The sequence below is a fragment of the Thiocystis violacea genome (assembly GCF_016583575.1).
GTDB classification, from domain to species: domain Bacteria; phylum Pseudomonadota; class Gammaproteobacteria; order Chromatiales; family Chromatiaceae; genus Thiocystis; species Thiocystis violacea.
This window is the reverse complement of the sequence record NZ_NRRG01000047.1, coordinates 1-44679: the sequence shown is the minus strand read 5'-3', so window position 1 is coordinate 44679 and position 44679 is coordinate 1. Positions and strand designations below refer to the sequence as shown.

At 63.9% G+C, this 44679-nt stretch carries 40 protein-coding genes and 1 tRNA gene; 22 read left to right on the top strand and 19 right to left on the bottom strand.

All coding sequences use genetic code 11. From position 1 onward, the window contains the following. Positions 1-230: 230 nt before the first annotated feature. The gene (locus tag CKO27_RS18645; RefSeq protein ID WP_200376428.1) at positions 231-1280 is read left to right on the top strand and encodes a GGDEF domain-containing protein; all 1050 of its coding nucleotides are present in this window, start codon (positions 231-233) and stop codon (positions 1278-1280) included. Positions 1281-1312: 32 nt separating this feature from the next. On the opposite strand, the gene CKO27_RS18640 is transcribed toward CKO27_RS18645, so the two are convergent. Beyond that, positions 1313-3364: an elongation factor G gene (locus tag CKO27_RS18640; protein WP_200376427.1), complete on the bottom strand. Its 2052-nt coding sequence runs from the start codon at positions 3362-3364 to the stop codon at positions 1313-1315. Between the two features lie 27 nt (positions 3365-3391). Between CKO27_RS18640 and CKO27_RS18635 the strand changes: the two genes are divergently transcribed. Next, positions 3392-4357, top strand: a complete 966-nt coding sequence (locus CKO27_RS18635) for a L,D-transpeptidase family protein (RefSeq protein ID WP_200376426.1) — start codon at positions 3392-3394, stop codon at positions 4355-4357. Here the strand turns inward: CKO27_RS18635 and CKO27_RS18630 are convergent. Next, entirely contained in the window at positions 4336-4533 is a 198-nt protein-coding gene (locus tag CKO27_RS18630; protein ID WP_200376425.1) for an alanine-zipper protein, read from the bottom strand. The two genes, CKO27_RS18635 and CKO27_RS18630, sit on opposite strands and share 22 nt — an antisense overlap. A gap of 735 nt (positions 4534-5268) precedes the next feature. On the opposite strand from CKO27_RS18630, the gene CKO27_RS18625 reads away from it, so the two are divergent. From CKO27_RS18625 to CKO27_RS18600, 6 genes are read left to right on the top strand one after another with little or no spacing between them, the layout of a single operon-like run. Next, on the top strand, positions 5269-5850 hold the full coding sequence (locus CKO27_RS18625; RefSeq protein WP_200376424.1) for a chorismate--pyruvate lyase family protein: 582 nt from the start codon (positions 5269-5271) through the stop codon (positions 5848-5850). Further along, positions 5847-6575, top strand: a complete 729-nt coding sequence (locus tag CKO27_RS18620) for an RDD family protein (RefSeq protein WP_242470989.1) — start codon at positions 5847-5849, stop codon at positions 6573-6575. The genes CKO27_RS18625 and CKO27_RS18620 overlap by 4 nt, the downstream gene beginning before the upstream one ends. Continuing rightward, entirely contained in the window at positions 6572-7561 is a 990-nt protein-coding gene (locus CKO27_RS18615) for a stage II sporulation protein M (RefSeq protein WP_200376423.1), read from the top strand. Before CKO27_RS18620 ends, CKO27_RS18615 begins: the two co-directional genes overlap by 4 nt. Further along, entirely contained in the window at positions 7512-9044 is a 1533-nt protein-coding gene (locus CKO27_RS18610) for a DUF4129 domain-containing protein (protein ID WP_200376422.1), read from the top strand. The genes CKO27_RS18615 and CKO27_RS18610 overlap by 50 nt, the downstream gene beginning before the upstream one ends. Beyond that, positions 9041-10252 (top strand): DUF4350 domain-containing protein, encoded by a 1212-nt coding sequence (locus tag CKO27_RS18605; protein WP_200376421.1) that lies wholly within the window; start codon positions 9041-9043, stop codon positions 10250-10252. The genes CKO27_RS18610 and CKO27_RS18605 overlap by 4 nt, the downstream gene beginning before the upstream one ends. Positions 10253-10265: 13 nt before the next feature. Further along, positions 10266-11252, top strand: a complete 987-nt coding sequence (locus CKO27_RS18600) for an AAA family ATPase (RefSeq protein ID WP_200376420.1) — start codon at positions 10266-10268, stop codon at positions 11250-11252. Between the two features lie 64 nt (positions 11253-11316). On the opposite strand, the gene CKO27_RS18595 is transcribed toward CKO27_RS18600, so the two are convergent. Continuing rightward, a complete protein-coding gene (locus CKO27_RS18595) occupies positions 11317-14628 on the bottom strand; it encodes a glycoside hydrolase family 99-like domain-containing protein (RefSeq protein WP_200376419.1) in 3312 nt (1103 codons plus the stop codon). Between the two features lie 299 nt (positions 14629-14927). Here CKO27_RS18595 and CKO27_RS18590 point away from each other — a divergent pair, with 299 nt between their 5' ends. From CKO27_RS18590 to CKO27_RS18570, 5 genes are all read left to right on the top strand, one after another. Then, the gene (locus CKO27_RS18590) at positions 14928-15779 is read left to right on the top strand and encodes an ABC transporter permease (protein ID WP_200376418.1); all 852 of its coding nucleotides are present in this window, start codon (positions 14928-14930) and stop codon (positions 15777-15779) included. Continuing rightward, the gene (locus tag CKO27_RS18585; protein ID WP_420825846.1) at positions 15755-16549 is read left to right on the top strand and encodes an ABC transporter ATP-binding protein; all 795 of its coding nucleotides are present in this window, start codon (positions 15755-15757) and stop codon (positions 16547-16549) included. The genes CKO27_RS18590 and CKO27_RS18585 overlap by 25 nt, the downstream gene beginning before the upstream one ends. A 166-nt stretch (positions 16550-16715) precedes the next feature. Further along, positions 16716-17657, top strand: a complete 942-nt coding sequence (locus tag CKO27_RS18580; RefSeq protein WP_338116116.1) for a cytochrome c3 family protein — start codon at positions 16716-16718, stop codon at positions 17655-17657. Then, positions 17654-18286 (top strand): cytochrome b/b6 domain-containing protein, encoded by a 633-nt coding sequence (locus CKO27_RS18575; protein WP_200376416.1) that lies wholly within the window; start codon positions 17654-17656, stop codon positions 18284-18286. Before CKO27_RS18580 ends, CKO27_RS18575 begins: the two co-directional genes overlap by 4 nt. Before the next feature lie 10 nt (positions 18287-18296). Beyond that, on the top strand, positions 18297-20450 hold the full coding sequence (locus CKO27_RS18570; protein ID WP_200376415.1) for a multiheme c-type cytochrome: 2154 nt from the start codon (positions 18297-18299) through the stop codon (positions 20448-20450). 713 nt (positions 20451-21163) lie between these two features. Here the strand turns inward: CKO27_RS18570 and CKO27_RS18565 are convergent. Together CKO27_RS18565 and CKO27_RS18560 are read right to left on the bottom strand one after the other, a co-directional pair. Beyond that, a complete protein-coding gene (locus CKO27_RS18565; protein ID WP_200376414.1) occupies positions 21164-23548 on the bottom strand; it encodes a type I restriction endonuclease subunit R in 2385 nt (794 codons plus the stop codon). Continuing rightward, a complete protein-coding gene (locus tag CKO27_RS18560) occupies positions 23472-24377 on the bottom strand; it encodes a type I restriction endonuclease (protein WP_200376413.1) in 906 nt (301 codons plus the stop codon). The genes CKO27_RS18565 and CKO27_RS18560 overlap by 77 nt, the downstream gene beginning before the upstream one ends. A gap of 78 nt (positions 24378-24455) precedes the next feature. Between CKO27_RS18560 and CKO27_RS18555 the strand changes: the two genes are divergently transcribed. Together CKO27_RS18555 and CKO27_RS18550 are read left to right on the top strand one after the other, a co-directional pair. Continuing rightward, positions 24456-24692, top strand: a complete 237-nt coding sequence (locus CKO27_RS18555) for a DUF4160 domain-containing protein (RefSeq protein WP_200376412.1) — start codon at positions 24456-24458, stop codon at positions 24690-24692. Then, on the top strand, positions 24673-24945 hold the full coding sequence (locus CKO27_RS18550) for a DUF2442 domain-containing protein (RefSeq protein ID WP_200376411.1): 273 nt from the start codon (positions 24673-24675) through the stop codon (positions 24943-24945). The genes CKO27_RS18555 and CKO27_RS18550 overlap by 20 nt, the downstream gene beginning before the upstream one ends. Before the next feature lie 81 nt (positions 24946-25026). Here the strand turns inward: CKO27_RS18550 and CKO27_RS18545 are convergent, their stop codons facing one another. From CKO27_RS18545 to CKO27_RS18530, 4 genes are all read right to left on the bottom strand, one after another. After that, positions 25027-25221: a DUF2283 domain-containing protein gene (locus CKO27_RS18545; RefSeq protein WP_200376410.1), complete on the bottom strand. Its 195-nt coding sequence runs from the start codon at positions 25219-25221 to the stop codon at positions 25027-25029. Between the two features lie 46 nt (positions 25222-25267). Further along, positions 25268-25495 carry a DUF4926 domain-containing protein gene (locus CKO27_RS18540; protein WP_200376409.1) on the bottom strand — a complete coding sequence of 76 codons (228 nt, stop codon included), beginning with the start codon at positions 25493-25495 and terminating at the stop codon, positions 25268-25270. A 161-nt stretch (positions 25496-25656) separates the two neighbouring features. Next, a complete protein-coding gene (locus CKO27_RS18535) occupies positions 25657-26835 on the bottom strand; it encodes a restriction endonuclease subunit S (RefSeq protein WP_200376408.1) in 1179 nt (392 codons plus the stop codon). Positions 26836-26856: 21 nt separating this feature from the next. Then, positions 26857-27147 (bottom strand): helix-turn-helix transcriptional regulator, encoded by a 291-nt coding sequence (locus tag CKO27_RS18530; protein ID WP_207280939.1) that lies wholly within the window; start codon positions 27145-27147, stop codon positions 26857-26859. Between the two features lie 110 nt (positions 27148-27257). Between CKO27_RS18530 and tnpC the strand changes: the two genes are divergently transcribed. Beyond that, complete coding sequence (gene tnpC, locus CKO27_RS18525; protein ID WP_200376407.1) at positions 27258-28703, top strand: IS66 family transposase; 1446 nt, start codon at positions 27258-27260, stop codon at positions 28701-28703. A 71-nt stretch (positions 28704-28774) separates the two neighbouring features. Here tnpC and CKO27_RS18520 read toward each other — a convergent pair whose 3' ends face one another. The 5 genes from CKO27_RS18520 to CKO27_RS18500 all read right to left on the bottom strand — a co-directional run bounded on the left by CKO27_RS18520 (position 28775) and on the right by CKO27_RS18500 (position 34261). After that, on the bottom strand, positions 28775-30268 hold the full coding sequence (locus tag CKO27_RS18520) for a type I restriction-modification system subunit M (RefSeq protein ID WP_200376406.1): 1494 nt from the start codon (positions 30266-30268) through the stop codon (positions 28775-28777). Next, the gene (locus CKO27_RS18515) at positions 30265-31785 is read right to left on the bottom strand and encodes a type I restriction-modification system subunit M (protein WP_200376405.1); all 1521 of its coding nucleotides are present in this window, start codon (positions 31783-31785) and stop codon (positions 30265-30267) included. The genes CKO27_RS18520 and CKO27_RS18515 overlap by 4 nt, the downstream gene beginning before the upstream one ends. A 127-nt stretch (positions 31786-31912) precedes the next feature. Next, the gene (locus tag CKO27_RS18510; protein ID WP_200376404.1) at positions 31913-32710 is read right to left on the bottom strand and encodes an FRG domain-containing protein; all 798 of its coding nucleotides are present in this window, start codon (positions 32708-32710) and stop codon (positions 31913-31915) included. Between the two features lie 73 nt (positions 32711-32783). After that, the gene (locus tag CKO27_RS18505) at positions 32784-33584 is read right to left on the bottom strand and encodes a DUF2726 domain-containing protein (RefSeq protein ID WP_200376403.1); all 801 of its coding nucleotides are present in this window, start codon (positions 33582-33584) and stop codon (positions 32784-32786) included. Positions 33585-33829: 245 nt separating this feature from the next. Continuing rightward, positions 33830-34261 carry a hypothetical protein gene (locus CKO27_RS18500; RefSeq protein ID WP_200376402.1) on the bottom strand — a complete coding sequence of 144 codons (432 nt, stop codon included), beginning with the start codon at positions 34259-34261 and terminating at the stop codon, positions 33830-33832. Positions 34262-34494: 233 nt separating this feature from the next. On the opposite strand from CKO27_RS18500, the gene CKO27_RS18495 reads away from it, so the two are divergent. Continuing rightward, positions 34495-36891 carry a coiled-coil domain-containing protein gene (locus CKO27_RS18495; RefSeq protein ID WP_200376401.1) on the top strand — a complete coding sequence of 799 codons (2397 nt, stop codon included), beginning with the start codon at positions 34495-34497 and terminating at the stop codon, positions 36889-36891. Positions 36892-36958: 67 nt separating this feature from the next. On the opposite strand, the gene mepA is transcribed toward CKO27_RS18495, so the two are convergent. Continuing rightward, positions 36959-37837, bottom strand: coding sequence for a penicillin-insensitive murein endopeptidase (mepA, locus tag CKO27_RS18490; protein WP_200376400.1), 879 nt, complete (start codon positions 37835-37837; stop codon positions 36959-36961). A gap of 61 nt (positions 37838-37898) precedes the next feature. After that, a complete protein-coding gene (ffh, locus tag CKO27_RS18485) occupies positions 37899-39293 on the bottom strand; it encodes a signal recognition particle protein (protein WP_200376399.1) in 1395 nt (464 codons plus the stop codon). Positions 39294-39464: 171 nt separating this feature from the next. Here ffh and CKO27_RS18480 point away from each other — a divergent pair, with 171 nt between their 5' ends. The 5 genes from CKO27_RS18480 to CKO27_RS18460 all read left to right on the top strand — a co-directional run bounded on the left by CKO27_RS18480 (position 39465) and on the right by CKO27_RS18460 (position 41700). After that, the gene (locus CKO27_RS18480) at positions 39465-40280 is read left to right on the top strand and encodes a cytochrome C assembly family protein (RefSeq protein ID WP_200376398.1); all 816 of its coding nucleotides are present in this window, start codon (positions 39465-39467) and stop codon (positions 40278-40280) included. A 129-nt stretch (positions 40281-40409) separates the two neighbouring features. Beyond that, a tRNA-Ala gene (locus CKO27_RS18475) sits at positions 40410-40485 on the top strand. A gap of 53 nt (positions 40486-40538) precedes the next feature. Further along, positions 40539-40844 (top strand): DUF6538 domain-containing protein, encoded by a 306-nt coding sequence (locus CKO27_RS25220; protein ID WP_338116114.1) that lies wholly within the window; start codon positions 40539-40541, stop codon positions 40842-40844. 115 nt (positions 40845-40959) lie between these two features. Beyond that, positions 40960-41301, top strand: coding sequence for a zinc ribbon domain-containing protein YjdM (locus CKO27_RS18465; RefSeq protein ID WP_200376396.1), 342 nt, complete (start codon positions 40960-40962; stop codon positions 41299-41301). Between the two features lie 90 nt (positions 41302-41391). Further along, entirely contained in the window at positions 41392-41700 is a 309-nt protein-coding gene (locus CKO27_RS18460) for a DUF1801 domain-containing protein (protein ID WP_200376395.1), read from the top strand. Positions 41701-41719: 19 nt separating this feature from the next. Here the strand turns inward: CKO27_RS18460 and CKO27_RS18455 are convergent, their stop codons facing one another. From CKO27_RS18455 to CKO27_RS18445, 3 genes are all read right to left on the bottom strand, one after another. Beyond that, positions 41720-42235: a DUF4240 domain-containing protein gene (locus CKO27_RS18455; protein WP_200376394.1), complete on the bottom strand. Its 516-nt coding sequence runs from the start codon at positions 42233-42235 to the stop codon at positions 41720-41722. Between the two features lie 353 nt (positions 42236-42588). After that, the gene (locus CKO27_RS18450) at positions 42589-43032 is read right to left on the bottom strand and encodes a TRADD-N-associated membrane domain-containing protein (protein ID WP_200376393.1); all 444 of its coding nucleotides are present in this window, start codon (positions 43030-43032) and stop codon (positions 42589-42591) included. 559 nt (positions 43033-43591) lie between these two features. Then, on the bottom strand, positions 43592-44362 hold the full coding sequence (locus tag CKO27_RS18445) for an anaerobic ribonucleoside-triphosphate reductase activating protein (protein ID WP_200376392.1): 771 nt from the start codon (positions 44360-44362) through the stop codon (positions 43592-43594). Positions 44363-44679 lie beyond the last annotated feature (317 nt).

Below are 44679 nucleotides of genomic sequence, written 5' to 3'. Positions count from 1 at the left end.
AGGAGGGCGGGCGGGAGGACAAGACGCCTCCGGGATCCTGATCCGCGACGCGGGCGGGTGATCAAGGGGACGGCCTGACCCGCTGGTCGATGCGAGACGCGGGCTTGGATCGTGATCCGGCCTGACGGTCGATCGGCTCATCGCCTATCATTGGGCCTTCCAGCGCGACCCGAACCCGGATTCCGGGCGATCCGCCCGCTGATCCCCGCCGTCGATACGAGTGATGAGGCATGACCGTCAACAGGATGGAATTTAGGGAAGACCTGGGCACGTCTTCCGATTATCTCCGCATGGCGGTGCCCATGATGATCCGGCGGGGAATCCCGCCGACGCCCTACAACTACGCCCTCTGGTACGCCCATGTCCAGAACGCCAACCCGGAGCTGAGCCGGTCGCTGCTCGACGAGTTCCCGGATCCGCAATCCTACGATCCGGACAAGAGCGAGGCGCTGTTCTTCGAGTATTTCGTCAAGACCTATCTGCCCAACAGCCCGCGGGCTCGGGATCTCATCGTCAACATCGTGACCCAGTTGACGAAATCCGTCTCACAGAGCGTGCAAGGGACTCGTGAGTACGGGGCCGTTCTGCGCGAGGCCATGGCCCTGTTCGAGGAAACCGTCGATCAGCAACGGATCCAGGAAGCCCTGGGCGGTTTGTTCTCGGATACGCTCAGTCTGGAAAATCTCAACAGGGCCTTCCAATCCGAGCTCGAATCGGCCACCCGGCAGGTGGAAAGGCTGAAAAAGGAACTGGAGCAAAGCCAGTACAGCGCCCGCATCGACGCCCTGACCAAGATCCCCAACCGACGCGCCTTCGACGACGCTCTCGATCAGGCGCTCGCGACCGTCGATGATCCGGCCTGCCTGATGCTGCTCGATCTCGACAATTTCAAGCTTTGCAACGATACCTACGGCCACCTGATGGGCGATCGCATTCTTGAGGTCGTGGGCCGACTCTTGGCCGGGCTGATGAGCGATTCGGTCTTCGTCGCCCGTTATGGCGGGGAGGAATTCACGGTCATCGTCAACGAGGATCTGGCGGCCGCGTCCGCGTTGGCCGAATCGATTCGGCACAAGGTTTCCGAGCTTCGGATCAAGCGCAAGAGCACCCAGGACATCATCGGCGCGGTGACCGTCTCCATCGGCCTGGTGCGGGCGCGGCCGGGCGACACGCGCGACACTCTGATCGGAAGGGCCGATAGCGCGCTCTATCGAGCGAAGGACGGCGGGCGCGACCGGGTCGTCGTCCTGGATGACCCGCGTGATCCGGATGGCGTCTGATCGGGATGGCGCCCGAGCCGCTTCGGTCGGACTCAACCGAGATCGAAGCGGTCGAATTCCATGCTGAACTGTCCGCGTCCCTGGGTCAGGCCGCGTAGCGTCGTGGCGTAGCCCAGGAGCGTTTCCAGGGCGGCCTCGACCTGGATGGAGGCCAGCTCGCCCTGCCTCTCGGTGGCCTGAATCAGGGCGCGGCGGGTCTGAAGATCGCCGAGCACGGCCCCCAGGCTGGATTCGGGCGCGACCACCTCCACCCGCATGACGGGCGTCATCAGCGCCGGCCGGGCGGCTTCCAGGGCCTTGTGCAGAGCCTTGCCGACCGCGGCGGCCACGGCCGTCGGCGTCGATCCAGGTCCGAACAGCTCGATGAGATCCACCGTCACGGCCAGGTCCAGCACCTGGGCGCCCTGGGAAGGCCCGGAGGCCAGGGTGGACTGGATGGCCTCGCGGATCGCCTGGGTCTGCCCGGCGTCGAGTGCGGCGCCCTCGGGCCGCAGACGCGGTTCCAGCGCGATGCGCTCGCCCTGGCCGCGCGGGAGCGGCTTCACGCTCACGCTCGCGCGCGCCATCAGATCCGGTTGGCGCGGATCGGGTGTCGGCGGCGGGGCGAACAGCGCCTCCGCCGTTGCCGGCTGGGTGATGGTCTCGCGGATGGCCACGGCCGGTCGGCCGGTTCGGATGGAGACGCCGAATTCGCGCTCGATGCGCTCGATGACGATCCGCAGGTGGAGTTCGCCCATTCCCCGCAGCAGGCGCTGTCCGGTCTCTGGATCCTCCTCGACCACGAGGGTCGGATCCTCTTGCTGGACCTTGCCCAGCACCTCGACGAGCTTGTCCGCGTCGGTTCCGGCGGCCGGCTCGATCGCCAGCCCGAGCACCGGGGCATGGGTGACGATGCGTTCCAGGCTCAGGAGATGGCCGGGCGCGCACAGCGTGTCGCCAGTGGTGGCGAACCTGAGTCCGGCCAGGAGGACGATCTGTCCCGCCTGGGCCTCGGCGAGCTTGGTCTTCTTGCCGGCGTCCACCTCGAAGAGTCGCGCCACCTGCTCGCGCAGGACGCGGCCGTCGCCGGTCAGGAACTCGACCGCGTCGCCGGCCTTGAGTCGGCCCCGTTGGAGGCGGACGAAGACATGACGCCGGCCTTCCCAGAGCTGGACCTTGAAGGCAAGCGCCGCCAGGGGACCATCGTCGCCGATCGGGATCTCCTCGCGCCCGCCGTCCGGGTATTCCGCCACGGCCGGGGGGCGATCGAGCGGGGCCGGCAGGTAGTCGACCACGCCGTCGAGCAGCGGCTGCACGCCGAGGTTGCGCAGGGCGCTGCCGCCGAAGCAGGGGAAGAGTTCGCCTGCCAGGGTTCCCCGGCGGATGGCGGCTCGCAGCGCCTCGGGGGTGGGATCCTCGCCGGCCAGCACCAGCTCGGCTAGGGCTTCGTCGAACTCGGCCGCCGCCAGCGCCATGGCCTCGCGCGCGTCCCGGTGGCGCTCCCAAATGTCGGGCGGACAGGGCTCGACGACGACCCGTTCGCCCTGCTCGCCAATGAAACGAATCAGGATTCGGTCGATCAAATGCACGACCGCGTCGTCCTCGACGATGGGGACCGTGATGGGCACCGGCTCCACCTTCAACCGTTGCCTGATGGCGGCGAGACAGCGGTCGAAATCCGCGCCCGGACGGTCCATCTTGTTGATGAAGAGGAGCGCCGGAAGCTTGAAGCGGGAGCGCTGACGCCACACCGTTTCGGTCTGGGGCTCCACGCCGCGCACGCCGTCGAGGACGATGACGCAGCCATCGAGCACCCGCATGGCCCGCTCGACCTCGATCGAGAAGTCGACGTGTCCGGGGGTGTCGATCAGTTGCAGTAGGTGCTCGCGCCAGGGGGCCTGGGTGATGGCGGCGGTGATGGTGATGCCGTGCTGCTGTTCCTCGGCCAGGTAGTCCATGTGGGCCGCCCCGTCATGGACCTCGCCCATCTTGTAGGAGGCGCCGGTGTAGAAAAGGATGCGCTCGGTGAGTGTCGTCTTGCCCGCGTCGACGTGAGCGGCGACCCCGATATTGCGAACGTGCGACAATCGGGATGGTTTTTTCATTGCTTTGAATCGGGAGTTAGAGAGGTTATGAACGGTATTGATCTGGGCGGACGCGGTCGGTCGTGGCTCGCGACGGCGGTCTGTGCGTCGCTGCTTGGCTGGGGAGCCATCGAGGATGCGCGGGCCGAGACATTCAGGCTTGAGAACGCGGGCGACTCGGTGGTCGGAGTCCCCTTTTACTTCACGGCGCGAGCCAAGGATACACTGCTCGACATCGCCCGCCAGAACAATCTGGGCTACGCCGACATGCGTCAAGCCAACCCCAAGGTGGACATGTGGGTGCCCGGCGAGGGGACGGAAGTCATGGTGCCCTCCTTTTTCGTGCTGCCGAACGTGCCGCGCGAGGGGATCGTGATCAATCGCGCCGAGAAGCGCCTCTATTACTACCCGCCCAACAACCCCAACGAGGTTCGGATCTATACGATCAGCGTCGGCAAGGACGCGATGGGAACGCCGCTCGGCAGTTTCAAGATCATCGAGAAGCGCAAGGATCCGATCTGGACGCCTGGACCCAACGTGCGCGCCTCGCATGCCGCCCATGGCGATATTCTGCCGGCCCAGGTGCCGCCAGGGCCTGACAATCCGCTCGGACGCTACGCTATGCGTCTCAGCAATCCGGATTATCTGATCCACGGCACCAGCATGCCCTGGGGTCTCGGCATGGAGGTCAGCGGCGGTTGCATCCGTATGTACCCGGAGGGCGTCGAGGAGTTGTTCGGTCTGGCGAGCGTCGATACGCCGGTGGCCATCATCGACCAAGCCTATAAGGTCGGGTGGCTTGGAAACGATCTCTATCTGGAGGTGCAGACCGGGGAGAAGAGCGAGCGCAAGAGCGCTAGAGGGGCCATTCCAGAATCCGTGGCGAATGCCGAGGGCGTCGTGATCGATTGGAAGGCGGTGGAGCAGGCGGTGGAGGAGGACTCCGGTGTCCCACAACTCGTGGGACACCGGAGTCAATCAGCTCAGGGGTCTTACTTGCCCATGATCTTCTGATACATACGGTCCAAACGCTCGGTGTTGGAGTTACAGCAAGCCTGGGCACTGTTAGCACTGTCCAGGGCTTGCTGAGCCATGTCGCGAGCGGTCTGGTCGGTGGTGCAGCCGCCCAGCAGGGAGGCGGTCAGCAGCGCGGCGGCGGAAATGGATGCGGCTTTGACAATCTTGGTCATTGGTTTGAATCTCCGAAAATGTTAACTATCAAGCACTCTGTATATAACACAAGGCGCGTAAGTCTACCGGGCCAGTGCGGTACGAACCACCCGTCCTCGTGGATGTTCCATGAGCTTGAAGTGGGTTCGAGACCTGGTCCGGTTGGTCCGGGCTCCCGGCGCGGATGTTGATCTTCACGGTGGGAGCCGGAGTCCGGCGTAAAGATTGGGGCAAATTCGATGAGACATCAAGCCCACAACCGTCCCGACTGTGAGATTTTTTACAACGATGCCGTGCGGATTTCCTCGCGTTCCGAGGATTCTATCTTGAAAAGCGCGCTATTTTTATCTGCAAGCTAATGTTTTTAAATATTTTTGTGTTACTTTCCAGCGTTATCCGCCAAGTGGGCACGGGCGTGGCGTCAGTGCGATCAGCGGCGGCCGAATGTCCATGACGGCTGACGCACGAGGGGCTTGATCGCTGATTCGATGTCTCAAACCAACAAGTTGTATTATCGCCAACGTCTGTTCCGCCTTGGCGCTGGCGTCGGATGTCCGTCCGACGCCAGCGCCCGCCCTGTGTATTCCGATGGTCGCGGCCTCCCGTGCCCATTCTTCCTGGAGCCGAACGACTCCTTCCGCTTCGCCATTTTCCGAGAGTACCTGTCATCGATGTCAGAACTTCCATGCTCCGCTCCGTCCAGCCCCGCCGCGGGCTCGGTTTTCCGGCGACTGGATCCAGCCTGAGGGGCCGCGATGCACCGTTACCATGTCCGAGCCCCCTTCGCTCCCGCCGAGCCGCCGTTTCGCCGCGATGGATTCACCCGCGATGGCGAGATCGTCTCGACCCTGGGCGAACGCCTGGCGCTGAACCAGCTTCCCCCCTTTTTGCGCGCCCTGCTGGTCACGGATGGAACCGTGACCAAGATCCTGGAGGCCTATTTCTGGGAGCCGGTGGCGGTCGACACGCTGGAGCAGCGTTTCGAGACCGCGCTGGAGCCGGTGCCCTGGATCCAGGTCGAGTCCGGCGATGACTGTCTGATCCGAGACGCCAGGCTGCGCGGAACCGACAGCGGGCGCGGCTTCGCGGAGGCTTTTTCGCTGATCCGGATCGATCTCATCCCGCCGGATTTCCGCCGGCGCCTGATCGACCGCGAGATCGGGATCGGCGTCCTGATCCGTGACAGCGGTCTGGAGAGTTATCGCGAGGTTCTGGATGTCGGGCTGGAGCGGACCGACGACGGTGAAACGGTGGTGTTCCGGACCTATCGCATCATCATCGACCACCAGCCGGTGATCCTCATCACCGAGTACTTTCCGCTCGCGCTTTATCGTTGAGCCGTCGCGACCGCTACCGAACGGACATGCCGCGCCAGATCGACAGCATCCGCTTCAACGAGACACCCGAGGGCATCGATCTGGAACTGCGGGTCGCCGGGCCGGTACCGCGCGCGCTGGCGCTCTTCCTGGACGGGCTGGTCCGGGCGGGACTCTATCTAGTGCTGATACCGCTGAGCGCGCTCGCGGACACGGGGGTAGGGCTCATGCTGATCGGGTTCTTCCTGCTGGAGTGGTTCTATCCGGTGGTGTTCGAGGTGCGTGCCGGGGCGACGCCGGGCAAGCGGGCCATGGGCCTGGTGGTGGTCCATGACGACGGCACCCCGGTCGGACTTCCCGCCTCCATGATCCGGAATCTCCTGCGGGTGGTGGATTTCCTGCCCGTCTTCTATGGCGTTGGGCTTGTCAGCGTCCTGCTGGATCACGACTTTCGCCGGCTCGGCGACCTGGCGGCCGGAACCCTGGTGCTCCACGCGGAGCGTCGCGCGCCACCGAGGACCATCGCGGATACGCCGCCCGTCCAGGTTCCGCCTGGTTTCGCGCTGGAAACCCAGCAGGCCATTCTCTCCTACGCCGAGCGTGGCCCGCGTCTCTCCGCCGCGCGCCGCGTTGAACTGGCCGAGGTCCTGACGGCCGACGGCGGGATACGTGGCGAGGCCGCGGTCCGGCGGGTCGAGGGCTGGGCGAGTTGGCTGGCGCGTGGACGCGGGCTGGAAGCCTCATGAGACAGGAGCGGTTCGAGGCCGAGCAGGCGCCTCCGTGGGACGAATACCAGCGTCTCCTGGCGCGGCTGGAAGGCCGGCCCTCGGCGCGCGGTGCTCCTTCGGGGATGGATCTCGGCGGTTTTCCGCGTCTGTACCGACAGCTCTGCGCCGACTATGCCCTGGCGCGCGGTCGTGGTTACAGCCCGGGCCTGATCGCCGATCTGCACGATCTCGTCCGTCGCGGCCATCGCCGGCTCTACCAACGCCGATCGCGCCCGTTCGCCTCGGCGCTCGTCTTCGCGACGGACACCTTCCCGCGCACCCTGCGCCGCCATGCCCGGCTGTTCTGGATGGGCCTGGGGCTGCTCTTCCTGCCGATGATCGCGATGGGGCTCGCCGTGCACGCGGATCCCGAGATCATTTACAGCCTGATCGACAGCGCCCAGGTCGCGGAGCTGGAGTCCCAGTACGATCCCGCCGGCCGCAAACCTGGTCGTGAGACCGATCGGCAGGCGGACACGGATTTCGCCATGTTCGGCTTCTACATCATGAACAACATCGGCATCGGGTTTCGCGGCTTCGCCGGTGGCCTGCTGTTCGGCCTCGGCAGCGCCCTGATCCTGGTCTTCAACGGGCTGAGCATCGGCGCGGTCGCCGGCCATCTGACGCGGCTGGATCATGGCGGAACCTTCTGGCCGTTCGTCAGCGGTCACGGACCCTACGAGTTGACCGCGATCGCCATCTCCGGGGCCGCCGGCCTGCTGCTTGGCCAGGCGTTGCTGGCTCCGGGCAACCGCACGCGACTGGCCGCCCTGCGCCTCAACGCGCGCGACGCGGTTATCCTGGTGGGAGGGGCGGCCGGCATGCTCGTGTTGGCCGCCGTCGTGGAGGCTTTCTGGTCGGCCGGACCGGCCCCGGCGGCGATCAAGTATGGGGTGGGCGCGGTCGGTTGGGTACTTGTCGCGCTCTATCTGGGTCTGGCCGGTCGGGGCGCGCGTGGATCTTGACCGGATCGCCGTCCGGACGCGCCCGCGCGGGGCCTGGGAAGGGCTGGATCTCGGGTTCGCGATGGCGCGGACCTGGTTCCTGCCGCTCTGGCGGCTCTGGTGGTGGACGGCCCTGCCGACGGCGGTCATCTGTCTGTTCCTGACCGGCTTTCGCGCGGATCTCTGGCTCCTGGCGCTCTGGTGGCTCAAGCCACTCAACGAGGGGCCGCTGCTGCTCTGGGCGAGCCGCGCCCTGTTCGGCGAATCGCTCGGATGGCGCCGGTTTCCCGAGACGTGGCGCGCTGGATGGCCGCGGCGCCTCTGGCCCTATCTGCTGTGGCGGCGGATCGGCATGCGTCGGTCCTTTCTGATGCCGCTGACCCTGCTTGAGGGGCTGAGCGGTCAAGCCGCCCGCGAGCGTCGCCGGGTCATGAACGACGGCGGCGGAGTTCCTTTCTGGCTGACCCTGGTCGGCTATCACTTCGAGGTGATTCTCTGGATGAGTCTCCTGCTCGCCGTCTTCTTCCTGGTGCCGGCGGAGTTGCCGCGTCTCGACCTGGTGTCGGCCGTCACCGGAGAGGGCTCCTGGGCCTCCTGGGTCGGCGTCCTGGCCTATCTGCTCGTCTTCTCCGTCATCGCCCCTTTCTATGTCTGCGCTGGCTTCGCGCTCTATCTGACCCGTCGCACCGATCTCGAAGCCTGGGATCTGGAGCTGGCCTTTCGCGAGGCGCGGGATCGGCGATCGGAGCCGGCGGGCCTGGAACCCAAGGGTCGATTCCTGGGCCTGCTCGCGGCGATCGCGATCCTGCCGCTCGTCGTTCCGCCAGATGTCCAGGCGCGACCCCATCCATCCCTGGATCCCGATCAGGCCCGAGCCCTGATCCAGGACGTCCTCGCTGGACCGGATTTCGGCTCCACCATGGAGACCGCTTACTGGGCGCCGATCGAGCGCGGGGATGAACCGGCGGAGGATTCGCCGGTCCTGCCCGCTGGGTTGCCATCCTTCCTGAGGCTGTCGGCGCGGGTGCTGAAGTGGCTGCTGCTCGTCGGGGCCGTAGGCGTGGTCGTCTGGCTGAGCTTGCGGATGTCGCGCGACTGGCGTCCGTGGCGCGGCCGACGGGCACGGCCGGACCGGAGGCCGCCGAGCCCGGCGCGCGCCTTGGAAACCTCGGCGCACGGGATCGAACTCGCGGAAGTACCGACGGCGGTGCGCGCCTGTCTGCAAGCCGAGGATCGACGCGGCGCGCTCGCGCTCCTCTACCGCGCCAGCCTGACCCATCTGGAGACGCTCGGTCCGCCTGTCCCGGATGGCGCCACCGAGGGCGAATGCCTGGCCGCCGCCGTCCGGAACCTGCCAAGGAGCGCGCTGGGTCCGCTGGAGCCACTGACCCGCGCCTGGCAGCGGCTCGCCTATGCCCATCAGGAGCCGAGTCTGGAGTTGCTGGAGGCCCTGCTGCTCGCCTGGTGCCGCTGGACGCAAGACGCCGGGGCGAGCGCGCCATGATCTCTGAACGACGGCTCATGGGGCTGGTTCTGGCTGGACTGCTGCTGATCGTCGTCGCGGGCTCGACCACCTGGTTCCTCGCCAACTTCGAGCGCCGGGTGGAGCGGATTCCGGTCGGCGAATCGGCCAAGGCCCGGAGCAACGAACTGCTGGCGGCCGAACGCTTGCTCGCGCGACTCGGCATCCCGGTGGAGAGCGTCACCGGCCGCGAACGCCTCTGGAACCTCCCGCCCAGCACCGATACCCTGGTCGTCCTGGGTCTAGGGCCGATGAGCGCCGAGCGTCGGGTGCGCCTGCGGCATTGGCTGGAGCGGGGCGGCCGCCTGCTGGTGGAAGCCATGGAGGCCAGCGAAGGGGGCCGGATCCCCGACGATTTCCTCGGTGACCTCGGTATCCGGCTGCGCGTCGAGGAAGAGGAACGGCTGGCGGCCCTCGATGAGGATCGGGTGACGGCGCGGATCCAAATCCCGGATGTCGAGTCGCCACCGAGCCTCGGATTTCAGGCCCGCTACTATCTGGAGCCCGAGGGTTCGCACCCAGGGGACATCCAGGCTGGGGATCGGACGCGACTGGCGCGACGTGACATCGGCCAGGGACGGCTGACGGTGATCAGCGACAGCCGTTTCATGACCAACGCCCGGATCGGCGAGCTGGATCACGCCTTCCTGACCGCCTGGCTGACCCGCCCGGACGGCGCCGGCAAGGTCTGGCTGCTCCACGACACGGCCATGCCGGGGCTGGGCGCGCTCCTCTGGTCGCGCGCGCCCGAGGCGCTGATCTCGGCGCTCCTGCTCCTCTTGGTCTGGCTCTGGTCACTGGGAGGTCGGCTCGGTCCCCTGATCGGTCCGCCGGAGGGGCGACGACGCGATCTGATCGAGCACCTGGACGCCAGCGCCGATTTTCTCTGGCGTCATGGTCACGCCGGCCAACTGGTCGAGACCAATCGCCGGCATCTGCTCAACGACTGGTCGATCCGTCATCCGGAGATCGCCCAGGCCGCTCCCCGCGTCCAGGCCGAGCGGATCGCCGCGCTCACCAGCCAGCCGGTCGAGGCGCTCGCGCGGGCGCTCTTCACCCAGTCCGGGGACGCGCAGGGGTTCATCGCGCAGGCCATCCGGCTCCAGGCTTCGTGGCCGAGCCACGGCGCGGGCGGACGCCGTCCGGATCGCGCGCGAGCGCCTCGACGACCGGGGTCGGACCGTCTCTAACCAGGAGGATCCAATGCATCAGCCAGAAGCCGATCCAGGGCTGGAAATCGAACGGGCGGCCGAGCGACTCGCCGCGCTGGAGACCATGGTCGCCCGCGCCCTGGTCGGCCAGAAACAGGTGATCCGCGAGTCGGTCGTGGCCCTGGTGGCGGGAGGACATGTGCTGCTGGAGGGTCTGCCCGGCGTCGGCAAGACGCTCCTGGCGCGTGCCCTGGCGGCGGCCGTCGCCGGGCACTTCTCGCGCATCCAGTTCACGCCGGATCTCATGCCGAGCGACGTGACCGGTCACGCCATGTTCGATCCGCGCAGCGAGGAGTTCCGCATCCGGCGCGGCCCCATCTTCTGCAACCTGCTGTTGGGCGACGAGATCAATCGCGCCCCGGCCAAGACTCAATCCGCCATGCTGGAGGCCATGCAGGAGCGCCAGGTCACCATCGAGGGCCGGGCGCTCCCGCTCGCCGCGCCCTTTCTGGTCTTCGCCACCCAGAACCCGATCGAACAGGAGGGCACCTATCCGCTGCCCCAGGCCCAGCTCGACCGTTTTCTACTCAAGGTCTTCGTCGATTATCCCGACCTGAACGAGGAACTGGCCCTGGTCCGCCAGGCGACCCAGGGCCAGATCGGCGACCAGTTGGACATCTCGCGGGTGGAGCCGGTCATCTCGACGGATGAACTTCTGAGCTTGCAGGGGACCGCGTCCCGGCTTGGAATGGACGACAGCGTTCTGGATTACGCGGTGCGGCTGGTGCGCGCCGCTCGTGGCTGGCGCGGAATCGAGACCGGACCCGGACCGCGCGCCAGCGTCGCCCTGGTGCGCGCCGCGCGCGGCCACGCGCTCGCCGGTGGCAACGGCTTCGTCACCCCGGACGACGTCAAGATCATGGCCCCGGCCACGCTACGCCATCGCCTCAAGTTGACCGCCGATCTGGAGATCGAGGGCTACCGACCGGACGATGTACTGCGTGACCTGCTGGCTGACGTGCCGGCTCCGCGGGTTTGAGGCGATTTCCGGAAAAGCCATCCTGTAAATCCCGCGAAATTCTGTTAATCCTGTCCTTTCCTCTTCAGCCAATCGATTGGGCGGGGGCCGAGTCCTGATCGCCGTAGCGTGGTGCCCGCGCGGTGGCGAGCCCGAACTGCTCGTAGAGGCTCTGGGCGTAGGCGTCCGCGATGGCGCGGGTGTCCGCGTCGATCGGATGACTGGCGGCGATCCAGCGCTGGACGCCGACGATCTCGCGCAGTTGCTCCCGGTCGAAGCGTGACAGGGTGACGCTGTCGGGGTGTCGGCGGTGGTCGTTCAGGGCCTTGGGCGAGAAGGCGATCGAACCTTCGCGCAGCAGTTCCACGTAGGTCACCCAGTCGCCCGCGACCTTGTGGGCGCGGATGTGCTCGATGTGTTCGCGCAGCACCTTGAGCAGCGGCTCGCGACGGAAGACGACCGCGCTGACGTTGGGCAGGCTGTTCTTGATCGCCAGGACCTGGGCGATCTCCTCCGCGCCCTGGCATTGGTAGGGACGGCTCCAGCGCTCGCGCGAGATGTCCGCGACATAGTCCAGATAGTCGCCGCACAGCACCTCGCCCTCGGGATCGATCTGGCGCGACTGGGTGAAGCTCAGCACCACCTCGGGATCGGCCAGGCCGCGCATCGCCTCTTCCAGGAACCCCGGATCAGCCAGATCGTCCGCCTCGGCGATCCAGACATAGTCCCCGCGCGCCCGTTCGACCCCGGCGAGCCATTGAAGAAAAACCGAGCCCGAGTTGGTGGCGTTGAAGATGACCTCGGCCTCCGGGGTCAGGGCCGGCAGCTCGGTTTCCAGCCAGTGGCGGCTGTCATCGGTCGAGGCGTCATCCAGGACGATCAGCTCGTAGCCGGGCAACGTCTGATTCAGGATGCTCGCGATGCGTCCCGGCAGATAGCGACGGTAGTTGAAGTTGGGCACCACCACCGAGATCCTCGGGGCGGCCTGACTGGTCTCGGCCAGCAGATCCAGCAGATAGCGCTGGAAACCGAAGTCGCGAGCGATCAGGGCGCGGCCCCGCTCGCCCGCCGCGCGCCGCGCCGGCTCATCGTCGAACCATTGCCGTACGGTCCGCGCGAAGGCGCCGGTGTCGAAGCCGGGGACCAGGACCACCGCGCCGCTCGGGGCGAGATCCGCGAAGCCTCCGGCACCCTCGAAGGCCACTACCGGCGTTCCGGCCGCGAGCGCCTCCAGCACCACCGAGGGGAAGGGATCCTCGCGCGAGGTCATGGCGTAGACGTCCGCGCCGGCATAGAAGAGATCCGTGTCCCCGGTGTGGCCTGGAAAGTGGAAATGGTCCCGCTGATCCGGATCCGCGAGCAGGCTGTCGACCTGGGGCCTCATCCCGGCCTCCAGATCGCCGACCCAGACGCCGTGGAAGTCCGCGCGTTCGGCGAGGATCGCCAGGCCAGCCCGCACGAAGAGGTCGACGCCCTTGCGCTGGTCGCCATAGCCCACGCCGAGCAGGACGCGGGCCGTCGATGGCAATCCGAGCCGCTGGCGCGACTGCTCGCGCAAGGCCCCGCGCATCGGCTCCCGGCTGAGCTGTCCGGCCAGTCGGTTCGGCTTGTAAAGGCCCTGTGGCCGCAGGCGGATCCGTTCGTCCGGCACTGGACCGAACTGGGCGAAACCCTCCTGGACGATGCGCGCCGGAAACACCACCCGATCGGCCTCGGTGGCGACATAGCGGGCCTGGGCTTGCAGGGCGTGACGGCGGATCAGATCGGGCAACTCGTGGACCAGCGCGATCGTGCGGAATCCAGCCGCGCGCAGGCTCGGCAGGAAACGGCCCGAGGCGGTGGAGTTGACGATGGCGTCCCCGAGGCCGCGCTCGCTCAAGAGTTTGGCCAGGCGTCGTCCGGGGCCGCGATCGGCCTCCGTCTCGTCGAGTCGATGGACATCGGCCACGGCGGCGAAATCGGCCAGCAGCGGGCCGGGGCCGAGCACCACCAGGGTGACCCGATAGCCGAATCGCTCGCTGAGCCGCTGAGCCAGGCGCAGCGCCAGGTACTGGGCGCCGTGCGGATGGGCATCGTGGGTCACCAGCAGGATTTCGCGCCGGACCGCCGAGCGCGAGCGCCGCAGGGCGTCGCGGGTCGCCTGGAGATAGGCATAGCCATGACGGGCATCGGGTTCCAGATAGGCGCCCTCGGCCCATTCGTTCCAGGCGTTGATGAAGACCAGCCGCTCGGAGGGATCGGGAAAGCGCTGGAGCGTGTCGGCGATGGCGTTCTCCAGCCATTGGCGATAGCCGGCCGGGGTCGATCCGACGAAGACCGCGCCGCGTCCGCGCCGCCGCGCCTCGTTGTCCCAGGAGGGATTGACGCCGCGAAAGAGCCGGTAGTCGCAGGGCGCATAGTGACGGCTGCGCTCGGGATAGATGGTCCAGTCGTAGAGGTTGCCCTTGAAATCGGGATCACGGTCCTGGATCTGCCGGGTGATGTCGACCGGATGGCTGTTGTTGGGCGGAAATTCCACGGCGGCGTCGAAGCCGTAGTCGGCGGGGGGCGTCGACTCGAACGACTGGGTATAGGCGAGCAGGATTTCGCCGATGTCGTGCTCCCGGCACCAGTGGCGCCAGCGCTCGGCGGTCTCGGCTGGATTGGGCAGCAGCGCCGGACGATAGACCAGCAGCAGCGGACGTCCGTCGACGCGGATATAGCGTGGATCCCGAAGATACTTGGCGATCGAGGCGATGAAGGCCAGATCGTCCTCGGGCGAGTGGCGCTGGGCCATGAGCACTTGGTCGTCCCGGCCATCCCAGCGGCGGCTCCAGTTCTCGTTCGCCCAGCAGAGACAGAAGGGCAGATCCAGGTCGCCGCCGAGATACTGCTCCAGCGGTCGTTCAAGCAGTTGCCGGCCGTCGAACCAGTAGTAATAGAAGGCGAAGCCGCCGATCCCATGGAGCTTGGCCAGCTCCACCTGGCGCGCCATCACCTCGGGGACGCGCAGATCGTAGAAGCCCAGCTCGCCCGGCAGCCTGGGTTGATGATGTCCGGGGAATTGGGGGCGGGCGCGCACCACGTTGGTCCATTCGGTGAAGCCGCGTCCCCACCAGGCGTCGTTCTCCGGGATGGGGTGGAACTGGGGCAGATAGAAGGCGATCAGCCGCGCCGGGACGCTGGCGGGCGGCGTCTCGGCGAGCAGTGGAACCGGCTCGACGGAGGCGTCTCCGAGCTGGGTTCCCTGGCCGCGCCACAGATCGCCCCTCAGCCGGGCCTCCTTGAACGCCTTGAAGCCGGGATGGGATCGGAACAGAAAGGGCAGGGTGCGGAAGAGTCGCCGCTGCCAGCGTTGACGCGCCGGGATATCGATGGGGATGAGGCGCCACAGGGGACGCAGCAGATTGAAAACCATGTTCTGATCCATGTTCCGACGTCTGGCGACGCCGGATGACCCTGGTGGGCGGGGTTGAAGACTGGGCGCGATGTCCGGGAGAAGCGGCGTCCGATCGAGGCTGGAACGCCGTGGTATAGTACCGGGATTATCAAGCGGGTGGTTAGAGACCCCTGGTTCGGGCCGGGCACCGGTCGAATCCGGTCTCGCCGGCGTCAGGACGCTCATCCAGGCCAGGACGTACCGACACCGTCCCGAATCCCACCCGCGCTGATTCGATCGCCCCCGTGCGATTTCATTCTTGGATTGGAATTCCCCCGATGTCGACCGACACCCTGCACGGTGAATCGTCCCTACTCATTCAACTTCGCCACGGCTTGCGCCGCGAGCAGATCGATCACGCCCTGAGCGACATCGCCGCCGGCTGGGGGCGCCGCGAACTCTGGATGACGCTCGGTCTGCACGACGTGCGCCAACGCTACCGTCGCTCCAAGCTCGGCCCCTTCTGGATCACCCTCTCGATGGCGATCATGGTGCTGGCGCTGGGGATCCTCTACGGCCAGATCTTCGGTCAGGATCTTCACGAGTATCTCCCCTTCCTCGCCGCCGGCTTCGTCATCTGGGGGCTGATCGCGAGCCTGATCATCGATGGCTGTCAGTCCTTCATCATGGCGGAGGGGATGATCCGACAGCTCAACGCGCCCCTGTCCATCTATGCCTATCGCGGCATCTGGTCGACCCTAATCGCCTTCGGTCACAACATCTGGGTGTTTTTCGCGGTCGCGGTCTGGTTCGGGGTCGATCTGAACTGGAACCTGCTCTGGGTGCCGGTCGCGCTCCTGATGCTGCTGCTGAACGGTCTCTGGATCGCGCTGTTCTTCGGTCTCCTGAGCGCGCGGTTTCGCGACGTACCCCTGATCGTCGGCAGCATCGTCCAGGTACTCTTCTTCATCACGCCGGTCATCTGGCGACCCGAGATGCTACCGGGCCGGGCGCTGTTGCTCGATCTCAACCCCTTCTATCACCTGGTCGAGATCATGCGCGCGCCCCTCCTGGGTCAGGCGCCGGGGCTCGAGAACTGGCTGACGGTCATTCTCATCACGGTGGTTGGCTGGACGGCCACCCTTTTCTTCTACTCGGCCTACCGGTGGCGCATCGCCTACTGGGTGTGAAGGACGCGATCGTGGCATCGATTCAACTGGAAAACGTCTCCGTCTCCTTTCCCGTCTACAGCGCCTCCACGCGCTCGCTCAAGAATCGTCTGATTCAGAGCGCGACCGGCGGACAGATCCGCGCCGATACGGTCTCGCAGCGGATCTCGGTGGTGCAGGCGTTGCAGGACATCAATATCTCGCTCAAGAGTGGGGATCGGCTCGGCCTGATCGGCCACAACGGGGCGGGCAAAACCACCCTGCTGCGGGTGCTGGGCGGGATCTACGAGCCCAACAGCGGCCGGGTCGCGGTCCAGGGGAGCACGGTTCCACTGTTCGACATCGGGCTCGGCATGAATCAGGAGAGCACCGGCTACGAGAACATCGTCCTGCGTGGTCTCTTCCTGGGTCTCACCCGCCAGCGCATCCGCTCCATGATGGACGAAATCGCCGAATTCACCGAACTGGGCGATTTCCTCGACCTGCCGATCCGCACCTATTCGGCCGGGATGCAGATGCGGCTCGCCTTCGCGGTCTCGACCTCGGTCGTGCCCGATATCCTGCTGCTGGACGAGGGGATCGGAGCCGGCGACGCCGCCTTCCTCAACAAGGCGCGCGAGCGCCTGCAACACTTTACCGAGCAGGTCTCCATCATCGTGCTCTCCTCCCACTCCGAGGAACTGGTCCGCACCATGTGCTCCAAGGCCCTGGTCATGGAGCATGGCCAGATCGTCTTCGCCGGACCCACCGACGAGGCGCTGGAGCGCTATCAGGCGATGCGCGGCTGGTAGATACGCCCCGCCACGGCTTGGTCGCTGCTTGAGGTTCAAGGGCCGTTGGGCCGATGGCTCGGTGACGGCGACCGGGATCGAGGTGGCGATGAGAGGCGCTGGTCTTTCGGTGTCATTAACGCGAACGCGATTTCAGCCAAGCCAAGCCAAGGTGATCATGTCTTTCGTGCCTATTCGATTTGAAATCGGTCGCCCCGCGGCGCCTTGGAGCCTGATCGGCGTTCTTGCGCTGCTGATGCTGGGCCTGGGGCGACCCGCGGTCGCGATCGAGGCCGACAAGCAGACCAAAGCCTGTCTGCGCTGCCACGCCATGGAGACGATCGCCTATCGGGATCCGGTGTCCAGGGAGATCGTCGACCTTTCCATCGCCCCTCGGCTTCTGCCCCACTCGGTCCACGGCGAGCTGGCCTGCACGGAATGCCATCGCAAGAGCTACCGGCGCTATCCGCATCCGGAAGAAGCGGAGCGCGAGTCCTTCAGTTGCGTCGGCTGTCATGAGGACGACTCGGCCGAGGCGACCTATCAGCTCAAGACGGTCGAGTCGGAATACCGGCAAAGCGTCCATGTCGCGCCGGGGGCCAAGCACGCGGATCGCTTCAATTGCCACTCCTGCCATGACCCGCATGTCTTCAAGGTCTCAAGGGTCGGAACGGACATCGCCCAGGTCGTGCGCGACGGCAACCAGGTCTGTCTGAGCTGCCACGAGAAGGCGCGCGATCCCCAACTCGGCAGTCATGCCTGGTTGCCGAAGCGCGACGCCCATTGGGAGTCCGTGCGCTGCGTCGACTGTCATACGCCCGCGTCGGCCGAACCGAGCCGCGTCTCGCATCAGATCCTGACGGCCGAGGACAGCAATCGCGATTGCGTCGCCTGTCACTCGCGCGACGCGCGTTTGCTGAACCGGCTCTATCAATACCGGTCCGAAGAGGATCTGGCCCGTCGAGGATTGTTCGCCAAGGCGATTTTCAACGAGGCCTATATCGTGGGCATGAGTCGCAGTCCGCTGGTGGACTGGATCAGTCTGCTGATCATCGGCCTGACCCTGCTGGTCCTGACCGCGCACGGCCTGGGCCGTTACCTGGCCTATCGCCGGAGGAGAAACAGATGAAGGCGCTCTATCTCTATCCCGGCTGGTTGCGGATCTGGCATTGGGTCAACGCCCTGCTGTTCATCCTGTTGATGGTCTCGGGCGCGAGCATGCACTACGCGGGAACGCCCTGGCTGCTGGCGTTCGAGACGGCGGTGCCGATCCATAACGCCGCCGGCATCCTGCTGACCCTCGGCTGGATCGCCTTCGTCATCGGGAATGTCCGTACCGACAACGGTCGGTACTATCGGCTTCGGTGGCGCGGCCTGGCTGGCCGGCTGATCGAGCAGTCCCTCTACTACGCCCGAGGGATCTTCCGTGACGCGCCCCATCCCTTCCATGTCACCGCCGAGGCCAAGTTCAACACCCTCCAGCAGCTCAGTTACCTGGGCGTCATGTATGGCCTCATGCCACTGTTGATTCTCAGCGGCTGGTCTTTTCTCTTCTCGGTCTATCTGCCCGAGACCCTGTTCGGGATCGGCGCGGTCTGGGTCGTTGCCATGACCCATCTGGCGACCAGCTATGCGCTGGTGCTCTTCGTGCTGGTCCATCTGTACATCATCACCACCGGCGAGACCGTCCTGACCAATCCGCTGGCCATGATCACGGGCTGGCACCGCGAGCGCCACACCCCGTCCCGGGACGCATGAGTCATCCGCCATGAAGAATCCGATACATACGCTCTCCAATGCCAGGTTCTCGCGCCTTGCGATCGCGCTTGCGATCCTGCTGCTCGTCCTGGCGATCGGCTACAAGGTCGTCTACCCCTGGGCGTTCCAACTCTACGTGGGGGAGAGTTCCGCCATCCTGACCTACCCGAACAGCCAGCCGCTGACCGACGCCGAGTTCGAGACTCTGTCCAGGGAGCTGAGCGAACAGGCCCGGCGCGAGCGCGCGGCCGAGATCGTCGGCGTCGATCAGGCGGACTTCGCGCGCGAGGTCAAGATCGAGATGCTGATGGGTACGCCGTCCTTCGTGCGCGAGAGCGAGCCATCCCACATCAAGTATTTCCGCGACGCCGGCATCCGCCAGTACCAAGGCCCCAAGACCTGTCTGCGCTGTCACGCGACCACCAAGGTCGATCACGGCGATGGTCGCGTGACGACCGTCGACACGCTCGACGACATCGTCAATTCGGTGCATTTCAAGTTCCAGAGCGACGCGGATGGCTTCTCGACCTACGGCTATGACGGCCGCAAGGTCAACGCACCCGGCGAGCGGCGCATCCCGGTCGGCAAGATCAACCGCGCCTGCGGCATTCCGGGCAGCTTCTCCTGGACCGGCTGGGCGGCCCTGGTCGAGACCCGTCCGGAGCACGCCGAGGGCGCGACGGTGACGCGCAGCGAGGGTTGCGGTCAGTGTCACATCGGCGGCAACTACTATCCGGCGACCGAGAAGATGATGCCGATCGGCGACGTGCCAGTGGATGCCAAGGACGGGATCGACTGTCTGATCTGTCACTCGGCCGAGTACGACATGAATCAGCGCTACGTGATGCGCGACGACATCGGTCCGCGCTGGAATCAGGACCGGAGCCTGCGCGCGGCCCTGAGCGTCGGTCCGGTCGCCAACCGCAACTGTCTCAACTGCCATCAGCACAACATGGGCGGCGACGCCTATCTCCACAATGTCGCGGCCAAGTCGCTGGGCGAGAAGAACCAGCGCCTGCTGCACAAGGGCGCGAAACGCGGCAATCCCTTCAGCCCGACCGACGACCTGCACGCGGCGGCCAACATCCAATGCACCGACTGCCACGTCCCGGAGGGCCACAAGATTCCGCGCGGCCGTTTCGGTGTCGATCTGGTGGCCAACGATCTGCCGGGCAAGGACGTCGCCTGCGAGGGCTGTCACTCAAGAGCGCCGCACAACCAGTCCGAGCACAAGGCCTTGCTGAATGGTCACATCGCCCGCCTTGCCTGCGAGACCTGTCACATCCGGGAGTTGCAGGAGAACAACGTGGTGCTGCGCGATTGGGTCCACCCGACCTGGGACGCCGAGGAAGGGCTCTGGGAGCCGACCGATGTCTATCGCTCCGGCAAGCCCGGCAAGGGCTTCACCTATCTCTGGTTCAACGGCAACGGCACCTTCCTCGCCAACGCGCTGGGGAATAATCCCAATGGCTCGACCGACTACAATCCCCTGATGCGACAGATGGCGCGTATCGAGGATCCGGAGATTCTCGCCGCCGTGCGCGCCAAGGCGATCGAGCTGAAACGGACCTATCCGGACATCGATGTCGACGCCTATGTGACGGCGGCGACCGATCCGCTCTCGCAACTCAGTCCGGAGATGCGCGAGCGACGGCGTGCCATGATTCGGGACAACCTGACCGCCGCCATGAACGAGGGCGAGAGCCGCATCTATCCCTTCAAGCTCTTCAACGCCATGATGTTCGAGGACATGGGCAATCAGGGACCGTTCGGGGCCATGATCCTGCCCTTCGACTACGCGAGCTATTACGAGACCGGCGACACCCAAGCCTCGGTCATCCAGGCGATTCGGGATCCCATCGTGCGGCGCATGTACCAGCAACCCTTCAAGCTCTACATGATGGACGAGTTCATGTCCTATTTCGGCGTCACCGAGGGCTGGCGGACCGACTACCCGCTGGTGGACGGAAAGCTCAAGGGTGTCGAGCCCCATTGGATGCGTCAGATGGGCGCGCTCATGATCAATCACGGCATCCAGCGCCAGGGGCACGAGTGCAAGGACTGCCACGCCCCGGATGGTCTTCTGGACTATGCCGCCCTCGGCTACGAGCCGGAGCGCGCGGCGGAGCTGATGGATCTGGATGTGCTCCAGGCGGCGGATTGAGACTGATCGACGGATTCAGGGCGCACTCTGGCCTGGATCGGCATCCGCCCCTTCCGGGCAGACCGAGGGATGATGCCTAGGGCGGGCTGGTGGATCGGATCTCATCGGGTCGTTGGGATTTCGCCGCCCATCCGCGTTCGACGGATCGCCCCGAGGCCAGGTCGATCCTGGGAAGGTGTATCATTCTCTCGACGGCGCGGAGCCTTGCGTGGTCCATGCTTTACCCAGGGATGTCACGGCGCATGGCCCGTCTCCAGGCTTCCGCGATCCCGACTCAATGGCCTTTGGTCGCCAATCCAAACCGAGGAACTTAAGAATGGCCAAGACACCAATGCCCAGACCCCCGTTGAACGCGCCCAAGGGACCGACGCCATTCCAGAAGGGGAAGGCCCCGATACCCAAGGGCAAGAAGGGCGGCTGACCGATATCGCGCCAATCTCGCCAGAAAGCGAAGGCGGCGCGGCACCCTCGGGCAACTCCATGATGACCGCCGAGGCCAAGGACGGGCCGGGGGCGGCTCTCCTTATTAGCTCCGACGCCGTGTCACGGCATCCGCTATTCACCTTCCCCGCGCCAGCGGATCCACATCGACCCGCAGGCGTGCGCCGTTCAGCATTCCACGGGTTTATTCCTCGCGGCCCGGCCAACCATCGGCGCGCGAATCCGGCCCGGTGGCACCCGGCTTCCGCACGCGACTTCGGGCGATGGGTGCCTCAGTAATACTGCCGAATATAGCCATAAGCCGTCTCGAACAGTTCCGCATCGCTATGCAGCTTGTACTTGAACAGCGCCCCGCGTAGCGCCTTCTTCACCTCGCGCTCGCCGGCGCTCGTCTGCTGCCAGCCGGGGAAACGCACCACGCGCACGATCTCGTCGATGTCGTTGACCACGCGCTCGACCACCACCGGGGTTCCGGGATTGCGGGCCTCCTGAAACAGTTCGGTGAGTGCCGCCTTGCCGCGGTCCTCGTCTTCCTCGGGCGGGGTGTCTTTCTCGGCTTCGACCAGCTCGCGCGCCAGTTCGAGCAGTTCCTTGAGGAAGGCGATGCTGTGGAGTTGTCCGGTTTCGTGACGTTCCTTGAGTTTTTCCAGCCGCTCGGACAGGCGTTTGAAGCGCGGATTACCCAGATGCTTGCGCAGCCGCGCGGCAACCTTGATCTCGATTTCCTTGGCTTTCTTCTGCTGATCCGGCGCATCGAGGATCGCCTCGATCACCTCGGCGTCGAACACCACCTGATCGAGGTCATCGTGAATCGTCCCAACCTTGACGTTCTCGTGGATCAGCGCGATGGTCTTGGCGCCGAGCACATGCCACAGCAGCGCCCCCTGTCCAGTCGAGGGTTTGACCGATTCGTAGACCTGCGACAGCCAGCGGTAGTCCTCACGGTCGGCATCGAGCAGGGGATCGGGCGAGAGCGCTTCCCAGAGCCGGCCCACCACGCTGTAGTCGGCCGCGAAGGCGTCGCGGGTGGCATTGTTGGGCAGGCACTCCTGAGCGGCGATCAGCCCCTCGTAGCCGCCGACCGTGCGATCCACCCTGGCGAAGTAGGCCAGACACTGTTGCAGCGCACCGGGGAGCTGATCCTTGAGCGCGGCGATGTTGGTCACGACCTTTTTCACGCCCTGGTCATCGAACGCCAGCGCCTGATCCACGTTGTCGAAGACGCCCAGATAATCGACGATCAAGCCGTGACTCTTGGTGCCGCCATAGGTCCGGTTGGTGCGGGTGATGGCCTGCAACAGGGTGTGATCGCGCAGCGGTTTATCCAGATACATCGCCTGCAGGATGGGCGCGTCGAAGCCGGTCAGCAGCTTGGCGGTGACGATCAGCAGCTTGAGCGGATCCTTGGGATCGCGGTAGCGGTCGAGCAGCGCCTCTTCGGCGTCGCGGTCGCGCTTGTAAGGCTTGTACTGCGCGTCGTCCTTGTCCTTGCCGGCAACCGAGATCACGATCTCGCTGGTCTCGGTCGGGAAATGCCGGTCCAGCGCGTCCTTGTAGAGCAGGCAACAGTCCTGATCGAAGGTGACCACCAGGCCCTTGAAACCGTTCGGCTCGACCTTGCCCTGAAAATGCTTGGCGATATCCGCGCAGATGGCCTCAATGCGCCTGGGTGCCTTGATCAGCACCGCCAGCTTGGACGCCATCTTGGCGAGCGCGTCGCGGTCGAGATCGGACAGGTTGCCGGTCAGCTTGGCATAGGCCGCATCAATGGCGTCCTTGTCGATGTGCAGGTCGACCTGTCGCGGCTCGAAGTGCAGCGGCAGCGTGGCGCCGTCGCGGATGGACTCATCGAAACCATAACGGCTCAGATAGCCGTGCTCGTCCTCCTCGGCACCGAAGGCGTAGAAGGTATTGCGGTCACGTTTGTTGATCGGCGTGCCGGTGAGCCCGAACAGAAAGGCATTGGGCAGCGACAGACGCATCAGCATTCCCAGATCGCCCTCCTGGGTACGGTGAGCCTCGTCGACTAGGGCAATGATGTTGTGGCGGTCGTTGAGGACCGGCGAGGTGTCGTCCACGTCCTGCGCGGTCGCTGCCATCGGCGGCGGGCGTGTGGCGTCGGGCGCCTTGAGCTGGAGCCGTTCGGCCAGCTTGGCGATGTGCTCGATGATCGGCTCGGCGTCGGCCGGGTCCAGGGTGCGCGCAAGGGTCCAGGCCTGATCGAGGTGGTGCTGGGCCGACTCGCCCCGCTTGGCGCGGGCGTCGCGCTTCGCGGCGTTGAGCCGCCGGTGGACGCGCTGCCTGGGGGTATCCTCGCCGAAGCGGAAGATGGTGGTGATGATGATCTTGCGCGTGTCCTGGCGCAGCAGTTGTTTCAGCTCGGCGCGGGTCTCGGCCTTGACCAAGTTCGGGATGTCGGAGGCATGGAAGGTCGCGCTGATCTGCGTATCCAGATCAAGCCGGTCGACTACGATCAGCACCGTGGGGTTCTTGAGGGCCGGATGCAGGCGCAGCTTCTGCGCGGCGAACACCATCAGCAGCGACTTGCCGGAGCCCTGAAAATGCCAGATCAGGCTCTTCTTAGGGTAGCCGGCGACCACCCGCGCCACGATCCGGTTGGCGCCCTCGTATTGCTGAAAGCGGCAGACGATCTTCAACCGGCGCTTTTTTCTGGTCGGTGGCGAACAGGGTGAAGTTGGCGAGGATGTCGAGCACCGTGGCCGGGTTCAGCAGACCCGCGACCGCGCGTTGCAGCTCGCTCAACGCTTGCGGCGCGGCGTCCTCGTCCATCCGCCACGGTCCCCACAGATTCGCCGGCATCCGGATCGAGCCGAAACGCAGTTCCTTGCCCTCGGTGGCCACGCTGAAGACGTTGCAGGCGAACAGCTCCGGGACGAATTGCTCATAGTTCTCATGGATCTGGAGTGCCGCGTCGACCCAGCTCACCGCCGGGCGCACCGGGGTCTTGGCCTCGATCAGGATCAGCGGCAAGCCGTTGATCAACAGCACCAGGTCGGCGCGGCGCTCGGCCGGCCCGGCGCGAAAGACGTATTGGGTGGTGACGACGTATTGGTTCCGGTCCAGATCCTCGAAGTCGATCAGGCGGACCGTCACATGCGCGTGATTCGGCCCGAAGGGCATCGAACGTTCCCCGCGCAGCCAGGCGGTGAACTCCTCGTTGGCCTTCACCAGCCCATCGCCGCGCACCGAAAGCACGATGGCGCGCAGCTTGTAGAGCACCTCGTCGGCCCGCTCGGGTTGGGCGGCGATCGCGGGGTTGAGCCGGATCAGGGCCGCGCGGACGAAGGACTCGACGAAGACCTCTTGCGGCTGGCGGGGGATCTCGGTCGGCGTCAGGGGTTGCCAGCCCACGCCGAGCCGCCCGCGTCCATAGCTGGCGGCATCGCGGACGGCATGCCGACCGAAGGGGCTGGCGAGCAGATCATGCAGATAGGCTTCGACGGTGTTGGCTTCGGTGAAGGGCATGCCTTACCTCCCGTGGAGTGCTCTATAATCGTCGTGACTGTGCCCCGAGATCGAGCCCCCAGGGATTTTGCTCAAACGATGCCGACTGTTTTGAGAATTCGCGGTTTTCGTTTCCATTTCTACTCCGACGAGGGGAACGAACCACCGCACATTCATGTTCGTGGTGCGGAGGGTGAGTGCAAGTTCTGGCTCGACCCCATATCGCTGGCGCGTCATCGTGGCATGGCGGCGAGTCAACTGCGAGAAATCGAACGACTGGTGTTCGAGCATCGACCACTGTTGCTGGAGAGTTTCCATGACTATCACGGCCGTTGAGAGCGAGCCTGCCGCACTGCGCGCCTGGGCGGAGAGGCGCATGATCTTTCTCGAACTGACGGATGGACGTATCGTTGGTTTTCCCGCGGATCGGTTTCAGATTCTCAGTACTGCCTCGGAGACTGATCTAAAAGCCGTTGCGATTGAATTGAATGGTTACGCGTTGCGTTGGGATAACCTCGACGAGGATCTGACCGTTGCCGGTGTCGTCGCGGGACGTTTCCAATTACCGCTTCCAGAGCAAGCAGCCTAATTCTCTGTGTCCGAGTCGTCCATACGGATCGTGAATCCAATCGTCGCTTCATTGAGCGACAATCGGTGCATGCCCTCATCATCAAGCGGCTTTCTGATCCATGACGATCGGATAAAGTCCCTGCTCGCGCGCTTCCAGCAACACGACCTCCACGACGCTGCCGTCTTCCGCGTAGCTGATGATCAGATTCCAGCCATGCGAGACCTCGCGGCTGACCGGCTTGTCGCTGATGTGGATTTCCAGGATGTCGTCATCGGGGTGATAGATGGTCTTCATCCGTCGCGCTCCTAAGTTGTTATGGATGAATCGTCCTTCGCCCCGGTTAAGCGGCAATCGCGCGAGCATGCGCGATTTCATGGCGCGCGACCGGCCTGACTTGCGCCGCCGAGAGACTGACCACCGCCAAGGTTTCTCCATCCAGGGTAACGAATTCGACCTCGAAGCCTGCGCCGCCCGCGTGAATCATCACGACCGTTCCAAGATCGCCCGCCGTCAATCCGTATTCGGGAAGATTGGTCGTCAGGACAATGGAATCCAGTTCGTTGATCATTTCGGCCTCTTGTTGACACGATGAGCAGTGTCGTAGGTCGGGTTAGCGCAGCGTCACCCGACACCACGGCGGGTGACTGCGCGTATCGAGCTTCGAGCAGCGAAAAAACACCGTGCCATGCGCGCCTAACCCGACCTACGCACTGTTGGATTCGGTGAAGGTCATAGGTTATCGCCTAGCACCGTCATCGAAATGGCTTTCGGTAAAGAGATCACTGCGGCATAGCGCGATTTTAGGGCTTTATTGACTGCTTCCATCCCGTCAAAAATCAGCTCGGATTCAATTTCGCTCTGCTGGTCTGGAACGGGGAACATAAGCTGCCGTATGTCTCCCAGGTTGATTCTCTTGAAAGTCGTTCCCATCGAGACTCGCGTGATCTGCCTTTGGACAAAGGTTGAGCGGAACATCAAGTACATGAATTTCCATGGAGATTGGCGTGCTCTCACATGAACCGTATCTTGCCCAATAGCAAAAATCTTCTGATTTGCGACATACGAAACAATGCCAACACACTGATTGCGACCTATAACAAAATCTCCGGAGCGCATATTGATGTGGCTCATAAAAGATTCAAATGAATTAGGCGAGATTGATTTGCAGCCAGCTAGATTTAATTCTCCCCAGCCAAGATCGCCAGGCGAAACTATAGGTATTCCTTCGTCTGAAAAAATCGGCGTCTGGTGTCTGCAATCAGTGACTACTGCAAACTCTCCCAATGTAATAACTCCTCGACTTCCCGATGCCCCATATCGATAGAGTTCTCTTGCATTAGGTATCAATCTTTCAACCAGCGCGTCCACTGCTGATTGATAAAGCGTCTGCTGTTCTTCCATGAGCATGGATATCTCGTGCTGAGTATTCGATGCAGCGTGTAGTAGATTCGCAAATTGTCGCTGCTCCTCCAACGGCGGCAACGCGAACTCTTCCTTCGCGAGCGTCTTCCAGTTGATGGTCGGCGACAGTGACCCCACCGAAATGCGCTGGGCGCGTTCCATGAACAGATCCGACTGCATGAAGAAGGGCAGGAACTCGGGCAGGACCACGGCGGGCTTGGCGCGCAGCACGAGCGAATGCGCCGAGGCGATCCCGCGAAACTCCGCCACGCCGAGCTTGCGCTGATAGGCGCGACGGCGACCGAAGATGATGTCGCCGGGCTCGAACAGCAGCTTGGTGGCGCTCACGTCGTCCGGCACGCCCCAACGGCGGATCTTCAGACTGTCCGAATCCAGGTGTTCGAGTCCGACGTAATACTCAACCCCCGCCTGACTCGGATCGTCGACACGCTCGTTGATGCTCTGCGCCATCTGCTCGAACCGCCAGCGTTGCCATCCTGGTTTCATCACTGTTGCTCCGTCGAGGTATCAATTGTCAGGGTCGTCAACCGGCGCGCAGAGATCCTGAGTGGATAACGGCGGGCCAGCATACTGAACGCATCCCCGTAAGCGGCTTGGGTCATCCGGGCGCACCAACGCGGCGCGATACCGAGCCTCTCGGGCGAGCCAGAATTCGACCGTGCCACCGAGGACGCGATCCAGGCCAGCGGCAGTCTCGACGGTGATCGGGGTGCGGCCCGTGATCAGTTCGTTGACTTGCTGAACGGTGAAGCCGGTCCGCTCGGCCAGTTCAGCGAGGGTCCATTGCCGATCATCCAAGAGATCGGCAATGGTCTCGCCGGGCGGTGAAACCCAATTCGGCGTGAAGGTTTGTGGTAACTATTCAGGAGCACTTGCCAAGCCATCAGCGTGGCCGTTAAGTTCACCTCATGTCTGAGTTCGCCACGGCATCCACGATCCCCGAGAGCCTTGAGGCCGAGGTTGTGCGTTTGCGTGCGGAGAACGCCGAGCAGGCGAGACAGATTGCGCAGTTGCTGGAACGCATTCAGGCGTTGGAAGCGCGCTTGGCCAAAGACAGCCATAACTCCAGCAAACCACCGTCTTCCGACCCGCCTTTTAAAAAGCCCCCACCCCGATCGCGACGCCAGCGCAGTGGCAAGCCACCGGGTGGACAAAAGGGCCATCCGGGCGCCACCCGTGCGCTCGTCGACCATCCGGAGCAGACGGTCATCGTGCCGTTGGAGGGCGCCTGCAGCTGTGGACGTGACCGGGCCGAGATCGCCGCCGAGGTGTTGCCCGAGCGCCGTCAAGTCATCGACTTGGTGGTGCGCCGCGACGTCACCGAGTATCGGACGGTGGGCGGTGTCTGTGCCTGTGGTCAGGTCCATCGCAGCCCCTTTCCGCCGCAGGTCACCGCGCCGGTCCGCTATGGAGCGGGTCTGTCGGCGTTCGGGGTGTACCTGACCCACTATCAGCATCTGCCTTATCAACGCGCCGCTGAGTTGCTGAGCCTCTTGGTGGGCCTGCTGGTGTCGCCCGCGACGCTCGTCACCTGGGGCCGTGAGGCGGCCACGCGCCTGGCCGCGCCGGTGGCGGCGATCGGTCAGGCCGTGGTGCCTAGTGCCGTGGCCCATGCCGATGAAACGGGATTGCGGGTGGTCGGCGCCTTGCGTTGGCTGCATGTGCTGTGCACTACCTGCTTGACGTTTTATGCCGTCCAGGCCAAGCGCGGGGCCGCGGCGTTGACCGCCATCGGACTCCTGAGCGGTTTTCGCGGCATCCTGGTCCATGACCACTGGCGGGCGTATCTGACCACCCCCGCCCAGCATGCCTTCTGCAATGCGCACCATCTGCGGGAGTTGATCGCCCTGTCCGAAGCCGACCCTGTCCTCTCCTGGCCCAAACGCTTGATCACGCTGCTGTGCGACGCCAATGACGCGACCCGCGCCGCGCGTACCGCAGGGCTCGCGGCCCTGCCTGATCCCGTGGTCGCCGAGTTTTTCCGCCGCTATGACGGCATCCTTGCCGACGCGGCCTGCTTTCATCCCCAACGCCGTCCGCCACCAGGCAGTCGACGACGCGTCAAACAGACACCCGCCTACAACCTGATCGAACGCCTGCGCACCCACCGCAACGAAGTACTGCGTTTTATCACGGACTTGCGCGTACCCTTCGATAACAACTTGGCCGAGCGCGACCTGCGCATGCCCAAACTTAAGCAGAAGGTCTCCGGCGGTTTCCGCTCCGTGGCGGGCGCGGAGGAATTCGCGATCGTCCGTTCTTATCTCTCCACGCTACGCAAGCAGTCCGTCGACATCCATCAAGCCCTCGTGCTCACTTTCCAAGGCCAACCGCCGATGCCTCGACTGGCATAGGCGTTGGGGTACCTGAATAGTTACGGTTTGTGCTGGCTCAGTCATGCGCGTCACCGCTTGCGGTCAGACGGTCAAGCGTTTCCACCAAGATGTCCATCTGTTGCCAGAAGGCGCGACCGTCTTCCTCCCACGCCGACCAAACCTCGGCCAGGGTACGCGAATCGGTCGGTGCGCCGTTGGCGGCGGGACGCTTGACGTACAGCGGAATGGAGAGGCTGTATCCGTTGGCCGCAACCTCCGCAAGGCTGGCCAACCTGGGCAAAGCCGGGCTCGTCGCCGAAGGCGTTATAGGCGGCGGCGATGCGCTGTTGATGGGCGGGCTTGAGGAAGCTATAGGCGCGCTCGCGGGTGATCGCGTTGATGGCGTCGATGAAGAGGACGCGCCCTTGGCGCGCGGGCGGCTTGCGGGCGCGGCAGACGACGACGCACGCCTCCATTGGGGAGTTGAAAAAGAGGTTGGGACCGAGACCCAGCACGCAGTCGAGCCGGTCGGATTCGATCAGCTTGCGTCGCATCTCGGCCTCTTCATTGCGGAATAGCACGCCATGCGGAAAGAGGATGGCACAGCGGCCGGTGTGCGGGTCGAGACTGGCGAGGATATGCTGAAAGAAGGCGTAGTCGGCGCGGCCCTGGGGCGGTGTCCCGAGCGCGTTGCGCCCCCAGGGATCCGACGACCAGGCGTCGCGGTTCCAGCGCTTGATGGAGTAAGGCGGATTGGCCAGCACCACATCGAAGGTGCGCAGCCGGTCGGACTCGATGAAGCGCGGTGTCTCCAGGGTATCGCCGCGCTGGATGTCGAAGTCTTCGACGCCGTGCAGCACCAGGTTCATGCGGGCGATGGAGGCGGTCATGTGGTTGCGCTCCTGCCCGTAGAGACGCAGGGTGCGATGCTCGCCGCCTTGCCGCTTGACCTCGGCCAGGGTGGCGATGAGCATGCCGCCGGTGCCGCAGGTCGGGTCATAGATGCGCTCCCCCGGCTGGGGCTTGAGCATCTGGGTCATGAGGTGGACCACGGTGCGGTTGGTGTAGAACTCCTGGGCGGTGTGCCCGCCGTCGTCGGCGAAACGACCGATGAGGTATTCGTAGGCGTCGCCGAGTTCATCTTCGGGAACGTTGGCGAGCGAGAGCACCTGACTGGAGAAGTGTTCGAGCAGATTCTTGAGCGTGGCGTCGGGCAGGCGCTCCTTGTTGGTCCAGGGGGCGTCGCCAAAGATGCCGTCGAAGCGTCCAGGGTTGGCGGCCTCGATGGCGCGCATGGCGTCCTGCAGGGCCTTGCCGACCTCCTTGGCGACGGTGCGCGTGTCGTTCCAGTGGGCGCCCGCGGGGATGAAGAAGCGTTCGTCGGCCTCGGCCTTGGCGAGATCCGCGTTGCCAGCGTAGGTCGCCAGGGCATTGCTGCAATCCTCGTCCCAGACATCGGACAGGCGCTTGTAGAACACCAGCGGGAAGATGAATTGCTTGTAGTCGCCCGCGTCGATCAAGCCGCGCAGGATGGTGGCAGCGCCCCAGAGATAGCTTTGGAGCTGGGCAAGGGGGAGGCGGGACGAATGGCTGCTGTCGCTCATCGTTCCTCTCCCGAGAGCCAACCGCCTTCGTTCATTTCCTTGCGCAATGCCTCCTCGGCCACGCGGCAGCGTTCCAGCGCCGACTTGAAGTCGGCGATGGCCTCCGGCAGCGGCGGGATGTCCTTGCCGATCGGCGGCAGCACATAGCGCGAGATGTTGAGTGTCCAGCCTTCCTGCTCGATCTCGTCGAGCGTCACCGCGCGGGCGTGGTCCTCGACATCCTCGAACGCCTGGTACCAGCCCAGGATGCGTTCGGCATGCGCGGGCTCCAAGTGATTCTGGGCGCGGCCCTTGCGAAACAGGGTAGAGGCGTCGACGATCAGTACCTTGCCGGCGCTGGTGTCGGGCTTGCCGTTGCGCAGGATGAGGATGCAGGCGGCCAGTCCGGTCCCATAGAAGAGATTCGGCGCCAGGCCGATGACAGCCTCGATCAGGTCTTTCTCCAGCAAATGCTGACGGATCTTGCCCTCGATGCCGCCGCGGAACAGCGCGCCTTGCGGCAGGATCACCGCCATCGCGCCGTTGAGAGGCGCCATCGACTTGATCATGTGCTGGACCCAGGCGAAGTCACCGGAGGTGTCGGTCGGTAGTCCCGCAAAGGCCCGGCCCCAGGGATCCTGCTCCCAGACCTCGCGGCCCCATTGTTCGAGCGAGAAGGGCGGATTGGCGAGTACGACATCGAAGGTCGCGAGTCCGCCGGTGCTGGGGTCGGTGAACACTGGGTTGCGCAGGGTGTCGCCCCGCTCGACCTGGAAGTCTTCGAGTCCGTGCAGCAACAGGTTCATGCGGGCCACGGCGGAGGTGGTGAGGTTCTTCTCCTGGCCGTAGAGCTTACCGAAAAAGGTGCGCGGGTCGCCGCCCTGGTGGCGCACATGCTCGACCGCCGCGAGCAACATGCCGCCGGTTCCGCAGGCGGGGTCATAGATGGTCTCGCCCTCCTGGGGGTCGAGGATCTCGATCATCAGCCGCACGACGCTGCGCGGGGTGTAGAACTCGCCGGCTTTCTTGTTGGTGGCGTCGGCGAAGGTCTTGATCAGGTATTCGTAGGCGTCGCCGATGACGTCATTGCGCACGAAGCGGTTGCCGAGCGGCAGCGCCGAGAAATGTTCGACGAGATCCTTGAGCAGGTTGTCGGGCAGGCGCTCCTTGTTGGTCCACTGGGTATCGCCGAAGACCCCGTACAGATGCTCCTGGTTGGCCCGCTCGATACAGTGCATGGCGTTGGCGATGGCGGCCCCGACATTGGCGGCGGTCTCGCGGATGTCGTTCCAGTGGCCGCCCTTGGGCACTTGGAAACGGTGCTCGTCGGCGAAGTCCTCGCCGTAGGTCTTGACCATTTCGGCGTGCTCTTCATCCCAGACATCGCAGAGTCGTTTGAGGAACAGCAGCGGCAGGATGTAGCTCTTCCAGTCGGTGCGATCGACCGGACTGCCACGCAGGATGTTGGCGGCTTCCCAGAGATGGGATTCAAGCTGACCGAGGCTGACCTCGATTGGAAGCGTGGTTCGTTGATGCATCCTTGAAACGGTCTTTTCCGCTGTAGTGCCGCCCAATCAGTCCAGTAATTTCTAGCGCTGACGGTCAGTCGTTATGTCGATCCGCCGTGACTGTGAATCGCCAGGAGCCACGACCATGGCGAGCCCTTCAGCTCCTGGGGCTGTAATGCCGGGTCAACCAGGCGGTCAGACCCTCCAGTCCGGGGAAGAAGACACGCTCGGTCACGTTGGACTGATCGAGCTTGTCGCGGATCTCCCACTTCAATTCGGCGGGGATGATGATCCGCCGCCAGATGTCCGGGTAGTCGGCCAGCCAGCGGTCGATCGCCAGGGCAGGATCCGAACTCATGGAGAAGAAGGCGAACTGATTGACGATGCGGTCGTCGATCGATGGTGGCTCGAAGAAGAGCGTGAAGGGCTGTTCGCAGAGTCGATCGAGTTCGGTCAGCGTCTTGACGCTCTCGGAGAGCATTTCGACCGTGAAGACGTTGGCGCCTTCCAGTTCCAGTCGCGAGCGCAGCCGATCCGGGACCATGCGGTGGGCGTCGATGTAGTTGACGGCCCAGATGGCGCCATCGCGATCGAATTTGTCGATGTGCGCGGTGGCGAAGTGCAGGGCGGCGAAGGGTGAGTAGGTCCAGTCCAGCAGGCGGGTCGGCAGCCCGTAGTGCTGGGCGACCGAGAGCCAGTGCCAGACCGAATCGCGCTCCACCACGCGGCTATGGGCGTATTTGCGGAAGTTGCGCAGCAGATGCCGTTCGAGCTGATCGTAAGAGCCGCCGAGACGCATCAGGGTGGTTTCCAGCGGGTAGCTCGCGTCCGAGAGCCCGCGGAAGGCGTAGCGCGACCGATAACGCCCGATATCGGGCACCCAACTGTCGGCGAAGAGCGCGTCGAGCAACTCCGCCCAGGAAGAGACACGTATCGCCGCGTTCGATGGATTCATCCTCGGCTCCTCGACGTGGAGGCGGCGCCCGGCCGCCTGTTGGACGTGACTGGCTGGTCGCTCGTGCGCTGGATCAGAAACGCCTGGCCCGGACCGGCTCGTCCTCGTCGGCGTCGAGATCGATCTTGAAGACCGGCTCATCGTCCAGAACCTGGCGATCCTGGATCCTGGGCTCGCGTCGTCGCGGCGTTTCGGATGGAGGCGCCGGTTCGGGCCGCGTCGGCGCGCCCGTCATCGGCACCGGCGCCCTTGGCCGCTCCGCGACCGCTTGGCGTGAACGCGCCCGGCTGGCGGGCCGCCCGTCGTCGATGGCTTGCGAGAGCGCGTGCAGCATGGGCGCGGCTTCCTCCGCGGGAATGTCGTCGAGCTTGGACGGAGCGATGCGCGCGCGCATCGCCGCGAAGACATGCTCCTCGATCTCGACGACCGAATAGACCTCGCTCTCGCGAAAACGCACGAACGGCAGCCCGGCGGCGGCGCAGATGCGATCGAGTCCATCCCTGGGCGCTTGCTTGCGCAGTCGCGAGCGCGGCGACAGATTCACGGCGCAGACGATGGCCGTGGTCTCGCCGTCGCAGATCAGGAAATCGAAGCGGCGATCGCCCAGGCGGTCGTAGGCCCGCTCACGGTCGCGCCGCGAGAGACGCGACGAGAGACCTATCACATCGGCCGCGCGTACCTTGCCGTGGATCCGATACTCCTTGCCGACCGCCCGTTCCAGCACCGCCATGAAGGCGCGCTGGGTCGGGCTGAACAGGGTTTTGTCCGCCACGTAGGGCAGACGCCGGCCGCGTTTCAGGCTGGCCCTCAGGCTCAGGATAAAGGCGAGCAGGACGAGGACGCCAAGCCCGATCAGAAAATAGAAATGTTCCATGTTTGTTTGCTTGTTTGTTTCAATCCACGCACGGCCGAGCCAGGCGAAACCGCGCGCAAGCGGTTACGCCTCTCCCGCGCGGAATGATCCCCCTGAAGGGATAGGTTTTAACCAAAGGATGTTCCGTGACATCGACCCCGGCGCCCTCGCGGGCGCCATTCACTCAAGGGATCATCGTCTTTCGCCGGGTCTCGACTCGATGGCGCGTCTCGAAGGCCCGCCTTGCGCGAAGCCGTTCGCCGGCATCAGTTCGTCAATGGTACCCGATGCCTGTGATACCAGGCCCGATCCAGCGACCAGAGCACGGAGTCGACATCCGGCTGCGCGAGCATGAGCTGGATCGCCCGCATTTCGATCTCCCGGAAGTGCCGCTCGGCGGCAGCCATTTCCGCGGACTCCGCCGTCTTGTCGGCTAGCGCGGGATCGGTCTTGATCAGAAACGGCTGGATCGGCGCCTCTCCTCCGCCATTGGGACTGCTCAGGGTCACGATCCCGTTGAGAAAGACCAGGACGCGGAAGTCGTAAGGATAGTTCGACAGGACCGGATCCTCGTCCAGAACCTCGTCCAGTTGCCAGACGCGCGGGCGCAGCTCGTAGTTGTTCCAGGCCAGCGAGACGATCAATAAGATGAATAGCGCGACAGAGATGATGATGGAATTTCGCGTCAGACGATCCATGGAATTTGGAACCTCTCGAATTGTTCGGGGCCGCGATGGCGTTTCAGGGTCGCGCCGCCGGGCCATTCCGGACGGTCACGATCGACCCAAACCCAGCATCATGCTTGGGACGCTATCCACCGCGCAAGCCGCGCGATCGTTCCGGCACCTCGCCGAACCGATCGGATGGATCCACGCCTAGGGTATAGAATGAGGTTCGGATCCAAGGGTCATCGGGAGGAGGGCGCCACACGATGGGCATCAAACCACGCCTGCCGCGGTTCAAACCGGTGTCGTTGAATTTTTTGCGGCTGCGGCCCTATGGGGACAACCTCCTCACGCCCGCCGTGCGGGTTTGGCTCGGTTTCGCCTGGACCATCATCCTGCTCATGGCGAGCGTCGAGGGCCTCGTCTGGGGCTTGGTCGGGGCTAGCATCGTGCCCCAGGCCAGCGCTTGGTTGCGTCCCATCGCGGGGCTTTTCCTGTTCGCCCTGATCTTCGCCATCATCTGGATCATCGATGCCTCGCTGGTCATGTCGGAGCGACCACTCGCGCGTTCGCGGCGCTGGAATCCAGGCTTCAACCAGGGCGTGGGTCCGCTCCTGCGCTGGACGTTCGGGATTGTCGTGCGTCTCGCCATCGTCGCCATCTCGCTCTATGTCACCGCTCCCTTGCTCGGCAAGCTGATCCGGGCCGATGACATCGCCGCCTATCATCAGAGGGGGGTCGAGGAGTACTTCGCGCAACGCGACGCGCGGCTCCAGTCGCGGGTCGCGGAGAGCACCACCCAGATCGAGCGTAATCATCGCGAGCGCATCGAGCCGCTCAATCAGGAGATCGAGCGCCTGCCCCAATCGCTGGCCAAGGAGGTACGGCGGCGCGGCGAGATCGAGGCCGAATTCGCGCCCGAACTCGCTATCCTCCGCCAGGATCTGGCAGCGGCTCGACAGCGGGTCGGCGACGAGATCCTGGGGCGCGATGGGCGTCCCGAGGGCCGTGGCCCGGAGGCGCGCAAGTGGGAGACGAACGTCGCTCTGCTCACCTCGCAACTGGAGGCCAAGCAGTCCGCGCTCGATACGCGCCTCGCCGATGTCGCCCGCGCGATCAGCGAGCTGGAGCAGACCCTGAGGACGCGCTCCGAGGAGCGGCAACGACTCGGACGGGAGCATCAGACTCGGATCGATGGGGTTGTATCCGGGCTGGCCTCCGGTCAGGTCGAGGCGCTTCCCCCGCGACTGACCTTCGCGGCCCGGTCCAAGGCCCTGAAGGCGCTCCAGGACAGCCCGGAGGAGCGCGGCGTGCCCCATTTCGAGACGGTCGAGGGCTTCGCGCAAGCCATGCTCGGGGTGCTCTTCTTCTCGCTGATCGCGCTCAAGCTGTTCGAGCCCGCGTCGGTGCGCGCCTATTTCAGCGAGGCCATCCAGATGCAGTACCGTAAGTATCTGGATGGCGGGCTCGCGGATATCCCCGGCTTCGAGCTGCCGGAGGATCCGCGACAGCGCCTCAATTCGCTCGAGTTCTCGCGGCTGTGGCTGGCCTATGAAAAGGATCCGGCCTCCTTCTTCAGCGATCGGCGGTCCCTGGTCGAGGTGCGCGAGCCCTTGCTGAAATACCTGGGGGAACAGGCGCTCGATCGGGATCTGCTCGAGCACCGGCGCCAGAATCTCGAACAGGAAATGGCCTTCGCGTGCCAGCGGCGCGAGCGCGAGCTGGCCGCCTTCGATCGCGAACTGACCCTGAGGACGGCCCAGCTTCAGGCCCAGCTCGGTAACGAGACCAAGGCCCTCAAGCATCAGCGCCGCATCGAACTCGCCACCGAACTCCAAAAGGCCCGCGAGGATTGGACCTGGCGTCGCGCGCGCGAGGAAGCGGAACTCCAGCGGTTACGCGAGACATTCGAGGAGGAGCAGCGTCAGGCCCGTGAGCTGTTGCGTCTGCGCGAACAGGAAATCGATCATGTGCGAGAGCGCAGCCAGGCGCGGCTCCGCCAGACCGAGGTCGCCCAGCAGCTCGCGCATCAGGAAAAGCTGGCCGAGCTGGAGCAGCGGCGTCAGCGGGAGAGCCGCAAGGCGCGCCTGACCGGCCTGCGCGAGGAACTGGTCCGTCTGCGCGCGCTTGAGATCAAGCAGCGCGCGGAACGTCAGGGGCTCCGGGAAGCCGGGCGCAAGCAGGAAGAGGCGGTCGAGAACGCGCGCGCGCGCGTCGCGGCGGTCGAGGCGGAACTGGCCGCTCGACATGAGCAGGCCGCGGCTCTCGCCGAGACACTGGCGCGGCATGCCGCCGAGGCATCCGAAAACCCCGGCGCCAGAAAGACGAGCTTCTGGTCCAGATCGGACCTGGTGACCGAGACCAAGACCGCGCGCGAGATCGAGCGCGACCTCAAATCCATCGAAAAGGCCGAGCGCGCCGATGCCGAGCGTCTCGCCAAGCTCCGGGAGGAGCTGCAATCCCTGGAGCTACGCCAGTTCGCCAACGCGAGCGAACAGCGTGAGGCCGACACACGCGTCGCGACGACCGAGACACGCCTTCAGTTCTATGAAGACAGCCTGACCGCGTTGCTCGCGCCGAACGAGGATTCCACGTCGACTGATTTGGCTGGCTCACCGATGGCGAGCGCGACCATGCTGCCCTCCCTTGAGGGGGTAAGGTGATTTCCAGGAAACCTTGAACCCCTGATCCATCCAGCGACCCGAGCGCGGTCCAGTGCGCATCCCTCGCTCAGGAGTCCTTCAAGATCGCCAGGCAGGCGGGCGGTGACCTGGGTTCCGCCGGCCGCTTGGTCGAGCCCTTGCCGCCGCCGCGGAGCGCCTCGTCGCTGAGCCACCAGGCCAGATCCGCGCCGCAGCCATCGCCTGGGGGAACCGGCGCCTGGGCCTGGCAACCCAGCATTCCCTCGGGGCAGGCCAGTCGCACATGGAAGTGAGCATTGTGTCCGCTCCAGGGACGCACCTTGCGCAACCACTGGCGATCCCCGGAGGCGTTCTCGCAGAGCGCCTGCTTGATGGCCGCGTTGACGAAAATACGATCGACAAGCCGATGACGCGCGGCTGCCTCGATGAGGGCCTGTTGATCCTCGCCCCAATGACGGCTGACGGTGCGTCCGCCTGGAGCGACCATGCTGACCGGATCGGACCGATTGTCCATCAACTGCCGGGCCGCGACGGGCGAGGGCGCCTGCGTGAACCAGATGTCGACGTCCAGTCCGTTCTGATGACTGCGGTGCGCGGATGACATGCGCCCGCCGCGTGGCTGACTGAGATCCCCCACCAGCAGGAGCTGGTCGGTCTGTCGCCGCTGGGCCTGGCCCAGATCGCCGACGAACCGGATCAGGTCCGGGTGTCCGTAATAGCGATTGCGATAACGGCGCACGCTGACATAACCGGGGCCGGTCTCGGGCAACGCCGAGGCGCCGCCGATACAGCCGTTGGAGGGGCCGCCGATGACCTCGATCATGCCGGACGATGGCTGCTTGACCTCCGCCCAAGGCGTCGCCGCAGCCGGCGAAAGGATGAATAGGAGGCTCAAGGCCGCGCCGAGCCGGGGCGCGCGGATCGCTCGGGTTGACGAAAAGGGGGGCTCTGTAATGGAACTGGACATCCTGGAATTCCTGATCCTGACGGCTGGTCTGTAAGGCTTGGGTGAGGGATTCGGAGCGCCCTTACATCGGGAAACCACCGGGCGGAAAACCACCGCCCGGCGGCATGAGTCCCGGCGGCAGGCGGCCCTGCATGGAGCGCATCATCTTGGCCATGTTGCCGCCCTTCATCTTCTTCATCATTTTCTGCATCTGCATGAACTGCTTGAGCAGTTGATTCACGTCCTGGACCTGGGTGCCGGAGCCGGCCGCGATCCGGCGCTTGCGCGAGCCCTTGATGATGGCCGGAAACCGACGCTCTTGCAGGGTCATGGAGTTGATGATGGCGACCAGCTTGCCCATCGCCTTGTCGTTGGCCCGGTTCTTGACGTGATCCGGGATCTGACTCATGCCGGGGAGCTTTTCCATCAGGCTCATCATGCCGCCCATCTGGTTCATCTGCTCCAACTGCTCCTTGAAGTCGGCCAGATCGAAATCCTTGCCCTTCTTGAGCTTCCTGACCAGCTTCTCGGCCTTGTCGCGATCGACATTGGCCTGAACCTCCTCGACCAGGGAGACCACGTCGCCCATGCCGAGGATGCGCGAGGCGATCCGCTCGGGGTAAAAGGGTTCGAGCGCCGTGGTCTTCTCGCCGGTGCCGAGGAACTTGATCGGCTTGCCGGTGATCTGGCGGATCGAGAGGGCCGCGCCGCCGCGCGCATCGCCATCCGTCTTGGTCAGGATCACGCCGGTCAGCGGCAGCGCCTCGTCGAACGCCTTGGCGGTATTGGCCGCGTCCTGACCCGTCATGGAGTCGACCACGAACAGGGTCTCGATCGGCTTCAGGGCCGCGTGGATCGCCTTGATCTCGTCCATCATGGCCGCGTCGACATGCAGACGGCCGGCGGTATCCACGATCAGCACGTCCTTGAAACGCTTGCGCGCGCTGTCGAGTCCGCGCCGGGCGATCGCCACCGGATCCTCGTCGCCCTGGCTGGGACAGAACTCCGCGTCCACTTCGGCCGCGACGGTGCGCAACTGCTCGATGGCGGCCGGCCGGTAGACGTCGCAGCTCACGACCATGACCGACTTCTTCTGCTTCTCCTGAAGCCAGCGGGCGAGTTTGGCGACACTGGTCGTCTTGCCCGAACCCTGGAGACCGGCCATCAGGATGACCGCCGGCGGCTGCGCGGCGAGGTCAAGCTGCTCGTTGGCCTCGCCCATGATCTTGATCAGCTCGTCATTGACGACCTTGATCAGCACCTGGCCTGGGGTCAGGCTCTTGGTCACCGCCTCGCCCAGCGCCTTTTCGCGGACCTCCTCGACGAACTGGCGCACCACCGGCAGGGCGACATCCGCCTCCAGGAGCGCCATGCGGACCTCGCGCAGCGTGTCCTTGATGTTGTCCTCGGTCAGGCGGCCCTGACCCCTTAGATTGCTCAGGACGGTCTCAAAGCGGTCCTGGAGATTCTCGAACATGATCAGACCTCGAGCTGGGTGACCTTGAATCGGCCCCGTGGGATTTGCCGGGAATGCGTGTTGCCGTCGGCTTACAGCAGGACTTGTGAGTATAATGCAGGGTCATTGTCGGCCGATACGACCACCCGCGGCCCCCAGCCACCGTCATTCGAGATCCATGAAGTCACGCATATGACGCATACCCTCATTGCCTACGTCGCCACCTTCTGTTATCTGGCCTCCGCCGCGCTCATCGGGATCCGCCTGTTCCGCAAGGAAGGCTGGATTCCGGAGCGCCCGCTCGCGCTCGCGGTCGGATTCGCCGGATTGCTGCTCCATAGCTGGCTGCTTTGGGACAGCATCTTCAGCACCGCCGGGATCAATCTCGGGTTCTATCACGCGCTGGCGCTGACCTCCTGGACCATCATCGCGCTCATGCTGATCTCGAGCCTGAACAAGCCGGTCGACAATCTGGGCCTGATCCTGCTGCCCGCCGCGGCGCTGAGTCTGATTTTCGAGACCCATTTCGCCGACGTCGGCTTCATGCGCCCCACCGCGAGCTGGTCGCTCAAGCTCCACGTCCTGCTCTCCATGCTCGCCTACAGTCTGCTGACACTCGCCGCCGTGCAATCGATCCTGCTCGCGGTCCAGGATCACCACCTGCGCAACCGGCACCCTGGCGGTTTCGTCCGGACCCTGCCGCCGCTCCAGACCATGGAAAGCCTGCTGTTCGAGATGATCAGCGCCGGCTTCGTCCTGCTCACCTTTGCGTTGTTGAGTGGTTTTGCCTTCCTGGAGAACATGTTCGCCCAGCACCTGGTGCATAAGACCGTGCTTTCGGTCCTGGCCTGGCTGGTTTTCGGTGGACTGCTGATCGGACGGTTCCGCAACGGCTGGCGAGGCCGCACAGCCATCGTCTGGACGCTCGGTGGTTTCGTGATGCTGATTCTGGCCTACTTCGGCAGCAAGGCCGTGCTGCAATTCATCCTGCAACGGTCGGCTGGATAAGCGCCTCCGTGCCGTGACATCGTCGAGAGGTAAACCGGTGCTTGCCTCAAGGCGGTGAATAGGGGCAGAATGGCCGCCCGCCCGTTCTCGAATCCCATGGCGGGAACGGGTTGTAAAAACTGAAATCATGGGGCCGTAGCTCAGCTGGGAGAGCGCCGCGTTCGCAATGCGGAGGTCAGGGGTTCGATCCCCCTCGGCTCCACCATACCTTGAAAATCATAGGCTTAGTGCAATGTGCCGCGAAAGTGTGCCATTGCCATGTCCAGAAATCCCGCCTATATCTACCGTCGCGGTTGCGTCTGGTGGTTCCGTTCAGTTGTCCCAGAGGCTCTAAGATCGACCCTCGGACGAACAGAAATAAGAGTGTCGTTACGCACAAGCAGCAAACGCGAAGCGCGATCACGCGCCCTAGCCATGCGCGTCAAACTTGAGCAAATGGATATGTCTGGCATGGACAACCGAGTCGCGATTGAATTCGATCTGTTCACCGTCAAGCTGCCGGGCGCCGGTTCGATCTGCCGTGCCGTGCCAGCCTTTGGCTACCGAAGCCTTGTATGCGTTTAGTTCCCTCTCCCCGCTGGGGCGAGGGGATAAACGGTTGTGAAACCGCGATTATCAGGCCTTGGTCGAAACTCGACCAAGTCTCGCTCCCCATGATCCGACCTTGGAATCCCTCCTCATGTCCGCTTTTCCGTCTTGCCCGCTATGCTCCAGCGAGAACACCTATTCCGATGGGTCTCTCTATATTTGCCCGGACTGCGCTCACGAGTGGTCGATGGATGATTCCGGCGGGGCCGGGGATGAGGGCGATGGGGTGGTGAGGGACGCCAATGGCAACCCGCTGGCGGACGGCGACTCCGTGGTGCTGATCAAGGATCTGAAGGTCAAGGGTACGACCACCACGCTGAAGGTGGGCACCAAGATCAAGAAGATCCGCCTGGTGGGCGGCGATCACGAGGTGGACTGCAAGACGGACGCGGGTAGTTTCATGCTGAAGGCCTGTTATCTGCGCAAGGCCTGACCGAATTTCAGCCGGACCTCCAGTCGTTCTATCCGCGTGCCCTGGTTTCCTTGAAAGTCGCCTCTGACGGCGAAGCTGGCGAAGCGCTCCGTGGAGCGGCTGCGTGCGGCCATCAAGGCGATCGATACGCGAATCGTCGAAGAGATCAAGTGGAACGCGCCCAGCTTCAGGATTGACGACCATTTCGCAACCTTCAAATTGCATCCTCCCAAGAGCATCCAACTCGTGCTGCGCAGAGGCGCGAAGCCGAAATCGCCGCGGAAGGCGTTTCGTCTGGATGACACCTATGGGCTGCTCAAATGGCCCGCCATCGACCGCTGCGTGATAACGCTTGAGTCGTCTGAGCGCGCCAAGGCGTTGGAGCAGGTGGTGGTCGAGATGGTCAAGGAGAGTGGATAAGACAGCTCGAGATTCCGAGCTAGCCGAAGCGCTTGGTCAGCTTGGGGTAGAGGCGGTCGAGATCCTCTTCAGACCACTCGTCGCCTAATGGCCCATCCGATTGAGCGCCTGACGGACTGGAGGGGAAGGCACTGTACTCAAGTCCGGTCTTCCTGCACCAAGCGTCAATGCCGACGGATTGCCAGCCTTCGACTTGGCAGTCGACCTCTTCGTCGCTCTCATCGATGAGGAAGGCGAGTTCGTCGGGTCTCGTGAGCGCCGCATGGAAGGTCTTTTCCCCGCGCGAGATGAGCCAGCACCTGAAGTAGTCGAATCCATCATCGGAGCAGCCGCCTCCGATCACGTAGGCGGCACCCCACAGAGGCCAGGTGTACGAAGACTGAAAGTGAGCGTCGAACATGTTCTCGAACTCGACGATCTCTTGCGCGGACAAGGCGTCCAACAGGGCGCCGAGTTCCTCAAGCTGCCGCTCAGGGTCTCCTTCTGAAGCCTGCCGGGATTCGTCGATGAGTTTCCAGAAGGCGATGGTATCCATGGTGTTTCTCTTGGGTGAATGAGGTGCGCGCTGTGCGGCCTAACCGATGGCCTAAAGCGGCGCGCGGAAAAGATGAACTTGCGGGTTAAGCACCTCAATAGAATCGTTAATGGGTAATGAATGCGATAAAAATCAATTTAATCTTTAATACTGATAAATCAATATTTTGCAATAATTGCTTTTTTATAAATCGAAAATTAGTTTCTACAAATAATTCTACTGAGGTACTTGGCGCGACGCCCGTGGTTTTTACTCGCTTTTCAGGCGGAGGCTAGGCCACTTGTTATCTTGGGTTCAGCGGAATGCTATTTTACGAGACCTGATCCTGTCTCCCTTCGCCCTACGTGGGCTAGCTATCTGGTGGTCTTGTTGTTGCTGTCGATGATCGCTTTTAGCACTGTGGGATCGGTCGGTGGCTCTCCGCGTGACAACAGGTTGCCTATTAATGCTTTGAGCCCACTGAATCTTTCATCTTCTGGCATCTCGCGTGTAAGTTGGATTGCAAATAGCGTGTCGCGATGCTTTATTAACTTTTCGAAGAGAATGCTTAATAATTTCAGGTTTCGTCTGTACAAATAGAAGAACCCTACTCCGATAAACTGCGTGAGAACGCCTGCGATTACAGTTAGTTGGCTAGCCATGTTTGCATCGCCGCGAAGGACGAGAAAAATGCCAGCGACTAATGCTCCGAGGCCAACAAACAGAGCAACGATGCTTGACCAAAAGCTCCAGCGGAGATGCTGGATGTTGAGGTGGTAGTATTCGTCTATAAGATTGATAGTCTTGTCTTCGGCCACGAAACGCTCCTTTTCCTGCGATGGCTTTTTTCTTGCGTATGATAACGCATGCGGTTCCCCATAACGTGCATGCTCGCGGGTTTCGGATTGGCGATCGCGCGGTGGCGAGGTAATAGTCGTCGCAGCAGTGGGGCAAATTGCTTTGCCCCAGGAGCTACCTAGAGATAACTACCCCAGCCGAACGGACCTAGAACAGGCTCAGTTGGCAGGGGTGCGAACGCCAGTGCTCGCAAACGTTCTCCCAGCGTCCAAAACGGTAACGGACGTAGGCGTTGACGTGCACAGGTTTGTCGTTTGAGTAGGCCATGCGATGCCCTCCATAACGCAAACGTGGGAGGGTTTTGGCTTGCTCGGCTCGAAAGGATTGCACTACACTGAAGGCGTCTACCCAAGACGCTTGTCAGTGAGAGCTTAGCCGAGTGGTCAGGCAGACCCTCGTTCGCCTCACCATGAAAACCCGGAAGTGTTGGTGCACTTCCGGGTTTTCTTCTTTTGAATGAATAAGATGTTTGCATTTTGTAATGTATCTTCATTTTGAGACAGTTCCGCAAATCGCGCGTCACTCTCCGCGCACAATAAAGGTCGCAAACCTCTCCCTCTCGACCCACCCCATCCGCTCACTCATCAACATCACATTCGCCCCCAGCCTCTCATCCCACGCCCGGCTGCTATCACAAGCCTGCACGCAATACTCCTTCACCCCAGCATCAGCCAGCGCATGCGCCAGCGTTGCAATCCGCTCCGGCGTCCAATCCGGCATGAGCGTGGTGCGCACTTCCATCGGGACTTGGGCGGTGAGCAGGACATCCAAGCTCTCCCAGGCGCGTTGTCCGGAGCCGGGCACGCCTGTGATGGCGGGGTATTCATCCGGCAGGGCTTTGATGTCGAGCCCGACCCAATCGATCAGCGGGAGCAGGGCGCGCAGTCGCTCCGGATAGGCGCCGCCGGTGTGCAGTCCGACTTTGAATCCGAGTGCGCGGACTTCCCGCATGGCGGCGCTGAGTGCGCCTTGCGCGGTCGGTTCGCCGCCGCTGAAGACGACGGCGTCGAGCAGGCCTATGCGCTGCTGGAGGAAGGCGCGGATGTCTGGCCAGGGGATGCGGGCTTCGGCGCGGGCGTCGAGCAGGTCGGTGTTGTGGCAGTAGCGGCAGCGCCAGGGGCAGCCTTGGCAGAAGACGACGGCGGCAAGCTCGCCGGGGTAGTCGATGGTGGTGAGGCGGGTCAGGCCGCCGATGCGGAGGTTGTCGGCGTCAGGGGCGCGGGCGGGTGCGCCCTGGGGCTGGCGGTGTGCGGCGGGGGTCGTCTGCGTGGGGCGGACGCTTTGGGTCATTAGCGGTTGGGTGCTCGATCCCTGTTGGCGGTTTCTGATGGCGGCGGAGGAGGAGGATTGCTTGAGGCCACCCTCTCCCCAACCCCTTGTAAGTTAGTTTTGTCCGGTTGTAGGTTTGTTTTACCCGTCTCAGACCGTAACCCCTCTGATTTCGAGATCGTGGGAGAGCTTGGGTCGATGCGGGGTTTTCCCTGGTTCCGTGAACTGAATGAACCGTCTTCCAAGAATTCCCGTTACATAACAAGAGGATGGAGGTAAAATACGCCCATTCTAGGGCTCACCCGGCAGGTGACAAGTTGCGACGTTTCATCATCACG

Coding starts and splice junctions, on each gene's coding strand:
- CKO27_RS18645 (WP_200376428.1), top strand. CDS start 231: ATGACCGTCAACAGGATGGAATTTAGGGAAGACCTGGGCACGTCTTCC.
- CKO27_RS18640 (WP_200376427.1), bottom strand. CDS start 3,364: ATGAAAAAACCATCCCGATTGTCGCACGTTCGCAATATCGGGGTCGCC.
- CKO27_RS18635 (WP_200376426.1), top strand. CDS start 3,392: ATGAACGGTATTGATCTGGGCGGACGCGGTCGGTCGTGGCTCGCGACG.
- CKO27_RS18630 (WP_200376425.1), bottom strand. CDS start 4,533: ATGACCAAGATTGTCAAAGCCGCATCCATTTCCGCCGCCGCGCTGCTG.
- CKO27_RS18625 (WP_200376424.1), top strand. CDS start 5,269: ATGCACCGTTACCATGTCCGAGCCCCCTTCGCTCCCGCCGAGCCGCCG.
- CKO27_RS18615 (WP_200376423.1), top strand. CDS start 6,572: ATGAGACAGGAGCGGTTCGAGGCCGAGCAGGCGCCTCCGTGGGACGAA.
- CKO27_RS18605 (WP_200376421.1), top strand. CDS start 9,041: ATGATCTCTGAACGACGGCTCATGGGGCTGGTTCTGGCTGGACTGCTG.
- CKO27_RS18600 (WP_200376420.1), top strand. CDS start 10,266: ATGCATCAGCCAGAAGCCGATCCAGGGCTGGAAATCGAACGGGCGGCC.
- CKO27_RS18595 (WP_200376419.1), bottom strand. CDS start 14,628: ATGGTTTTCAATCTGCTGCGTCCCCTGTGGCGCCTCATCCCCATCGAT.
- CKO27_RS18590 (WP_200376418.1), top strand. CDS start 14,928: ATGTCGACCGACACCCTGCACGGTGAATCGTCCCTACTCATTCAACTT.
- CKO27_RS18575 (WP_200376416.1), top strand. CDS start 17,654: ATGAAGGCGCTCTATCTCTATCCCGGCTGGTTGCGGATCTGGCATTGG.
- CKO27_RS18570 (WP_200376415.1), top strand. CDS start 18,297: ATGAAGAATCCGATACATACGCTCTCCAATGCCAGGTTCTCGCGCCTT.
- CKO27_RS18560 (WP_200376413.1), bottom strand. CDS start 24,377: ATGCCCTTCACCGAAGCCAACACCGTCGAAGCCTATCTGCATGATCTG.
- CKO27_RS18555 (WP_200376412.1), top strand. CDS start 24,456: ATGCCGACTGTTTTGAGAATTCGCGGTTTTCGTTTCCATTTCTACTCC.
- CKO27_RS18550 (WP_200376411.1), top strand. CDS start 24,673: ATGACTATCACGGCCGTTGAGAGCGAGCCTGCCGCACTGCGCGCCTGG.
- CKO27_RS18545 (WP_200376410.1), bottom strand. CDS start 25,221: ATGAAGACCATCTATCACCCCGATGACGACATCCTGGAAATCCACATC.
- CKO27_RS18540 (WP_200376409.1), bottom strand. CDS start 25,495: ATGATCAACGAACTGGATTCCATTGTCCTGACGACCAATCTTCCCGAA.
- CKO27_RS18535 (WP_200376408.1), bottom strand. CDS start 26,835: ATGAAACCAGGATGGCAACGCTGGCGGTTCGAGCAGATGGCGCAGAGC.
- tnpC (WP_200376407.1), top strand. CDS start 27,258: ATGTCTGAGTTCGCCACGGCATCCACGATCCCCGAGAGCCTTGAGGCC.
- CKO27_RS18520 (WP_200376406.1), bottom strand. CDS start 30,268: ATGAGCGACAGCAGCCATTCGTCCCGCCTCCCCCTTGCCCAGCTCCAA.
- CKO27_RS18515 (WP_200376405.1), bottom strand. CDS start 31,785: ATGCATCAACGAACCACGCTTCCAATCGAGGTCAGCCTCGGTCAGCTT.
- CKO27_RS18510 (WP_200376404.1), bottom strand. CDS start 32,710: ATGAATCCATCGAACGCGGCGATACGTGTCTCTTCCTGGGCGGAGTTG.
- CKO27_RS18505 (WP_200376403.1), bottom strand. CDS start 33,584: ATGGAACATTTCTATTTTCTGATCGGGCTTGGCGTCCTCGTCCTGCTC.
- CKO27_RS18500 (WP_200376402.1), bottom strand. CDS start 34,261: ATGGATCGTCTGACGCGAAATTCCATCATCATCTCTGTCGCGCTATTC.
- CKO27_RS18495 (WP_200376401.1), top strand. CDS start 34,495: ATGGGCATCAAACCACGCCTGCCGCGGTTCAAACCGGTGTCGTTGAAT.
- mepA (WP_200376400.1), bottom strand. CDS start 37,837: ATGTCCAGTTCCATTACAGAGCCCCCCTTTTCGTCAACCCGAGCGATC.
- ffh (WP_200376399.1), bottom strand. CDS start 39,293: ATGTTCGAGAATCTCCAGGACCGCTTTGAGACCGTCCTGAGCAATCTA.
- CKO27_RS18480 (WP_200376398.1), top strand. CDS start 39,465: ATGACGCATACCCTCATTGCCTACGTCGCCACCTTCTGTTATCTGGCC.
- CKO27_RS25220 (WP_338116114.1), top strand. CDS start 40,539: ATGTCCAGAAATCCCGCCTATATCTACCGTCGCGGTTGCGTCTGGTGG.
- CKO27_RS18465 (WP_200376396.1), top strand. CDS start 40,960: ATGTCCGCTTTTCCGTCTTGCCCGCTATGCTCCAGCGAGAACACCTAT.
- CKO27_RS18455 (WP_200376394.1), bottom strand. CDS start 42,235: ATGGATACCATCGCCTTCTGGAAACTCATCGACGAATCCCGGCAGGCT.
- CKO27_RS18445 (WP_200376392.1), bottom strand. CDS start 44,362: ATGACCCAAAGCGTCCGCCCCACGCAGACGACCCCCGCCGCACACCGC.